This is a genomic window from Edaphobacter sp., assembly GCF_028283685.1.
Classification (GTDB): domain Bacteria; phylum Acidobacteriota; class Terriglobia; order Terriglobales; family Acidobacteriaceae; genus Edaphobacter.
In genome coordinates, this window is record NZ_JAPWKF010000008.1 from 458912 (window position 1) to 516582 (window position 57671).

The following is a 57671-nucleotide window of genomic DNA, read 5'->3' on the forward strand; positions in this document are numbered from 1 at the left end:
TACGTCTACTGCAACCATCATCGGCGACTATAGCAAGAGTGTTATCGCCAATTATGTGAAGGTCGTTACCGGGAACTCCAACGTGCAGGTCACGAGTTTGTCGACGGTGAGTTACGTAGGAGATCACAGCCGGACCTTTGGCAATGATCACAAGATGTATATCGCTGGTACGAACACGCATACGACTATCGGTCCAACAATCCGCACGGAAATTGCCGTCACGGTATCGCAGCAGGTCGATAATCACGTGGATGCACATCCGTCGAATCTGAACGAGGACAAGAACCAGTGGTTTACCAAAGCGGACAAGAAAGGGACTTGGCAAAGGTATCTCAAGCTGGATTACACCTCCGGCTTTTACAGTTCGGGATCAATCTTTAAATTAGATGTGAATGGCGCTAATTATGGATTGAACGGAACGACCAACGCGGTCTTCGTTGAGAAGATGGATTGCGGTTTTAATAAAAATGAGATCGGCATCGTAAAAGACAAATGGCATGGCGTCAGTATGGTAGGCGCTGGCGTTATAGCCAAGGTAGCCGTGAATACAAGTAAAGCTGTGGTTGCGACCGCGCATGCAGGCGGCGCCAGCGTAAAGTTTCTCGGCGGCATTCTCCAGGCTGTCCCGGCAAAGATCCAGGCTGGAGTTACCTGGGCCATTAACCAGTTTATGTAGAGATTAGGGCCAGCATGCTAAAAAGCGAGGAAATCCCTGGAGTCGATTCCAAAACACTGCTGCCCTGGCGCTGGGCAGAGTCGATGCGCAGCTGTTCACTTTTTTGGATTCCAGTAAACCTTGGATCGATTCCGCGCGGCCAACGTGAGTGGCTGTTGGAGTTTTTTAACCGCCTGTCCACTCGTTTATCCGAAGCAAGCGATCTGCAGGCAGAGCATTTCATGCAGATGCAGGTCATCGACGAAGATGAAAAACTGCGCAAGGAATTTCTGAATGCGATGATGAAGGAGCATCCTATGCTGGGGCGGTGCTGGCTGCCCCGAGGAAAACAGCCTATCCCTGCATCGGATCAGGAAGTGGAATTGCTTGCCAGCAAAAAGAAAGAATTTCGTCCGTATGAATATGCGCCGCAGCAGGCGTGGTGGTTTTTGGGCAGGGACGCTGACGTGTTGCGGGGGCGTTATCTGGGATATGGCGGTCTAACGTTTTTTTTTCGGAAGCCGGACGCGGAGGGAACGATCGTCGCCGCTCCTCCCCCGGCAGAAACGCAGATGATCATTCCGAAATTTCTCCGCAATCATTCGGGATTAAAAGTTCTGCTTGAAGATTTCGATCCGCAGAAACCGAATCAGATACCTGGCTTCATACGAAATCATCCTGCCATGAAGCAAGTATTTTCAGTTTTCGATGTCGAGAAGAGGCAAGAGAAAACCAAGGCTTTGCTGTCACCTTTTCGCGATCAGACAAAGGAGATATTCGGAGCCGGGATTCCGCGAGATCTGGAGTATGAAGGCATACTTTTTGTGCTTCCAAAACTTGCTTCACAAGATTTTTTTGCGCAGACTGACCAGCAGATTCGCCGCTGGTTCGAAGTCTTTGACGTTTACATCAACGAAAGCCCTGAAGATCAGGGAATTATCCTGGCCTGCAAAGATAATTTGACGTCTTTGATTGCATCGATTGTTCGAGAGATGCGCAGTAAGGGATATCGATATTGGGAGGGCTGAGTCGTTGATTGTCAATCAACCATTGCTGCCGGCAGAAAGTACGGAAGATATTCGAATGTATCTTCCTGTGAAGGAGTTGAGTCTCGAAGGGCGGGAAGGAGGCTTCGAGTACTACCTTATTCCCACACCGCGGGGTCTACGGCCTGACTCCTACGATCCTGCGCGAGCATTTCTGCAGGAACTGGTCACTTATTTCACGGCGCGCCTCGGCTGCGGTCATGAGAGCTTTATACAGATAGGGCAGGTACGGGATCAGGAAGTAACCCGTCTATTCGCCGACCATGCACGTGACTGGATTCCAGAAGCTGGCCTGGGTGTGTGGCCGCATCGCCCTGCGCCCCGCATGTGGAAGATGGAAGACATGGAAAATATAGAGTCAGCTTCGGGGACAGGGCCCATGCTGAATTCAGTGTTCCGTGTGACGGCTCACGCAAATGCCAGGCTCGACGCGATGACCACCATGCTAGGTACTGGTTGCGGACTGCAGCTTGTGAGTCATGTTGAAAGCAGCGTTTTGCTCCGGGACTTGAAAGGGTTATTTCTGAGCTTTATTCAGGACCGTGTCTTTCGTATCTTTCCCTGGTACGTGCCACTAATTGAGAAGGCGACGCTTGCTGAATTGATGGAACCGTTTACTGCAAGTGTATTAAGCGGTATTTCGCTTTATATACGGGAGAGCCCGGAGGACGGCGGTATCCTGATCGTGTCGGCACAGCCCTTGGCAGAGATTTTTGCGCAATTCGGCTGCAAACAAATGGAACGTGAAATGAAACCCACATGGACCCTGGCGGAGTGAGCAAAGTGGCTGGATATCCAACTGACCTATACGTTGCATCACAAACTGCACATGAATTGGTTGTCGTCGCCCCTCCTTTCAATGCCCATTCTTTCGGATGGATTTGGATTGTTAGCCTTTTGTGTCTGGTGATAGGTTATGGTGTGATTTTTTCTTTATGGAAAAATGTGCCCCGGCCTATTCATCCCGCCCTTCGGTTAACCTGGCTTATTCCTATTGTGATTGCGGTGCCGTTTTTGATATTAGGCGTGATCGGGCAAGTTAAGACGCAGATCACCCTTTCGGCGGATACAGGTATTTTGAGCGTGCAAAAGACCCTTCTATCCTTTCCCGTCAGCTCAAAAGAATATCCGTTTTCAGAGGTGCGTAGCATCAAAGTCGGTGTGGCGGACATCAGCCTGTTTCTCTACGTGAGTCTTATCGATAAACCTGCCGAAGACCTAACAGGCGCAACCGATCAGACTGGCCATAGTGAAGTTGCTGATGCTATGAACGCATTCCTCATCGCAAATCGACGATGATTGCCGTTCAATCGCCGGATGCGAGGCGAAAGGCTAGTTCCTCGGGAAGCCCGGCCGCAAGTATTTTGTCCTGCACTGTGCGAATGTCGTACTCGACCCGGCAGAATTCGACGATCCTCATTGCCGAATCGTAGACGCAATATGCCGCGCGGGAGTTGCCATCGCGCGGCTGACCCACTGCGCCGGGATTAAGCAGATATCTTCGGTCCGCAAGAATTGCCATCTGATCGGGAAGAGCGTGTAGGCGAGATACCTCAAGGCTGCGCCGGTATAGTTCGCTGACGAAGCCGCCCTGTACATGGGTGTGCCCGAAAAAAGTAAGCTGCTCGCTCGCACTGCGTAGGCCCGCTTCCGCCTCATGTTCATGGAACATGTAACGATCTTCATCATCGGGGGCGCCATGCACGAGATCGAAATTTTCGACCAGCACAGGTCCTCGATCCAGGTTGCGTAGCCACTGCGTGTGGTCGTCGAGGAGTTGCTCTCTGGTCCAGCGCGAGGAGCACTGTGCTAGCAGGTTGAAGGAATCGAAGGCAGTGCTTCCGGAACAAGCCTTGTCGTGATTTCCTCGGATGACCACATCTGCATGTGTTCGCACCCAGGCCGCAACTTCATTTGGGTTGGGGCCATAACCCACAATATCGCCGAGGCAGAGTACGGCTTGGTAATGCCGGCTCGCGGCGTCTTCGAGGACGGCTGTTAACGCTTCCCAGTTAGCGTGAATATCACTCAGGATTAGAAATCGCATGCTAATTCTCTCGCAGTATCTGGGAGATCGAGTTCAGATGCGAGCCGTCGCCTGCTGCTGCGTGGCTGAGGCAGGGGAGGACGACACTCCAATGGAAGAAGCAACGGCATCATCGATAGCGTGGGAGATTCTTCGATTCCGAGCACAGCATCCTGCTGCATACGATGGACAGCATTCAGATTCGCGACTTTTCCTGCCATGATGGCACGAGTAATAAGAATGGCGTCCACGATTGTCTGAGCCGGGCGATAGTCTTGCCAGAGACAGACAAATCCTGTCGCAAGGTCGACGTTGACGTGAAAGATAGGCCGGGCAAAATAGCCCTCCAGCGGCAGGAGTGGATAGTAGCGAGGATAGACGTAGCGAAGCATGTGCGCTGTTTCGATCTTTCGCTCCTGTCTTCCTCCAACCCAGGCCGGTGACTGTTGCATGTCGATTCGAAACTCATCTTCCGAGCGGGCGATTGCAGCGAACGTCATGGGGTTTGCCTCTGCGAGAGCCGCGAGCAGTTGCCACTCCGTGTCGATGCGACGATTGCGAAGATTCATTCCGGCACCTCACCCGTTGAGTACGATCGTCGACACGCGAAGGATATCGTTCCCGCGCACGCCTTGTTGTGGAAGTGGAATGGAAAAATCGAGCGACGCACCGTTCCAGACGACCTGAGGCTGCCCCTCGCCCTTCAGGTAGTCGCCGCGCTCTCTGAGTTCGAAGAGGATCTCATCAAGCGTGGCATCGAGCGTCTCCTGTTCGTCGATGTCGACATTGAACTTCTGTTCCGCTCGAACCGTATCAAAAAGCATCTGGTATTTAGGCATGGCGAACTCCCCTTTTGTCGGCGTTTCTGCGCGAATCTTCCTGCGCAAGGAATTTGCTTGAAGGTGGAGATGCGGGCATAGCGACTCCGTGTGCGCTTGCCTCATCTGGAAGATGCGGAAGTATCCATCCGCACCGGCTGCACTGGCCGTTATTTTCGTCCCAGCATGGCCGGCACTGAGCATGCCCACACCCTACACAGGCCCACTGTGCCACACGCCCGTCCGCTGCTCGAAGGCAGAGAGTACATCGCCCGCCGCGCACCTGGGCGCCAAAGCGCTGCTGCCACCACGAGATATCGAGCGGAAACAATGGAATCTGATTTGCTTCGCAAAGGCAGCAGCGATCCCGTTCAAACTGCCAGCAGTTCTCGCAGGCGACCAGATGGCAACGTGGGCAGGAGAAAGAAAGGAGCCGGCGCAGAGGGGTGCGGCAGAGCTGACATCTTCTTCCGCGAACGCCATCGGCGAGCGCTGTGATACCGGTTGGAAGTGCCGCGAGCAATGGAGCTGTCCAGGCGAGATGCGGCGTCGCTACGTCTGATCCCGTCATCGCAAAGGTGACGCCCGACAGGCTGGCAACTGCCGCAACAGTCGGCAGCAGATACGTTTTTTCAATCTCGAGGGCCAGCACGCGTGTGCCGATTAGCACGAGGACTCCGGCGAGAAGCCCACCGGCCAGATCGCCGACGAGCCCCCATCGCGTGGGGACAAGCTGTGCTATCGCGGCAAGGATGCCAAGTGCCGCGAGCAAAACATAATGTCTCATCCGCGTCATCCGTGAGTTCCCGTTAGCTGCCCATGTCGGCTCTCTCGAATAATCAGTTCGCGGCTCCCACAGGCAGGGCAGGTTCCCCATCGCCGCATCCAGCCAATGCGCCGGTCAGGCGAAAATTGACTGCCGCACTGTCCGCACTCCGCGTGCGTACAGATCGGAAATAAAGTAGCTGGCGCTTCGACATGGAGAGGGCATTCCATGCTGCGGTGATGTTGGATGGTTCGCGAAACCGGCGCTCGATCGAGATCAAGATGTACAGAGAAAGATGCATCTGCATTTTTAATGGCCGAGGTAGCGAGTTCAACCTGGAGGCCAGCAACGATGGAGGCCATGGTCGGAGTGCTCGTCCATGTGTTTTCTGCATCAGATTCGCGCGCCCAGCAGGCATATACCTCTGACTCCCATTGGCTGAACAGCTCCGCCCGTCGTCTGCTGCTGAGCAGGCAGGCGAAGCAGCCTGCCGAGCGGGTGCCCGGGAACCACGACACTCTCCCTACGCGAGTGCTTGTCCCTCCCAGGCCAGCATCGCAGATTGGCAATTCATACTTCGTGGATAGAGCGGCTATCTCAGCACGGGCCAGGTCCGTATCGACGCAACTGAAGAGAATGTCTGCCTCTTGAAACCGCTTCGGCGCAATGTCGGCGATCTCTGCTGCTTCTCCCTCCCAGTGGGTTTGCGGAAACCAGTTGCGCAAGCGAGTGAGGCAACACGTGATCTTACTTTGACCGGCGACACCTTCGCGCAACAGCACAGACTTCGCGATGTTTTTTTCTTCGACGACATCGGCATCAGCCAGGAATACCGACTGACAACCCATAAGCCCTAGGTTCTTCACAACCTCGGAGCCCAATGCACCCACACCGGCAACCATAACTCGATGGAACATCAGGCACGCTCCAACAGGTGCCTCGACTATGAAAAGAGGCCCAAAACTTTTTCAGTATACAAAGCGTGAAGATGGAAGATTGGCTCTCTCTTAGCGGTTCGGGCGATAGATACGCCTGCAGAAAAGTATTCCAGAGGAATTGGACCGAAAACATAGGAATGGACACATCGCCTGTCTTGCAAATAGGGACAATCCACAAAGAGTGATGAACATTCGTTGCCTCACAACCGCATAGCCCGATAAAGAATGCCTCGCTGTGTTTTGTACGGAGTCCCCGCTTCCGCATGAACATCTTTCAAACGTTATATTTCATGTCGCTCGCAGGCGGTGTGGCCGGACTACTCGCATGGGCTTCGCAGGCGCTGCTGGTCTTGCTGATACCGGCAGGCGCTCCGGCGTGGCCGTCTGCAATGATCGCTGCTGCGTTGCTGGGCGGGTTTATTGGAGGCTTCACCGTAGCCTTCGATGAGAAGTGGGCGGGCAATCGTCTGCAGATTCGTTGGATCGCGGCCGGAGCTGCAATTGGCATCGTCGCGGGCATGTTGTCGGGAGCTCTGCACCTGCCGTTGCGCTCCGCGCTTCCTGGAGCTCTTGCTCTCGGCACTGTGCTGGGTTGGATGGTGAGTGGCGCTCTAATTGGAGCAGGGCTGGGAGCCCGCTGGATCTCAGTGAATCGTGCCCGTCTCGCACATGGAATGGTGGGAGGAATGTGTGGAGGCTTTCTGGGGGGAATTGTCTTTGGCACCATGAGCCAATGGCTTCCCGGCATATCCCAGGCATTCGCCTTCGTGCTGACCGGCGCAGGCATTAGCTTCGGCATTGCTTTTGCCCCCATCTTTCTCCGTGATGGAGTGCTTCGCTTCGTCAACAGCGGTGACCCGCGAGCTATCGGCAAGCTTGGCAAGAAAGAGTGGTCCATTCAAGAAGGAGATAGTTATGTGATCGGCAGCCAGAGCGCCGATCTGTCGAAGACGACTTATGGCCGCGAAGTCGATATTTATCTTCCCGATGGCTCCGTCGCGCCTCGGCATGCCCGCATCTACAGCAAAGACGGCCGGTTCTATGTAACTCGCCACGCCGATGTGATGTCCGAGGGCGGCTTGCGCCGCTTCATTCTGAAGGTGCAGAATCGCTCGATTACGTCTTCCTGTGAGCTCCACGATCAGACGCTGATTATCCTGGGACGCACGACCCTCATGTTTGCCGCAAAGAAGGCGGGAGGCGTGCGAGGATGACAAAGTTTTTCCGTATCGCAGCGTTCGTCTTCGCGACTACAGGGTGGCTGCAGACCCTGGCACATGGGCAAACCGTCTCGCTGGACTTTCTTACCAAGCCAACCCTTGTCGAATGCGAGCCGGAGAGTGCGGAGCCGTGCTTCCGAATGAAATTCGATTTCGTTGATGCGGCGGGGAGGCCAGTGAATGTGCAACTTCCATCGGCAGAGGAGCTGGCATCGCACGTTGAAGTGCAGATCGATGGGCAGGCGGTGAAGCCGTTCTATGCGGCAGCTGCTGCTGGTAACGCAGATCAGGTAAGGCTGCCGCAGACCGCGCTCCTGCTCTTTGATGTGAGCGGCAGCATGCTCAAGAGCGATCTGGATGGGCAATCCCGTTTTGATGCCGCAAAGGGTGCGGCGGCGGAGTATCTGAGGAATTTTTCCGATGGTCATGACCGCGTGGCTATCGTTCCGTTCGACAGCCATAACGTTGAGAGCACAATCTCTGCAGCACATTTTGTGAGCACACGTGCCGAGGCGCAGGCGGAACTGGACGCGTTACCCCGGCCAGCAGTTCGCAACAACACCGCACTTTACTCCGCTGTGCGCGCCGCTGTCGCGGTACTGCGACAGCAACATCATCCCGGTGATGAGCCACCGCATCTCCTCCTGCTGACAGACGGCGCCAACGATGTTCATCCGCAATCCGGAGACGACCAGGGGCTGCTTGCCGGTTCGGGTGGTCTTGGCACTGCGGCAGCAGCCGTGCAGCAGTCCGGCGTAGATGTTCTGCCCATAGGGCTCGGGAACAGGCAGTCGATCGATGAAATTGCCATGACGCGGCTGGGAACGCGGCCACCACTCATCACCTTCGACGTGAACGACCTCCGCAAGGCCTTTCAGCTTGTGCCGCTTTCACAGAATGGAAGCCTGACCGTTGCAGTACAGGCTCCGGAGAGTCTTGGTTCCCGTACGCTGCTCGCAGGTCGAGTCGTTCACTTTCGTGCCAAGGTTACGCTCCCCGATGGATCAACTCAGATGGAGAACAGGCAGGCGCTATGGGTCGCGCCGCCCGTCGCAACTCCATCGTTTGAAGGGGAAGCGACTGAGGCGGAACAGCGCGCCTTCCTGGGAGATGCACGTATGGGCCGGGGTTCGCTCCTACTCTTCCTGCGTCCATTCTTTGTCTTCGCAGGCTTCGCGGTGCTGTTGGCGATTCTTTGGTTTGGGCTCCCACGCTTGTTGTGGCCCGAACGCTACGACCATCGCGTAGCGCGACCCGTGCGCCCTGAGTATTGGCCCGGCGCCGAATCTCCGTCGCACAAAGAAGGCCATCCTGGAATTCGGCAGGCGCCCCCGGGGTTTGAGGCGATGGCTCGTGGCGGCCGTGCGGCGATACGGAATCCCGAAGAGCACACGATCGTTCAGAGCATTACAGAGTTCGATCCAAATAAAACGCGGTTGAGTTAACGGAAGGAGTTCCATGCCGATCATCGAAGTGAAACGTCAGAGTGTGCGGCCCTCAGTTCGCAAGGTTCCCACAAGCACCTGCGCAGTGACGATGCCTATGACCTTAGAGCAGGTGAGCCGAGAGGTTCGGACAGAGAATGAAGAGCCGGAGATGGTGGAGTCGCTCCATGACGCTTTTGAGAAGTTCAATCCCCGGATGAAGTTCAAGGGAAGAGCAGGCGAGGAAGAGACGGAGTTTCAGGCTGATCTGAGCTTTCGCAGTATTAAAGACTTCGAGCCCTCCAACATCATGACTCGCCAGGAGGTTCGTGCGGAGGACGGTTCCGTGGCTTATCTGCGAAACGATCTGGCCGACCTGAAGAACAACATTGATCTGATGTATCGGCTCAAAGACCGTTGGAAGCTTCCGGCGGTGCGCCGCGCGTGGAGCAATCCGGAGCAACGCCAGCAGATCATCGCCGCGCTCGAACAATTGCGCGATGAACTCGACAAGGTCGCAGAAGGGAAAAACTAATGGAGACACTCACGAAGTCAACGAATCAGATTCTGGGAGATAGCCCCGCGCGCGACGTGCTGGTGGAGATCTTCGCTGACCTGCATCCTGGACTGATCGATGAAGATCGCTCCATCACCTCCATCTTCACACCGCAGAGTGCTCGCGAATTTCTTACTCAGCTCACCGACATTACCTCACTGCTGAGTGAAGAAGACAGCTTTGAAGAGACGCTTACGAAGCTGCAATCGCAGATCAACCAGGCAGAGGAGATCCGCGACGATCTGCTGGAGCAGGTCTTTACCCAGCTGCGCCCTATCGAGCGGAGCTATCGCGAGCTGCAGACTTTCTTCGAGAACACAAAGATTTACGACGGCAAGCAGAGGAAGCCGATCGAGCTGTTTATCTGGAACACAGATCCCCGCGAGATCAAAGGCGCGCATAGCATGACGGTCGCGGCAGTGGAGAACTTCTGCAAGAAGCGCAATGATAACTTCAACTTTCGCGATGATATCTGCAATCTGGTGATTCCGGGTTGGATCAGTCAGTCGGTGCGGGAGCGTCTGGAAAACATAGCGAACCAATGGGGCATTCTGCTCATCACGGACATCGACGATGAAAAATCGTTTCAGAATGTAGAGAGAAACTTTCGGCCAGGAGGAAAGTACGAATTTCTTAAGCGGCCCGAGGATCGAGCTGCGGCCGATGTTGTGGTCATGGGATATCTCCAGCTGCGTGCGAAGTACTGGTTCGAGAAGACGATCGACAACGGGGATGACCTCTATGGGCCTCCGTCGCTGGCTTTTGCCGGCGCCGTGGCTCGCACGGATGATAGCGCCGGAATGGCACAGGGGCCGGTTGGCTCACGCTTTGGCCAGGTGACCGGACCCGAGAAGGCAAGAATCGAACCGCTCATCAGCGAGATGGAACACATCAGCATGGAGCGGCAGCTGATCCCCGTCATTCGCGACGCCGATAACAAACTCTGCTTCTTTGGTTGCCGAACTCTCGCAGACGACCCCTACGGGGTCTACAAGTTCTTCACCTCGTATCGCATCATTCGTTACATCGAGCGTTGCTGCCGCCACTACCTCTTGCAGGTAGCCGGGCAGGTACTTACGCGCGAGTTTATGGATGAGGCGATCGAGAAGCCGATTATGCGCATGCTCCAGGAGCAGGTGGAAGCAGGCACGTTGATCGACTTCAAACTAGACATTGATCGCGACGCGAACAAGCGGATGCAAGGTATCTGCGACCTGAAGCTGGAGGTTATGCCGACGGGGCCGGGGGAGAGCTTTCGCCTCAAGATCGATACGCCAGAGTTTACTCCTGAGGGATCGAAGCAGGAGTCCGTGGGCAGGTAGCGTGCATAGGCTAAGCGCAGAGGAGGTCAGAGATGTTTGACCTTGTCACGCGTATTTTTCGTCAGCTGTGGCACAGGCCGCCTGAAGTTCAACCAACAACACTCAACAAGGAATTAGCGAGGGCTGTTCACATGTCGAATCCATTGCGCAGTACGGTTACGGTAGACGGAAACAAGTTTGACGCGCTTGCCAGCTCAGTGCGTTTTGCCACTCTGAAGGATCGTGCGGGCATGCCTGAGATGGGCACTCTCTCGACTGCCATCAAGATCTATATCGACTTTCACGATGACGTGAACGTGCCCTACGGCACGTTGCAGCGGCTCTTTGACCTGGCTCACGTCGTAACCCGCGACAAGATCGTCGACATGAAGATCGAGTACTGGAAAGATGACTCGAAGAAGGATGCTCTGTGCAGCTATAAGTTCAAAGGCTGGATCAGCCGTTTTGAGACTGGAAATCCGCTGCCGACTTCGAGCCCCGATGGAAGTCCGGATCTGACCAGCCATTCAACGGTCAACCACCTGTTGACGCTGGAGCTTGAGCCGGCGATGAATCAGCAGAACTTCAAAGACATCACTATGGGCAATTAGCTACATCGGAGGACATGGCTCGCCCGCAGTGTTTTCCACGCCGTGGGCGAGCCTGTTTCTTCACCGCAGGCTCTACGTCATCCTTTCAGGAGTCATGAAGTTGATCCCAACGTATCGTGCAGATCATCTCTCGAGCTCGTCGATTGCATTTCCTCTACGCCTACAGCAAGGGTTGCTGCAGAAGACCGATGAACGAGAGACCTATCTGATGCTCCTGGGTATCATGGCGCGGACACCGCGAGGCTCATGGGTTGGTCACCCACTCTTTGGCTTTCAGGAGTTTTTCCCTGAGGTCTCCAGGGAGAGCCTGTCTGAAGAGTCGCGGGCACGCATGGCCGCAGCTGCAACAGAACAGATCAACACGGTTCTGCTTGAGCTTGGACTCGTCCGTTATCGGGTTGAATCCATCGTGCTCGACCCACTTCATAAGGATATGCAGCAGCCCGAGGCAACGCGGTGGACAGGGCGCGTCTCAGAGCAACGCGGTGTGACTCTTATGCTGCGGGAATCCGGCAGCGACCGTCTGATAGGGCACTCCCTATGAATTCAAGCGCAGCCGAAATTGATCTGAAGCTCCGCGACGACTTTCGCCGCTATCTGCGAGAGTACGGGATCGAGTCGACAATCATCGACCCTGTGTTGGCCGTACTCTTCCGCACGCTGGCTTCGCAGCTCCACGCTCTGTCCTCCGACACGGACAGGCTCCGGACTGCGCTGCTCGATGAGCTTCTGGCGGGCCTCGGTTTTGAGCGGCGCTTTGCCCATCCGGCGCAGTTGGTGGTGCGTTATCACTGCCAGACAGAGTCTGCTCATGTGAGTGCGGGAACCATCCTGAGCGGAGAGCCTGAGAGCGGCGGCCGGATGAACTTTACGACGGACTATGGTATCTCGGTCTCTGCTGCACGGATTGCGGCGGTGTTCATTTACCAGTGCTCTCGGCAAGGCGGCCGTTCAGCAGATGCAGATTCCGGCGGTGAGCTGCGCCTGCTGAGCGGTATTGAGCTGCCAACGGAAAGCCTGCGTGCAGGCCCATCGTACGGTGCAGTACCGGCGAAATTAGGACCGCATCCTGCGATCTACATTGCGATTGAGAATCTGGCTCCGGCACATCTTTCCCGTCATGGAATTTTTTTGCAGACCAGCCCGGAGGCCACCCTGTTAGGCGAGCAGTTAGAGCGCGAAAACTGGTGTCTCGCCTCGAACGACGGCCGGTTTGAAGCTGCAGGTGTGATCCGTCCAGGCGAACTGAACGCGGGACAGCGACAGCTGCATTGGTTGAAGATGACCGACGAAGCCGCGGAGTTACAGAAAGGTGTAGAGACGCCATCGTTGCCTGGAGGATTCTGGCGGGGGAGATGCTTTGTGCTCCCGGCGATTCCTGCGCAACGACATTTTCTATGCGATGCCCCACAGGGTGTGGAGGCTCCGCTCCGCTCGATCTTCGAACGCCCAGGACTCTTTCTCAGGCCGCGGGCGTGGCTGCGCATACAGCTCGATGCCCGAATCGAAACGCTGCACACAGCCATCTCGGCCGTCTATCTGCATGCGCAGAGCGCCTCCAATGTGGAGTGTTCCAACCAGACGGTGAACTTCAAAGAGCACGGCACGACGATCCCTGTCAGCAGAGACACTGGTGGCCGCTCCTTTCTTGTAGCGCCGCTTTCGATCACTGGCGAAAGCGGGGAGAACTATCTTCCTGAGTTCCAACCTTCCTTCAGCCCCGGGATCGGGAGATATCGTCTTCACCAGGGCTATCTAACGTTGTTGCCGGGAAAGATGCCGGATGGATCAGACGAAACCTATGCCAACGTGCGTCTCTGGATGACTGCGGGGGCGGCCGGTAACCAGATGGGAGTTTCGCGTCTACAGAGTTTTGTGCAAGAGCCACTGTCCCGTGGCCTGACGGTTGAAAATATTACAGCGGGTGCGGGGGGCTCGGATGGAGAGGGTCTGCACTCGGCGCAGCGGCGGTTCTCCGAGGCGTTGCTGTCGCGGCAACGTTTACTCACGCGCGCCGACCTCGAAACCTCGATCCGTTCCTTCGATCGTCGCATCACGCATATCGATGTCCATCCAATGCTTGCGCGAAACGCGCGGGGACTGCGTCGGCTGCACCGCATTACGGTGATGGCGGGGCGCGACAGGTTTGCGGCTCCCGAAGAAGAGGCGCGCGTGCTTGTCAACGACCTGCATCGTTATCTTGCGGAGCGGGTGCCACTCGATGTGGATGTGAACGTGGAGCTGGCATGGACCTAACCGCCTTACAGTCTTCTGGGAAGGAGTACCCCGCGATGCCCGACTTCGCGCAGGGTACCGCCTGTTTTGCCCATACGATTGACTCAGCTGTGCATGTGCTCGATGCGCTGGGAATTGCCGAGTCGCGCCTCAACCTGCGCATGGCCGGCGCCGGTCGTCCCAGCCTGCAGGTTGTGCGCCAGTCTCCACCTGCTGGTACCCTGCTCACTCCCACCGTACCCATCACGTTGTGGATCGCAGGCTTCGGCTGCTTCGAAGCGTTGCCGTTGCCTATGCGTGAGTCTGGTGGAGAGGCGGAGATGGGCACGCGAGAGCTGTCTCAACTCTTCGATGATCCCATGCAGAAGGCGGCTCAGTGGCTTCGTGCCGGGGCTCCGCTCTTTCAGATCGGTCCGGGAAGATTTGCGGCTTGCCGCCGCTGGCTTGCGCTCTTCGGTATCGAGTCTGCAGCGTGGCCTGAGGATCTGCTTTATCCGCTTGCACTGTTAGCGCCTACTCTGCCGGAGATGGCTGCACGCGAGGTCGGGATTCGTTTGACCTTTCTTGTTCTCCTGGGGCTGCCTGTAAACAATATTGAATGCAGCGGTGCGCATCGCCTGCTCGGAAGGGAAGACCAGTCGCTTCTCGGTTCGCAGGCGAGCCGTCTCGGACGCGACTTCCTCGTCGGCGATCGTCAGCTCGACACCGATTCCGTCACGATTCGACTGGGTCCCGTATCGCTCGATACCTACAACAGCTTCCAGTCTGAACAACGTTGCCGGCTTATTCAGATGGCCACGGATTTATGCGTGAGCGTTTGGCAGCGTCATTCCATCGCCTGGGTGCTCGAGGATGCGCGGCAGCCCCCTCATCTCGGAGTCGCGTCGAAGAATAGCCGCATCGGTCTTAACTTTCACCTCGGTCGAGGAGCATGGGCATGAACCAGAAAGATATTCACCACAACGCGGTCAACTGGGAGTTTGGGATGCTCGTCGCTCCGGAGCATTTCCTGCGGCAGGAGCGATTCTACGAGGCGGAAAGGCTCTGGATGATGCGCTACACCCACGACAGCTTCGGCTTGATCGGCGGTGGACCGCGCCTGCCGGAGAGCGAGGTGGGAGCGGTAAGGCATGATCCCATCATTACTCTCCTGGAAGAGGAACACCTGCTGCGCATCACGGTGACGCAATGCCGCGGTCTCACCGTATCCGGCACTCCCGTCGAAATTACGCCTGATTATCCACTCGATCAGGAGTTCAGCAAAAGCGAACTGGAGGGCATCAGAGAAGCGCGCATCTATATTGTGGCTCCGCCCCATGCGTACATGGTCCTCGATGGTCCGCCCGACGAGCACAACCCACAGATGCAGACAGAACGTGTCCGCCGGTGCCACATTAGTTTGCAACCACATGGAGAGGACGCACAGCACGCAATCGCGGTGGGCCGCGTCCGCCGATCCGAGCGCAGTCTCGCCTATGAGCAGGACCGCAGCTTCATTCCGCCCTGCACCCATCTCATCGCTTTTAGCGAACTCAGTGCCGCCTGGCGGCGAATCGTGGAACAGCTATCCTATCTCTCCAGCCGCTTCATCGAGCTGCATCGCGCTATGCAGGAGTACATCGAGCTGACCCGTGAACGCGGCATCGATGTTGGCATCGATCGCGATACGCTGGAGTTCGTCAAGCGGATTATTCCCGCCATTGAGTCATGTCTCTATGACTGTCTGGATCCGGCCCAAAGGCCCGCTCAATTCTTTGGTACCCTTCGCAAATTTCTACAGGGCGCTGCCGTGGGCCTGGATCTGAACCCGCCGGTGCAGCAGTACTTCGATGCATTGAAGAATGCAGGCGAAACAGAGTTTGTTCCTCTTGTGGAGCAGCAGAAGCAGCTGCTGAAGAGCTCGCCGCGCTGGAGGGTCGAAGACGATCTCGGCCTGGAGGTGCGCTTCGTACAGAACTCATTACGCAGCCTGCAGACGTTGGAGCGTGCTCTCGAAGGAAAATACATCGACTTCCGCGTAAGCCCCACGCTCGATACGATGAACTTCGTCTTCGACCGTGGCGGAAGCGCACTCTACAAGCTGGCAGCCAAGCCCGCGCGGCTACAGGGATTCGGCGATGAGATGACATTCTACTTCGCCAACATCCGGCTTGAAGGGCGTGAAAAATACAGGATTATTCTTACCGCTGAACTGGACCATGAGTATGCCGCAGAGACTCAATTGCCCGTTGAGATTCGAATCAACGAAGGAAGCGGATCACGGCGTGCTCCGATCCACGGAATAGGACAGGTGCGTTTCGCAGGCCAGAAGAACGTGGAGTTCGACTTTGATGCTCCCGACATTGCGACTGTGACTGACCTGCGGGTAGCGGTGCCTGCGCACTTCAGCGTGCGGACGGCCCTGCTGTTCGTGCGCCATCGCTTCTACGCGCAGGATACAGAGAAGATGAATCTACCGAGTCGATCTACCGAAGCTTCTCCACGAGCGAATGAGCTTTTTCAATCGCGTGAAGAAACGCAGGGATTCGCAGCGGTTCGAGCAGATGCGCCGCCACCCAAGGCCTTTCGCCCACCCTTGCAGCCTCAGTCGGGCAGATCGTGGAATGCGTGGGGCTCTCGTGAGGAGCAGGCGGCGACGTCAGAGACCGGACAAGCGGAAAACCCCATCGCGCCGTCGCGCAGACGACGTCTGGAATAAAGATAGCGGAGAATTGTATGGCATTCCCATTGGATAAATTGTCCGCGGAGTTTGAGACGGCTCTGGATCGCGCGCGCTACTTCGCGGAGGAGCGCAGGCACGCCAGCATCGCACCAGAGCACCTGCTGTATGTGCTGTTCGAAGAGAAGGCGATGACGGCTTATCTCACGCGAGCAGGCATCCTGCCCGCACCGGTACTTGCGGCGCTTACCGTGCGCCTTAATCGACTGCCTGCGATTGACCGCGATCCCGGACGACGTCCCGTTGCCTCGCGTGCTTTGCGTGATCTGATCGAGCAGTCGTTTCATGAGATGGATGCGCGTGGGGCCGACATCGCCGAACCCGTGGACTTTCTGCAGGCAGTCTCTGGACATAGCGAGGAACTCGCGAAGGAGCTGCGCGCAGCGGGCATTACTCGGGAAACACTGATGGAGGCGAAGGATCGCAGCGATTCTACAGCGGAAGCTTTGAATGGCTCGGCTGGAGCGCATGGATCGAGTTCGTTCGGCGTCGGAACGAATGAACCCTCCGGCAAGCTGCTCCAGCGGTTCGCTCGAGACCTTACAGCACTCGCACGCAGCGGAGAGCTCATGCCCGTTGTCGGACGTGACGAAGAAATCCGTCGTGTCATCCAGACGTTGCTGCGTAAGACCAAGAGCAATCCGGTTTGCGTCGGCGATCCTGGCACGGGCAAGACTTCCATCGCGGAGGGGCTGGCCCTGCGGATTGCTGCTGGAGACGTTCCTGCATCTCTTAAAGGTTGCAGGGTTCTCGCACTTGACCTGACGGCGATGGTAGCCGGTGCGAAGTATCGCGGGGAATTTGAAGAGCGGCTCAAAGGCATCGTCGATGAAGTTCGCGCGCGTAAAGGAGAGATCATCCTCTTTCTGGATGAGTTGCACACACTGGTCGGCGCCGGCGGCAATGAAGGTGGCATGGATGCTGCCAACATCCTGAAGCCTGCGCTCGCACGCGGCGAGTTGCGCTGCGTCGGAGCGACGACCTTCGACGAGTATCGCGAAAAGATTGAAAGGGACGGTGCGCTTGCACGACGTTTTGATGTAGTCGTCATCAAGGAGCCCACTGACGAGGCGATGCTGATCATCCTTCGTGGAGTTCGCTCCCGATACGAGACCTATCATGGTGTCCGGCTGGCCGACGAAGCTCTGCACGCTGCGATCAAACTTTCGCGGCGATACCTGCCTTCGCGCTTTTTGCCCGATAAGGCAATCGACATCCTTGATGAGGCCTCCGCGCGCATTCGCATGCAGAAAGAGTCGAAGCCGCGCGAGATTGACCGGCTGGAGCGCCTGCTGGCCGACAGGAGGATGGAGCTTGAAAGCATGTCTCCTGATGCGAAGCAATACCCCTCTCTCTTCGACGAGATTGCGGAACTGACAGGTCGCGTTGATGCTTCTACAAGCAGATGGCTGGCGCAGAAGCAGGCCTTCGAACGGTTGCAGGCTACAAAGCAGGCTATCGAGGAGCAGACGGTTCTTCTGACCAAAGCTCAGGCCGCAGGCGACATCACCCAGGCAGCTGAGATTCGCTACGGAGCTTTGCATTATCTTGAGGCACAACGCAGCGATCTGGAGCGTCAGCTTGAAGATGAAGCTGGCCAAAGTCCCGCTGTGCCGGACGAAGTACGAGCGGAGCACGTTGCAGAGGTTATCGCGGAACGTGTCGGCATTCCCATACACCGGATGCTCGAGAGTGAACGCGAGCGTCTGGTGAAGCTTGAGGATCGGTTGTCGGAGCGTATCTTCGGTCAACCGGAGGCAGTGGTTGCCGTTGCGGAGGCGGTCAGGCGAATGCGCGCGGATATTGAAACGCAGCGCAAGCCTAACTCGTTTCTCTTCGTCGGACCCACCGGCACGGGAAAGACGGAGTTGGCCAAGGCGCTGGCAGATGCGCTCTTCGACGACGAGACGGCGCTCATTCGCGTTGATATGGGAGAGTACAAGGATAAAGGTTCCGTCAGCGGACTCATCGGATCGCGGCCCGGTCTGATCGGCTCTGACGAAGGCGGTTATCTTACGGAACGGGTACGCCGCAGCCCGTACTCCATCGTGCTCTTCGATGAGGTCGAGAAGGCGCATCCGGAGGTACTGGATCTTCTGCTGGGAGTGCTGGACGAAGGCAGGTTGACCGATGCGAAGGGACGCTTCTGCGATTTCTCGAATGCCATCATTCTGTTTACCTCCAACCTGGGGGCACGAGAAGCGATGATGCAGAGCGATGAGCCCGAAGCGCGCCGCGCGATTATCTCTGAGGTCGTACGAGCGACGCTTCGGCCTGAGCTGTACAACCGCATCTCGCAGGTCGTGCCGTTCGATGCGCTCACCTCGGTGGAACTTGAGCGCATCGTAGGGCATTCACTCAACCGGCTTTGCAAAAAGCTCGCGGAGGAACGTGAGATCGATATGAGCATCCATGAGGCTGCGCTCAAGCATCTGGCCGCGCTCTCCTACGACCCGGAGTATGGCGCAAGACCAGTGGGCAGGACCATGCAACAGGTCATCTTCTCGCCCCTGGCCACGGCATTGATCGCGGGTGAGATTGAGCAGGGACAGAAATTGCACCTCAATTATTCGGAAGAGACAGGACTCAGCTTTGATATCCCTCAGAATGCGACGGCCACTGCATAACGGCCTGGCGCTCGCCGCTGCGACCTTCTCACTTCTCCTTCTTGCGCCGTCCTGCATGGATGCCTTGGAGACAGCCGGGTCTTTGCCTGCGAGTGATGCAGCGCAGGGTTGGGTCCGTCTCTTCGACGGAACCTCCCGCTCCGGCTGGTCCAGCAATGGAGACTGGCAGATCCGCAGCAACACGCTCGTCTCGGACTCGACGCAGCAGAGCCGATTGCGAACGACTGCTTCGTTCTCTGACTTCGATCTGAAGTTCGAGGCTCGTATCACCGGTGGTCCCTCTACGTTGCTGCTACGCGCCGATCCGCAAAGCAAGCCCGCGCAGCCGGGCTACACCATGTCACTCAGCGACGCTACGATTGCGGGAATCAGTGGAGGGGAGCCAGTCTCCGCTTCGGCTCCCGGAGGTTGGAATGTCTATGAAGTGAAGGCGGAGGGCACTCATCTGCTCGCTATGCTCAACGGAAAAATTACAGCGGATGGAAAGAATACAAAGAATCGCGTGGGTTACTTTGAGTTTTCCGCGCCGCGCGGCGCGACGCTGGAGGTGCGCTCCATCCAGCTCAAGCCTCTGGGACTCGACCGGCTTTACAACGGCTCCAACCTTGACGGCTGGCGAGCTGTATCCGCACCCACCCCGGAGAAAAAATCGAAGTTGAAGCTGCCGATTCCGGGACTGTCGGGCAAGCCCAAACCCCTAAAAAATGTTCGTTGGTCGGGCTCAGGAGGCATTCACGGAGAAGGGGGAGAAGGACTGCTTGAGTCGACCACCGCATATGACGATTTCGTGTTGCAGTTCACGGCGAGGACTCCTGCGATTGATGGCGACGGCCATACCGCGACGGAGATATTCTTTCGCGGAACTCCGGGACAGTTCAATTCTGGATATGCGATCAGTACCGACACAGCAACAGCGCGTCAGCTCAAAGACGGAAAATCCTTCGGTGTCGGCGGTTTGGTCAGCTTAGAAAAAGCGAACGCCTCTTCGATAGCCGCCGGGCAATCCTTTACAGGTACCGTAATCGCTCGTGCCCATCGCGTCTCGGTATGGATCAACGGCGCTCTGGTGACCGATTACTATGATTCTCGTCCTGAGGGTGCCTACCATTCGGCCGCCGGACCCTTGGGTTTTCGCATACGAAGCGACAAGGCCAAGCTGGACCTGCTCGATGTCCAGATAGCGACTCTGCCGAAAGGGCCTGCTCCTCCGCCTCCACCGGTACCTGTCGCAGCGGTTCCCCCAACGCCGCCTGCCGCACCTGCTGCCGCTCCGCCCACCGGGATGGTTGTGCCCACGGTGCTTGGCCCGTCTCCTGAGGAGAAAGCCAACCAAGAGCAGATCCGCAGATTAACCATGGATGCGTTGAGCGCCTCCACGCCGGAAGACGCAGTGCGTATCAACAAGCAGATCCTGTTTCTTGATCCGGGGGACATGCCTGCGCAGCAGCGTCTGGACAAAGCCCAGGGACAGATCGACGCCGCAAGCGCACAGCGCGAGCATGGGATGGCAGAGCAGCAGGCTTCCACTAGCAGGCTTCAGGAAAATATCGCGCGGCGCGATGCGCTCGTTCGCCAGACGCAGGACGCCTTGCTGCAAGGCAATCTCAACCAGGCAAAAGACCGGTTGAATGACGCGCAAAGGCTGGGAGCCAGCGGTCCTGCAGTCGATCGGCTACAGTCGCTCATCCGATCCCGGCTCAGAGACCGTCTGCTGCTTCGCGCCGGCCTCGGGGGAGGTGGCCTTCTTGCTCTCGTCGGACTCCCCATCTTTTTCTGGAGACGCCGTGGCAGGACCGTGATCGCGTATCTCATCGCCATCGACGGCGTCGACAAGGGTAAGCGTTACCTCCTAAACCAGGAAGTCACGCACATCGGTGGGGTCGCCATGGACGGCGGCAGAAAAAACGAGGTGCTCGTTCGCGATCCGGACCGGCAGGTATCTCGCTTTCACTGCGAGGTGCATAAACGTGACAGGAGTTGTTATCTGATCGATCTCGACAGCTCGAATGGTACTTTTCTGAGCAATCGTGCTCTCCAGCCCGGGGTCGCTGCCAGGCTGCGCGATGGAGACAGGTTCACTCTCGCTCGAGCCGCCGCCTTCGAACTGCATCTGGAACGTCAGTAGGCCGTAAGCTACGACGGCAAGGAAAGTCAGATCTGCTACGGCAGGTCGTTCTGGAGAGATGCAATCAAAGCTGACCGCGATAGCTGCTGGGCGATGCCCCGGTAAAACGATTAAAGATCCTCGAGAAATGCTGATGGGTCCGAAAGCCGGAGGCCAGCGCAACATCGAGGATCGAGCGACTCGGATCAGACAAGAGAGTCTTGGCATGTTGAATCCGGCGGTTGAGTACAAACTGGTGTGGCGTTGTGCCCAGGGTCTTGCGGAAGAGACTGCAAAAGTGGGAAGAGCTCAATCCAGCCGCCTGCGCCAGTTCGTTCAGGCTGATCTCTTCTTCAATACGTGCGTGGATAAACTCATTGACGCGTTTCATTCGATAAGGAGCAAGCCCTCCCTTGAACATCTGCGACGCACGGGATGCGATGCCGTCATAGCTGACCAGAATCGCCGCGAGGGCCTGCTCGATTCCATCGACAAACAGGCGCCCCGCAGGATATCCGTGTACTCGCTCGCGCTCCAATGCGTAGAGCAGGGAAGATAGCCTTGTGTCCTCAGCCGCTCTGTCCGTTGGCACAAAGTCTCGTATGCCTGGTGAGGCTTCGGCCGCCTGGGTCAGTGCCGAATCGGACAAGCGAACTGTAAGGGTGGGGGTCGGCGAATCAAGACGGAATATCTGTTCGCACGCACGTTTTTCGATCACCACGCTGCCCTTTGTCAGGACGAGGCCTCGCAGAACACCCGCTCTGCTCCCATATTCAACACCGCAACGCCTCATATAAAGCGTCAGTACCTGGTCAGGGAGGATCACCGTCTGCCAATCCGTCTGGCAGGTCTCGTGTTTCTCGATTAATAATGACGACGATGGAGAGGGAGGCCCCTGCAAATCCGAATCGAAGAGGGGAGTCTTTTCTCCATCGCGGATGGCCATGATTCGCGTGGTCTCCGTAGACTGGTCCAAAAAATTCTTGTCAGGCCCTTTGACGACACAATTGCTTACACCTCTGGTTGCAATAGCTTCATCTCGTCCAAATACATGTGGATCAACGGGTTACCAGGGAGGTGGATCTCCTGCTGACGCGTCTATGTTGTTTTACGGTGGTTGCGAACGGCTGCGGTTAACAGGGCAATAATCCTCTGCAGATTTCTGCAGATCCGGTTATCCCTCTCAAGCCTGTCCGGAAAAAACTTTCTTTCTGATCGGGAATTTCATCACAAAGGACCTGAAGTCAAAGTTACGAATGACAATGAGTTTTCAGTCTGTTGGCGGTGGGGAAAACAACGCGACCAACACAAAACCATCGCCGTGGGAGCATGTCTTCAGAGAACTATCTTGTCGTTTCCCCGTATTTGAACGGGGCGAAAGGCCGTTCCCGATTCCAGATCGGCCCATGCAGCGACCCGCATGAACCCAATCCCATTCGAGCGATCTAAGAACGGCACCTGTTGATTTGGGGCGTCAATCTGCAAGGAAAGAGTTACTTCTTTAGGTAAGACCGGGCCAGTCGCGATTTGTCCACTGGCCGACAAAATTGCACCGACATCAACTTCTCAGCGATCTCTCATTTCATTCAGCCCGGACAAGATCGCTGCCGAGCTGAAGATACTCGACTGAGTAAAGAAACCAGAAGATGTGTCGTTCCGGCTCCCGACCTCAGGGGTCAGTGCGTTGGTTCGGATGATCATGTTGGAACCAATCTCATTGGGCTGGTAAGGTGCTCATCGTACGCGGCGGTCAGGAGAGAGAATTGTTGGTGAGCAGTTAACTTGTCCGCGACAGCTTTACGGTTACGGGACTAGAGATTCACGCACCATCGTCTGAGAGGCCAGCTTTCCTGCCTGATCAAAGCGCAGAACAACTATCCAATCAAAGGTTTCATCAGGCCATTTCCCTTCGGGGAGCAGCGATTCGGGCGAGCCTCCGAAGGCACGAATGAGGGTAGGAATTTGACCATGTCGCCAGCATACCAATGGCACGTTGCCGTGCGCACTCCTGCGTAAGAGAGAGACGAGTGCTTCAGCATCTTCTGTTTTGATCGTTGTATCGAGGGGCTTACCGGACGCTTGGCTGAGTGGTTCCAGTGTAAGCCTCGGTCGTTGGCTGGATTTAGAATCGGCTCCGGCGTATAGATCGGTGATGGTTAGATTGAGACCGCCATCGCGAATTGGCTGGAAGTAAGAGACGTATGCTTTGGCTCTGCGAACACCGGCTTCGTTGAGACCTATATGCGCTTTGTCCGCATATTTTTCCGCGTGTCTGATGATCAGAACGGTATTATTTGCCAGATTGTCTTGGCTGTGAGCGCTCCTCGCAGCACAAAGCATGAGTGCAAAGATAATGAAACGGCAGCTTATCCAGAACAGCTTCAATCGGAGCACCTTCTAAGGCCCAAGATTTTCGAATTATAGGGCAAGCTGATGACTAACTGGAGAATCATTTTATTTCCGGCAAGAACCAACTCATTTCGGAAATTGTAACCTCTGTTTCATCATCTTTGGATAAAAGACGCTCTACCCTCAGAACAAGCACTGACATGAACGTTCTGGTGATCGAAGACGATAAGAGGATTGCTGCGCTGGTTGAGCGAGCCTTGATTGAGGCTGGTCACGGCGTTTCTCTTTGCCACAATGGGCGTGAAGGAGCAGAGATGCTGCTCAAGGGGAAGTATGAAGCGGCCCTTCTAGACGTATTGCTCCCCGGAATGGATGGCTTTGAAGTTCTGGAGATGGCTCGCACTCGTCATTGCAGAACGCCTATTCTCATGTTGACCGCGGTTGATTCGGTTCCAAAGATCGTCGAAGCATTCGATCTCGGTGTCGACGATTACATCGTGAAGCCCTTTATTCTCGAGATCCTTTTAGCTCGAGTGGCGGCGATCGCACGCAGGGGGAAGCCGTCGCAGGAGACTAACCTCGTCTCTGCCGGAGGCATTACGCTCGACCGTGGGAGGCGCATAGCTTCCTATGAAGGGCGTGCCGCCCCTCTTACGAAGAAACAATTTGAACTTCTCGAGATGTTGATGCGCCGGGCGGATCTCATTACTTCACGCGAAGACCTAATGGAAGCTGCATGGGGATACGTGAGCGAAGATAAGAAGAATGCTCTGGACGTCTATATCCACGGGCTTCGCACAAAGCTCGATGAGCTTACGCAAGTTGAGTTAAAGACGGATAGCAATAAGCCGATGATTCGTACGGTGCACGGCGAAGGCTATATGTTCGTAGCTGTTTAAATGAATATGCGCTCGTTCTCGGTTCGTGTCCAATTGATGCTGCTCTATCTTGTTGTAACGCTTGCGGCATTAATTCTGTTTGGGCTGATGTCATTCGGTGCGTTGAAGTACTCCCTGCAGGAGGGCAAGAAGACTCACTTGGTTGGGCGCGAGCAGCGTCTGATCGCACTGCTCGTAGAGAATAGTGCGAACCACACGAGGCTCTCGCTCGACGACCAACTCCGTAACTACGCTCTTGTCACGCATGAAGGAAATCTTTTCTACATCTACAACGCGGATGGAACGACCTTCTTTCCGCGTGACAAGACGTCTCCACGGTGGATATCGCCTGAATCCAATTGCGAGGAAACGGTCTATCGTACCGTTTTGTTTGAGGGGCAGCCGATCCTGGTTTTATGTCACGCAGCGTTGATTGCAGGGCATCGGGTACAGCTACAGATCGGTGGTTCTCTAGAAGAACAAGTTGAGATTCTCAGAATCTATCGCAACGCCCTTCTGCTCTTGATGCCGTTATTGCTGATTCTTTCGATCGGCATCGGTTATCTTTTGAGCAGCCGAGCACTCAAGCCGGTGGATCGGATGACACGCGCCGCTCTCAACATTGGCATAGGCAATCTCTCGGAAAGATTACCTGTGCCTGCTGCCCGTGATGAGATACAGGATCTGGCGCTCGCGTGGAACCAGTTGCTTGCCAGGCTGGAGGCGGCGGTATCAAGACTCAGTCAATTCTCTGCAGATGCGTCTCACGATCTGCGCACGTCGATTACCGTGATTCTTGCCACAGCCCAGCTCTCGCTGCAAAAGCGGCGGGCTGCGCAGGAGCACCGCGACGATCTCGAGAAGATTGTGACAGAGTGCCACACCGGAGCGACGTTGCTGGATGCATTGCTTTCACTGGCTCGCAGCGATAACTTTGTGCACGAAGTAACCTTCCGGCAGATCGATCTGGATGAGCTTGTGGTCAGTTGCTGCAGGAGAGTGGAAGACCTGGCGGAGAGCAGCGGCATCCTGCTGGACTGGCGGCTGACGCGAGAGCCCGTGTTGATTGAAGGTGATGAGAGTCTTTTACAGCGACTACTCGGCATTCTCCTCGATAATGCGATTCGCTATACGCCAGAGCGGGGAGAGATTCTTGTGGCGGTCAATGTAACTGACGGAGAGGCGATCGTCACAGTGCGGGATACCGGGGTGGGTATGTCGGAGGCTGCACGCCTGCGAGTCTTTGAACGCTTTTATCAAGCAGACTTGCGGGAGCGAAAGAAGCAGGCGGGAAGCGGGCTCGGACTCTCCATTGCGAGATGGATTGCGGACGCGCATCGAGCTTCATTAACAGTTGAAAGCACGCCCATGGTGGGCTCGGTATTTCAGATCAGGTTTCCGCTGCTCGTATCACCTCCTCTTGCTATGCGACCGTAAAGCTGAGATCAGGCTTTGGCATGTGCCGCTCCGGAATCTTAAGACAATCTTAGAAAAGATAAACGGGAAGCCATTAGAGTCAGCTTGACCGGTCACATGCTTTTGGCGTTCCGCCAGAAATAGATATCCCCAGTAAATGCAAAGGTTTTGTGTGTGTAGGCCAGGGATAGATTGGAGCTTGCAACTAGGATGATCGAGCGTCGATGTAACACGATATTTACAGGAGTTTTTTAGCTTCGGTCTATCGGAAAGATTCGAATATCCGACTGGAGGACCCTTGACTCGTCATCTCTCTCTTAGCTGCTTACGGACTCTGGCCATGTCCTTTTGCATCTTCTGTCTAGTGTTGCTATCTATCCCGCTCCATGCACAGGGCGGAGGGAGTTTGACTGGTACAGTCGTCGACCCAAAGGGTGGGGTGGTTGCAGGAGCGTCTGTGGTGGCGCATAACCGGCAGTCCCGCGCTGCGTTGCGGGTTGTAAGCAGCGGTCAGGGCAAGTTTTCGTTCTCTGGGCTGGCTGCTGGTTCGTATACCGTCGAGGCAGAGGCACCAGGTTTTGATGCTGCCCGTACGACTACGGTGGACATATCGCAGGGACAGGCTCAGGACATTACTCTTTCTCTGACCATTGGCAATGTCAGCCAGCAGGTCACCGTCGAAGCGGACGACACGCAATCGACAGCGTCGCGTCTATCTCCATTGGATGCGCTTTTGAACGAGACCTCGCCCCGCAGCGAGATTGGCGCTACCTACATTCGCAACTACGCCGCTCCAACCGCCGACTACGGAGAGTTGACGCAGATGGTGCCCGGCGCATTCACCACCAACACGAACGGCGTTGGACTTGGACAGAGTTCGACTAACTTCCGTGGATTTTCTGACGGCTCATACGATATCGACTTCGATGGCATCCCGTTCTACGATACGAACACCCCGTCGCATCACTCGTGGGCATTCTTCCCGGCGCAGTGGGTTGGCGGCATCGACTTTGATCGCAGCCCCGGAACGGCATCAACCATTGGACCTACACCATTTGGCGGTTCGATCCATCTGCTCTCTCAGGAGCTTTCTGCCGCACGGAACATCCGAGGCACGGTCTCTTACGGCTCCTTCAATACCTTTCTTTTTGATGGTGCATTTGATTCTGGTGACTTCGGCGGTGCGAATAAGAAGTCGAATATCTTCGTTGATGTTCACCATATGTCGTCCGATGGCTATCAGACCTTCAACTATCAGACGCGTAACGCAGGTTCATTGAAGTATCAATACAAGTGGTCGGATAAGACGGTTCTCACTGGCTACGCCGGAGTGATCTGGCTCGACGCGAATACGCCGAACCTGAGTTCGACGCGTCAACAGTTGCTCACATATGGTGACAACTACCTTCTGCAAAATACCGACAACACCCAGGCGAACTATTACAAGTACAACACCTACCATGTACCGACCGACTTCGAGTATGTAGGAGTCAACCACCAGTTTGCGCACAACTGGCTGCTCTCTCTGAAGGGTTACACGTACAACTACGACAACTCCGAGTTCTATGCAAAGCAGCCGAAGGGCGGCAAGCCTATCAATCAGGCGAACTGCCTTCCCGTGGCTTCGACCGTGACGGAAGGCGGCGTCAAGGTTCCAGTCTCTATCAGCCCTTGCGCAGTCGATAAATACAACAGCTATCGCAAGTTTGGTGAGACAGCTGCTATCAGCCAGGCCTCGAAGTATGGTGTGTTTCGCACTGGACTGTGGTACGAGTGGGCGAGAACCAATCGCCACCAGGTCCCTTCGAACCCCTTTACTCAAGCGGACGACACGCTGCCGAACTTCAGCGAGAGCTACTACACCAACAGCTATCAGCCCTACGCCGAGTATGAATTTCACGTCATCCCGCGGCTTACGATTATCCCTGGCGTGAAGTTTGCTTACTACACCATGGACTTCACTCAATATGCCGACAACGGCGGCAAGATTGGCAGCATCAATCCAATCACGCAGAAGCCCTTCACTTCGGTGACGAACTCGGTGGATTACAACTCGTGGCTGCCTGCACTTAGCCTGAGCTATCGCCTGAAGCCGAACTGGTCTGTTTATGGCCAGGGTGCGAAGGGAAGCGTCGTTCCGCCGACCAGCGTCTTCGATGTCGCCGGTGGTGTTGTTGCTGTTCCTCCAAAGCCACAGAAGTCCACGACCTACCAGGTTGGAACCGTTCTCAAGCTCAACCGGATTTCGTTCGATGCGGACTATTATCATATCCGCTTCCAGAACGGCTACTCATCGGTTACAGACAACAATGCAAGCTCGGCGACATATGGTGAGTCGATCAACTACATCTCACCTAGCTCTGTGTCGCAAGGCTTCGAGGCGCAAGGAAACGTTTATATACTTGGCGGACTCAGCGTGTTTCTTAACGGAAGCCGCGGGCAGGCGCAATATGTAGGCACATTGAGTACAAGCTGCGTGTCCGGAACAGCCGGATGCACTTCGACCTCTCCTCAACTGACAGTGCGGTCTCCTTCGGGGCTCTGGGTCTCGGGTACTCCGACGGATACCGAGGCTGAGGGAGTTACCTGGGCCGAGAAGGGATTCAATCTCGGCTTCTTCAATAAGAGAGTTGGCTCGCAGTGGATGGATAACGGCGCTTACCACAATCAGCTGCAGGTGCCCGCCTTCTCCTCGTCGAACATCTATCTCAACTACACCATCCGCACTGGTTCGCGTCTCGAGCGATTCAACGGAACCAAGATTCGCCTGAGCATCAACAACCTTGCCGATTCGCATAACCAGACCAGCATCTCGGCAGGCGGCGCGCTGATCAATCAAAACGTCGCGTCGAATGGACTTACTTATGTGGATCCGTTCAAGGCAAGCACGACGACGTCAGCAGGGCTTCCTCAGGGATACAACCTGGCTGACAATCCGTCGCTGATGGCGGGACGCAGCGTGATGCTGAGCGTTACATTCGGGCTTTCACCAAAGCGATAAGAGAGAATGCAAAAATACTTCATTCGTTGGACTGCCGTTATGTTGTGCCTCGGGGGCGGACTTGTGCTCCACCCCTGGGCGCAACAGCCTGTAATCAAAATCGCAGAAACTGTGCCTAGCTCGAAGAAGCCATACTTTATCGACCCGCAGCAGTTCGATGTGCGTGAGTTTCTATTGGATCCCCCGCAAGCCGATTCCAGTATCACTCAGCTTGAGTTGAAGGAACTTCACCGCATTGAGCAGGGAAGAACCGCACATGAGGTTGAGCAAGCCAGGCAAGACGATCAGGAAGAGGACATCTTCATCTATAAGACGGTGCTGGGCAGCTCCTTTCGCTCTGACGACCTTCCCGCGACAGCTCGTCTAAGCGATCATCTGAAAAAGGATCAGGGCGCTATGGGAGCCAGTCTCAAAGGCTACTATCAGAGAGCGCGGCCCTATCAGGTGGATGTGACGCTGCATCCAGTATGCGCTCTCAAAACAACTCATGATTCTTATCCGAGCGGTCATGCGTTGACGGGCTATCTGGAGGCATTGGTGCTGGCAGATCTGGTCCCTCAGGAGCGAACCCCGATCTTTCAGCGAGCCGACGAGTATGCCCATAACCGTATAGTTTGCGGAGTGCATTATCCGTCAGATACAGAGGCGAGCCGTAGACTGGCTTATGCCATGTACGGCTATATGATGTCTACGCAAAAGTTTAGGGAAGAGTTATCTGAAGCACGCGCGGAGCTTTCTGCAAAACAATGGGGGCAACACGATAAGGTTCGCTAAAGCCGTGGAACCGACTACCCTCAAAGAGCCTAGATTTCCTGTAGCAAGCTTTCTACGAAAGCATTGCGGTCGGCTCCCTAGCTGTGAGAAGTCGATCTGCTAGAACGACATTTTGGCGGCAATTTGTACGAGTCTCGGTGGGGACGCAGAAACGATACGTCCGAAATTGGAGTCTTGAATCTGGCCAGCGACAGCTGCAGGTCCGAAAAACTGGGCGTGATTGAAGGTGTTGAATGTCTCCAGACGCAGATCCAGAGAGACTCCATCGCGAAGCGCGGTCGATTTGCTGATTGCCGTGTCGAAGTTGATCTGTCCGGGCCCATAGAAGAAGCGCCGATGCGTGTTTCCAAGCTGGCCTAGTTGTTCGGTGGTGAACTGTGAGGTGTTGAAGGCTGCTCGTCCGTTGCGCCCGTTTGTATTGATATTGAGCGGACCACCGGCGAAGTTTGGAGTATCTAGCAGATAGTTATTGACTCCATTCCCCAAGGTTCCCAGCAGGGAGTTGTCTGAGTTGTCGTAAAGCGTTACGGGGAAACCGCTACTGGCTCGCATCGTTCCCGCGAGACTCCAGCCGACTGCCCATGCGTGAGGTTTACTGAAGAGTCTTCTGAAGGGCAGGTCGGCGGTGTAGCTGACGATGAGGTTCTGCCTCAGGTCGAAGGCAGAGATCGCCCTCGTTCGCTTTTGATCGATTGGGTTGAGCTGTTCGCCCAGATTCGATCCCTGGTCAATTGATTTGCTGAAGGTGTATCCGACAGAGACCTGCTGCTCGCCACTGGTATAGCGAACGTTAGCTTCCAGGGCGTTATAGTTCGAGTTTCCGATGGAGCGCTGCGCTGTCATTGCGCCGTAGTCGGGACCGAGGCCACGACGAGTTCCTTGAACCTGGTCGCCTGATGTTGAGATATATGCCGCGTCTTCTCCAAATGGACCGCAGCCGGGGAGGCTGAGGCATAGCGCAGGATCGCCGGGGTTGGTTGGGAGCAGCATGAGAATATGGTGGCCCTGGTTGCCGACGTAGCTCACGGTCGCAAGAGTGGAGAGACCAATCTGCCGCTGTAGTGAGAGCATGTAATTTTCGGTGTAGGCGACAGTGTTGCGATGGTCGAAGTAAGGGTCGGCGCTGATCGGGACGAAGTTGCTCCAGTCAATGCTGTTGTCAGGTCGAGAGGCGGAGGCACCGTGCGCTGGAAACGGAAAAGGGAATCTCTGCCCATTGTTGATGCCGTCTTTGGCGTTGATAAAAGGCGTCTCGAAGATTGGAGGGGAGGGGCTGAGGTAGTTGTATCCGAAGGGGGGCACAGCATACATGATTCCAGTGGCAAGTCCCGGGAATGCGGTGTAGAACATACCAAAGCTTGCCCGGAAACTGGTCTTTCCGTCATTCCCCAGTAGGTTTCTAAGAACTTCCGATTTTGGATTGGGGACGTAAGCGATACCGAGGCGAGGTGCGAGGTTGGCGGCCCTTCGCGGCGCAAGCGATGAGGGGATTCCGGGATCGCCGGGAAAGACGAAGCCGGTCGGCGCTCCTGGAAATACGACAGACTGCTGGCCCGGAACCACGGTCTGGATCTGGTTGTATTTCTCGGACCAGGGCGCGATGAAGTCCCATCGCAGCCCGGCATTAATTGTGAGATCGTCGCGTAGACGCCAACTGTCCTGAATGAAGAGTCCGGTGTAGCTATTTCTAAGGTAGAAGGGCTGTCCTGACGATTGGGTGAAGTTGCTCGGAGTTCCAATAAGAAAATCCGCGAATGCAGAACCTGTTTCTGTACCGTTGATGTTGAACGTTCCATTGAAGGTGGCGTTGGGATGTTCGTTCACCTGATCGGTGTGAAATTGAACTCCGGCTTTGAGGGTGTTCCTTCCAATTGCGTGCGCGACCGATTCACTCAAGAAGAGAGTGTTATTGACCTGGTCCACGTTGGTTATTGGAACGCCCATCGTAAAGGTTGGGAAGGCAATGTTTTCGATACCTTCAAATTCAGGCGCTTGTACAACGATACCTGCGGTTCCTGGGCCTGTGGTAAAGCCTTGCGATGCGAGCGATACACCGCGGCCGCCGTTCGGCTCTCCAATGACGTTTGCATTGCGCAGGTATCCGATGTGAAGCTCATTGACGGTTTGAGCGTCCATGGGAGATGTCAGGCCGAAGGCGAATAACTGTGCGCGTCCGATGCTGAGAGCATCGAACCCGGGGATGCTTGCTCCGCCCTGTCGTCCGGGATAAGGGTTGTTGAGGCGGTAGTCGTCAAGAAAGTAGTAGGCGCTTAGCTGCCCGACCGGGGTACTGCGATCAAGTCTCCACGAGCCCTTGTCGTCTCGGACGGTCTGATTGAACGACGAGGATGAGAATTGATTTACGTCGACGTTGGGCGAAGGGATGTACTGAATGAGGTGCTGAGCAGGAGCGGACCATGCGCTTTGCGGAATGAGACCACCCGGGAAGACTGGACTGCTTCCGGGATTGCAGCTCGTGGAGCGTTCACTATAAGGGTCACCGGCGTTGACCGTGCGTCCTGTGCGCTGCGATAGGAGAGAGGCCAGATAGGGGCCGCTGACGCAACCGCTGAGCGCGGAAGATGCAGAAGAGAAATCACCTCTGCGTTCCGCCGATGAGAAGACGGTTATTCGGCCTGTAGGAATTCCCTGCGTGGTTCTTGTTCCCTGGTAGTCACCGAAAAAGTAGATGCCAGTGTGTGCAAGAGGCCCTCCTATTGCTCCGCCAAACTGATGCTGGCGGAAGGCCGATTTCGTGGGATCAAAGTAACCTCGCGAATCGAGGACGGTATTGCGGAAGAAGTCGAATGCACGGCCGTGGAAGGTGTCGCTGCCGGAGCGGGTGATAACGGTGATCATGCCACCGTTGTAGTTGCCATATTCGGGATCGAAATTGTTGGTGAGGACGCGAAACTCTGAGAGCGAATCGATGTTCGGAAGAACTGAGGTTCCACCATTCATATGCTCCTGCACGTCGATACCATCCACGAAGAACCCGTTGGAAGATTCGCGCTGACCATTAATGGATACATTTCCAGGATTCTGATCGCCTGAAGGAGAGATAGCTCCAGTAACTCCCGCCATGATCACGGAGCTTGGAAGCAGAGTTGTTGCGGGCGTAACTCCAGGTTGAATTGCGAGCAGGTCCGTGTAGCTTCTTCCATTGAGAGGAAGCGATGTGATTTGCGTGCCATTCACCACTTCTCCAAGATGTGTGGCGGAACGCTCAACCTGTACTCCTGTGTCCGTCGAGACCGTTACGCTCTCAGAGATTCCTGCTGGCGAAAGAACGAGGTCAAGGCGCAGGTTGCTGTCCGTATCAATATGAATGCCATTCTTTTGCTGAATAGCGAAGCCTTGCGCTTGCACCTGCAGTTCATAGTCTCCGACTGGGACGTTGGGGAAGGAGTACAGCCCTTGCTGATTGGAGCGAGTTGTAAAGGTCGTGTGAAGATCGCGGTTCGTCAGGGTAAGTTGGGCATCTCCGACAACTGCATTGCTATGATCTTTGACTATGCCGGATATTGCGCCACCAACAGCGGCGAATACTACTGGGGCAAGCACTAACGAATTGGTCGTGATGCTGAATAAGGCAAGCAGTGTAAAAACTGCGACTGCAGCTGCCGCAGAAGAGAGCGATCGCGATGGCACAGTAAACTCCGAATAGCTTGAGGCACGAATGGATCGTGGCTTGTCAATGCGAGCTCGCTGAGAAAGATGGAGGGTAAAGCAGCGAGCGCCTATCGAAGGCGACAACACGACTGACAGGAGAAGCCGCAGAAACGCGCGAAAAACGCCTCAAAAGAGCGTGCTTCTTTTGTCGTCTCAACGCGAGTGGCCATAGAAGCCACCATAACACTTGCTTGCCGGAATTAGTTTGTTGCGTCTAATGAGTTTTTTATTTGACATAAAACATGAACACCTGCAGAATACAAATCAATGTCCCTACAACACCAGATAATGACTTGTTGTCCCGCTCTGCAATCTCTGCAGCGTGGTCGATTCGGTTGTTGTCGTTAGGTGTAAGAGCGAAATCAACTGATGGAACCCGCTGGTTATAACCGAGCGGGTTTTTCTGTCAGCGTTTAACCCCCTTTCTATTTAGCAACATCTTTGTGTGCGCGTATGGCGCGTTCATGCACGGCTGTGTGCCTGAAGTGTTCGAGGAGTTACAGTGCGTAAGATCGCATTCATTATTCTGCTGCTCGCCAGCGGTGCTGCGCAGGGGCAGCAGACCAACGACGCAGTTGTTTTAGGACGAATTACTGATCCCAGTCGAGCTGCGGTCTCCGGAGCTGTCATCAAGCTTGTACAGTCTGCAACGGGTGAGAACAGCGAAGTCAAGACGAATAACAATGGAGAGTTCCGCACGCCTCCACTACGCATAGGTGAATACCAGATTTCGATTGAGGCGCCTGGCTTCAAGAAATTTGTTCAGCACGGCCTCAGTCTTGGTCTTGGCGATATACGCCAGTTGAATGTTCAGCTTTCCCTGGGCGAGGTCGCGGAGATTGTGAGCGTCGAAGCCTCCGATGCTGTGCTTAACAACGCCGACTCTACGGTAGGAACCGTCATTGGGAACAAGCAGATAGTCGAACTGCCACTGAACGGCCGCGATTACATGCAGCTGGCAGCGCTCTCAGCTGGCACAGTTCCTTCGACTGCTACCGGATCGCAGGGGCCGATTGGTATCAGCATCGGTGGCCAGGTTGGATACGCCGTGGGGTTTCTTTTGGATGGAGTCGATAACAATAATCAGTTCATCCGCTATTCGTATGGCAATCAGAAGGAATCGATCAAGCCTTCCGTCGATGCGATTGACCAGTTCAAAGTTGTTACGAACGGCTACTCGGCGGAGTATGGACGGTCTTCGTCCGGAGTCATCAGTGTCTCAACTAAATCGGGCACAAACCAGTTTCATGGCAGCGTGTACGAGTTCATTCGAAACGATGCGCTGGACGCGAGGAATTACTTTGCAACGGTGAAATCGCCTTTCAAGCGAAATGACTTTGGTGCAAGCATCGGCGGACCGATCCTTCGGAACAAAATCTTTGCCTTTGGTGATTTCGAGATTATTCGGGTGCGTCAGAGCACGACGCAGGTAGACACTGTGCCAACGCTTGCACAGCGACAGGGTATCTTTGCCAACACGATCTACGATCCGGCGACCTATGATGCAACAACAAAGGCGCGCCAGGCCTTCGCGGACAACACCATCCCATCAAGCCGAATCGATCCCATTGCGCAGAAGATTCTCGGCTTCTATCCTCTTCCGCAAAAGAGTGCTGCTACAAACAACTACATCTACAACGCACCTTCGAATCAGAATCCCTATCGATACGACGTACGTCTCGACGGGACACCATCTGAGGGGCAGCGACTGTTCTTCCGTTACAGCACGCAGATTCAGGACTATGCCGCAGTTTCGACATTGCCGCCGATCGATAACGTGTTTTACACCTCTGCGCAGCCCACTAGAATTACGGGCCACGCATTCGCTCTGGGGTACGACAAGGTGTGGTCGCCGCACCTGATCAGTTCGGTTCGCGTGGGCTGGAACTACCTGCTTTCGAAGGCCTCGAGCCAGGGTACGCAAAACATCAATTCGCAGATCGGCTTTACAGGCGCTGACACAACATATCCCGGCGGTCTGGTAAGTATGCCGATCACGGGTTTCACATCTCTTGGCGGAGGCGGAAAGGGCAACATTGCCGGAACACAGGCGCGCCAAGTCTCCGGCGACCTGACGTGGGCTCGCGGAAAGCACAATTTTAAGTTTGGCGTGCAGCAGTACTGGCTGCAAACGAACTTCTTCAGTGCACAGCAGTCACAGGGCATTCTCAACTTCACTGGCGTGTATACACGGAATCCAGTCACGCTCGCGAACGGAAGTCCTTTCGCAGACTTTCTGCTTGGCACCTCTTCTTCCGGGAGCCTCTCGGATGAGGAGACGGTGATTGGCCGTCAGCCGCTAACGCACTTCTATGCCCTTGATGACTGGACGTTGACTCCACACCTGACGGTGAATGTTGGGCTTCGTTATGAGCTGAATCGTCCAGTAATTGACCAGCATGACAAGATGGCCAATCTGGATCTGGACACCGATCCGGCGAATCCGACCCTTGTGCTTGCGGGAGCTGCAGGCAGCGGGCGCGACAGTAGGGCATTGCAGGGGACGGACTTTGCGCAATGGGCCCCTCGCGCGGGTTTCGCATACTCCTTCCCTGATCAGAAGACAGTTGTGCGCGGCAGCTATGGCCTGTTCTACTCCAACATCACGACGGCGGGCGGCATGCAGTCGCTGCAGATTAACGCGCCTTACCACATGCAGATCAGTCTCTCTCCTGATCCAACGAGTCCTTCGCTTTACTTGCGCAGCGGCTTTCCGGACGGAACGCTGTCGCTTGCAAATGCAAAGAATGTGCTCGCGGTTTCGCACGATCGCCGAGGGCTGTGGCCGAGGTCGCAGCAATGGAATATTAATATCCAACGAGAGCTTCCGGGGGGCGTGCTCCTGGAGGTGGGCTATGCAGGAAACAGCCTGAGGCGTTCGTGGATGCAGTACGACGCGAACCAGGCTACTCCGATGGCCGGTAATACGAACGCGAACCGTCCATATAAGTCGGTGGCGGTACCAGGGACACCGTACACGGTCTCGCTGGCAGATATTGCACGTATCGCAAAGCTTGGCTACAGCACTTACAACGCGCTGCAGATCAAGGCCGAGCGTCGATATCGCAATGGCATCAGTCTGCTTGCGGCCTATGGATATTCCAAGACGATGGCGCTTGGTGAAAATCAGTCTGGTGGGGTTCAGAACTCTACCGATCTGGATGCGGATCGCGCGGTATCAAGCCAGGACATGACGCATCACCTTGTAGCCAGCGGCATCTTCGAGCTCCCTGTGGGACGAGGAAAGCGCTTTGGCAGCTCATGGAACCGTTATGAGAATGCGGTTCTTGGAGGATGGAGTATTGATCCCATTGTGACGATCAATGCGGGCATTCCCGTCAATCTTTCTGTGACAGGTAATCCATCAAACTCCGGCCAGGGAAGCCTGGTAGGAAATAATGATCGCCCGAATATTGTCGGAGACTGGCACTTGTCCAACAGAACCCCGCAACGCTGGTTCAACACCTCGGCATTCGTGGCCAATGCACCTTACACGTTTGGCAACGCTGGCAGGAATATTCTGCGGGCTCCAGGCCTTGCGAACCTCGATCTTGCTGCACATAAAACATTTCAGGTGAGGGAATACCTGAGTGCACAGTTGCGCTTGGAATCGTTCAACACAACGAACACGCCACACTTTGCTGCGCCGAATGCCGTAGTGGGCAACGCCCTGTTTGGGCAGATCACTTCAGCCTCGGATGCTCGCGATCTGCAGGCAGGACTCAAGCTGGTCTTCTAAAAAAGTTTTAAGGAAAGGGAATGTGATATGAACCGCTACAAATTGCTCTTATTAGGCGCAGTAGTTTCTGCCATTGCGGCCCCTGCGTATGCACACCACTCGTTTGCCGCGGAGTACGACGCGAGCAAGCCGATCAGCTTTAGCGGAAAGCTTGCTAAGCTCTCGTGGGTCAATCCGCATGGGTGGATCTATGTTGATGTCGCGGACAATACAGGGAAGTCATCGCGCTGGGCTGTTGAATTTGGAAGCCCGAACGCGCTCCTGCGACGAGGCCTGCGTGAGACAGACTTTCCATTGGGCATTACGCTCACCGTTTCAGGTTATCGAGCCAAGGATGGAAGCCAGACGATTAACGGAACATCGGTCAAGCTGCCTGATGGTCGCACTCTCTTCACAGGCTCTGTCGGAACCGGCGCCCCTGGTGATCCACAGTAGGGTTCCAGATGCGATACGAAAGGACTGCAATGTTATTGAGATCAACATGCCTTGCCGTGATTGCCAGCCTGGGGACAATAGCTTTTGCTGCAACTCCCCTCAAAAAAACGGCGGATATTCCACGACTCTCTGATGGCAAGCCCGACCTGAACGGAATATGGCAATCGTTGTCGGGAGCGGACGTCAATCTGCTCGATCATGTCGCCGATCGCTACGCTCCAGGAGGGCAGAGCGTAGTGGAAGAGGGGGAGCTGCCTTATCTTCCGGAGGCCAGAAAACAGAGGGATGCCAACAACGCAAGCCGCGAAAAAGCTGATCCCCAGACAGCGAAGTGCAATCTGCCCGGCGTTCCACGCATAACGTATGCGCATAATCTTCCGTTTCAGGTTTTTCAGAAGCCGAAGGGCGACCGCATCGTGGTTCTCTACGAGTTCGCCGAAGCGCATCGCTTTCTCTATACGAATGGCACACCGCATCCCCCAGGCCATATCAACTGGAATATGGGCGACTCTCGGTCGAAATGGGAGGGAGACACACTCGTCGTCGACTCGGTGGATTTCAACGATCTGACATGGTTTGATCACGCAGGAGACTTTCACAGCGAGTCCCTTCATGTTGTAGAGCGTTACCGTCTTCTGGACGCAGATCATCTCGAGTACAACGTCGAGGTCGACGATCCGAAGGTCTACAGCAAGCCCTGGCACATCCATCTGGTTCTGTATCGGCGTAAGGAAAAGAATCAACAGCTGCTCGACTATGTTTGCTACGCCTTCGATCTCGCTCCCTACTATCCATGATTGCTGGATTAAACAGCCCCTAAAAGGATTACGCACCATGACAGGAACATTGAAATTAGCAAGTGTCGTTCTTTTGCTGGGAGTGTCAGTAAGGCTGCCAATTGTCGCACAGCAGAAGGCACCGGCATCGTCGGCAAAGGTAGAGAAGCCTTGGAAGCCCGCGCTTTTAAGCGACGGTCAGCCGGACATTCAAGGTGTATGGACGGCCGTGCACTACGGTATGGGGTGCCTTTCCAATCCGGCCAATGGAGATGTCAACTGCGTGTCGCCCCCTGGACCTCGCCCGGCTGCGGGAACCTCAAATGCCGGTGGCCCGCCACGCAAAGGGAGGAGTGCGCCCAGCCGCATCTTGGATACGCCGGATGGAAAGATTCCATATAAGCCTGAAGCACTCGCGCATCAAGAGGATCTTTTTGCTCACTATTACGCGCCGACGCGTCCAGGAGATATTGATCCGCAACAGCGTTGCCTGCCCCTTGGGGCGGTACGTCAGTTCACATGGCACGACGTGCAGATATTTCAATATCCCAAGAAGGTCGTGCTGATCTATCAGGGCGCCGAGCAGTATCGCATTATCTATCTCGACGACAGGCCGCATGTCGGTAAAGACCTCAAGCTGTGGTTCGGCGATTCGAGAGGCCACTGGGAAGGTACGACTCTTGTGGTGGATACAACCAACAACAATGCAAAGGGGCGGCTCAGTCGGGCAGGGGACTTCTCAAGCGACAACGTTAAGCATGTCGAGCGTTTCATCTTTACGGACCCCGATCACTTTCGATATGAGGCGACCTTCGACGATCCCTCTGTGTACACCCAGACGTGGAAGTTCGGCCTGGATTTGAAGCGAGGCTACTTCGCCGGTGATGGCGGTGTTCCTGAAGGCCCCGTCACTGCAGAGACGCAGGCCAGCTATGAGAACTGGGAAGAGGCATGCCATGAAGGTTTGAGAGATGAAGACAACCCACTCTATGGTGCAGAGTCTCACGCGTCATCACGCTAACGGCTACGAAAGGATTTCGAGACCAATGAACCGCTTCACATTCTTCACAAGGATTCTCCTGCTGGCTGTTCTTCCATCTGCCATCGTTCAGGCTCAGCGGCTACCGCTCGCGCAAGGGTTAAACAAGTCTGTGTCCTCTACTTTGACAAGGATTCTAAGTATCCGGCGAAGGTTGAGGATGGCGCCCTCTCCTGCCTCGATCAGGCAGCAGGTCTTCTACGACATGCGCCAAACCAGAAGCTTGTCATCGTTGGGATATCCCATCCGCTCTTTGATCATGAAGAAAAAGATCATGGCATGGAGCGGGCTGTTGAAGACGAGAGCGGAGGCGACATTCGCTTTGAAGATGTGGCCGCATATCGTGCAGTGAATGCCAAGGCGTATTTCGTGAAGTGGTACGGCATCAAGCCAGAACGAATTATTCCCACGACAGATGAATACTCCTTGGGTCAGAAAGCCATTCTCTATCTTGTGCCCGCAGACGCTGACTTTCGGAACAACTATCTAAAGACGACCGCCACAAACGAGAATCCTTGCACGGTGAAGCCTTGCTATCTGCAAAAAGAAGATTCACTGCTTGCTCAGAACCGAGGCAAGATCAAAGCCAGGTAATTTCAGACGTCAGCGGGAGAACTCATAAATGCCAGCAGTACAACATTTTTGCGAATGGGTCTCGTCGACCGGGTTTTCTATCGCGCTTCGCAAGTCGATTTGGGCTTTCCCCATTGTTGAGAGCCTGCATGTGCTCGGAATCGTCCTGCTTGTCGGATCAGTCGCATTGCTCGATCTACGTTTGCTCGGCTACATCATGAAACATGAGCCAGTGTCGAAGATAGCCCATAGTGTTTCGCGATGGACATGGGCGGGCTTTGCTCTCATGTTCGTTACAGGGTTGCTGCTATCAGCAGCTGAAGCTGCAGAGAATTACTTCAATCTGGCATTCCGTATCAAGCTGGCTCTGCTGGTTCTTGTCGGTCTGAATCCTCTCATCTTTCATCTCACGATCTTTCGCAGCGTGAATAGCTGGGATTTATCCAACGTAATTCCGTGGCGTGCTCGAGCGGCTGCCTGGAGCTCGCTGGTGCTTTGGGCCGGTATTGTTGTGGCCGGCCGCATGATCGCTTACATCCATTAGGACATCAGGAGAACCTGTCAGATGCTCTCTCTCTTTCATTGGCTCGCGTCCACGCACATGAGCATAGCCCTACGCGATTCTCAGTGGGCGTTTGCAATCATCGAGATCTTTCATCTGCTGGCGCTCGCCCTCTCAGGAGGCGCAATTCTTTACTTCGACATTCGCTTATTGGGGTGGGGCTTCACCTCCCAATCGGAGAAGCAGGTAGCTCGTTCGCTCATGCCGCTAGCAATCGTCGGAATTGCTGCAATGATCGTATCCGGCTTCTTTATGGTTGCTTCCGGTCCTGTCCGCTACTATTACAATCCTGCATTTCGCCTGAAGATGTATCTCTTTGTAGCTGCGTTGTTATTTCACTTCGCGGTGCAGTGGGCGGTTTCGAGGCGGAGAGATGACAGACAGATTGCCCTTCCGGAGCGGATAGCAGCAGTCCTGTCCTTGCTGCTCTGGTTCAGTATTGGCGTCGCAGGTCGCGCCATCGGTTTTGTATAGCTCGTTTACACGGCATTGTTCTTATGCAATGCACACCTTCCAGCGCGCGTGCGCAATAACCCAGAACTCGATGTTAAAAGGAGAATTTATGATCCGCGAACAACTGAAATTCGGCTTGCTAGCTATGGCATTGTTGCCAGTAATGCTGAAGGCGCAGCAGCCCGCACATGATCCATCTGCCCACGCGGCACCGGTAGGTAAGACGAAGGTCCTCACTCGTGCCGAGTTCGATCAGGCAGTCAGTGCAAATCCTGACGTAATCCTGCTCGACCTACGCCGTCCAGACGAGATCAGCAACATTGGAGGGTTTCCGGTTTATCTTTCAATTCAGATTGCTGATCTTGATAAATATTGGAGCCACATCCCAAAAGGCGCAAAGATTATTACCGTCTCTAACCACGCTGCGCGTGCGGTAAAGGCCGGGGATAAGCTCGACGAAAAAGGCATCACGATACTTGGTGCTGTGGGTGCCCAGACGTACGAGCAGGAAGGCGGAACGATCGTTCATATTAAAGCTCCGGCTCCGAAGACGGCGACGGCTGAGGTGGCGCACTGATGCGGCGGCTCATCCGATCGTTTCCATGGACAGCATTGGCGCTTGCGTCAGCAAGCTTTGGGCAGGGATTGATTACGCAGAAATCTCTGCCCAGCGATGCCGCAGTAAAGATAGCCCAGGGCGCGCTGGAGAAATGTAGCTCTCAGGGATACAAGATAAGCCTTTCCATCCTCGATGCAAGTGGAGCGGTCAAGCTGCAGGTTCGCGGCGATGGTACCGGGCCACACACGTTGGAGCACAGCCGCCGCAAGGCTTATACGGCCCTTACCTTCAAGCGTACATCCGCCGAGACAGCTGATGCGTGGGCGAAGCGAGGGGGCGCAGTGCCTGTGATCGAAGGAACTGTCGGTGCAGCCGGAGGTGTTCCGATTCGCGCCGGAGAAGAGGTGATTGGAGCGGTTGGTGTAAGTGGCGCGCCGGGCGGAGAGAAGGATGAGGCCTGTGCTAACTTTGGTATCTCGAAGATCGCAGAGATTCTGAAGTGACCGCATGTAAGGGCGAAGGAGAAAGACAGATGGCTGGATTCAAGATGAGTACGGATTGGTGGGCTGTTCTTCTCGCCCTTCTTGCTGCAGCATTAGTACGCTTTGGGGTATTGCCCCATATCGCCTGGTAGTACGAAAGATTTTTCTGTGATAACGACTGATCCAATTCGAAGTACGGCGACACACACCGAGCGAAATGTTCTTCACTTGATCCCCGGTGTGGTCTTGCTCGCGGCGATTGGTTATGCTGGAAAGCTAACCGAACTTGCCATCTCAACCTACGGTAAAACGCATCACCTCGCGCTGCCGAACATCGAGTATGTTCTGTGGGCAATTATTTATGGATTGATTGTCAGCAATCTGATTGGACTGGCTTCAATTTTCCGTCCTGGCGTAGACACCTACGAGTTCTGGCTGAAGTTGGGCATCGTCTTTGAAGGCGTCCGTTTTCTGCTTGGCGATGTCTTCCGTTTAGGTGCAACCACTCTCCTCTTCACTGCGTTTGTCTTGTTCTTCTCTATTGTTTCGATGACGTGGATGGGACGCTACTTTGGTCTGTCAGAAAAACTTACGAGCCTATTGGCCATCGGTTCATCCATTTGCGGTGTTTCGGCGATCATCGCTGCAAAAGGGGCCATCGATGCCGATGACGAAGAGGTTTCATACGCTATCGGTGCCATTCTTGCGCTTGGGGCCTTCAGTCTTATTGGATTCCCATTTATCGGTCATGCTCTTCACATGAGCGACCAGGCCTATGGGCTATGGGCCGGTTTGGCAGTCGATAACACCGCAGAGGCCACTGCGGCGGGAGCGCTCTTCTCTGATGTCGCTGCCAAGTTTGCAATTCTGGCCAAGACGACGCGTAATGCCACAATAGGATTCGTCGTCCTGGGATATGCCATCTACTGGGGACGGAAGTCTGGTAGCAGGCAGGAACAATCGCTCTCGCAACACATCAGCTTTCTATGGGCTAAATTTCCAAAGTTCGTACTTGGCTTCTTGCTGCTCTCGTTACTTGCTACGCTCAATGTATTTTCTTCTGCACAGATCAAGGATCTTGCGAATCTCTCGCGCTGGGCCTTCCTGCTAACGTTTGCCGGTGTGGGCCTTCGGACGAATCTTCGAGAGCTCACACGACAGGGCTGGAAGCCGTTACTTGTGGGAGCAGTAGGTGAGCTTGCAATCGCAGGCGTGACGCTCATCCTGATCCTGATCGTTGCTCCACACCTTCATCTGTAGATAGGTTCAAGTTATGCGAGTCTGGAAGTTCGATAAGGTGGTCCGCTCAACCGAGCCGCTGTCAGAGCGTCGCCGGACGGCGCTTTGCGGTTGTTGTCGCTAATAAACTCCCGATATCCCCTTCCTCATAAAAAGACCACATGACAGTACGCTCCTGCGTACTACGGGAGCCCATGCGCCTATTTGCCTTCTTTTTCTCTCTCTTCTTCTCGTCGATCGCTCTCGCACAGGGAGCCAGCGACGCTGTTGTTGTAGGCTCCGTAACTGATCCGAACCATGCGGGTGTGTCGGGCGCAACCATTACGTTGACGCATGTCGCAACACGAGCCACCACTCAAGTGATTGCTGATGCAGATGGCCGCTATCGCACGCCTCCCTTAAGAATCGGCGAATATGTTCTTACGGTGCAAGGCCGGGGTTCAAAGAGCTGCGCCAGACGGGAATCACGCTCAGCATTGGAGATATCCGCGAGATCAATGCGGAGCTTCTGGTAGGACAGGTTAGTCAAAGCGTTAGCGTTAGCGACCAGCCGCCGCTATTGCAAACCTCGGATTCCTCTGTAGGCACTGTCATCACGAATAAGCAGATCGTCGACCTGCCTCTTAATGGCCGTGACTATCTACAGCTTGCAGCTCTCTCTGCGGGCACCGTACCGGCAGCCACGAATGGTGGTGGGATCAGTATTGGTGGCCAGGCCGGTAGTCAGGCCGCATTTTTGCTCGACGGCCTGGACAATAACAACCAGCAGATCTCTACGTCTCATTCAAGCCAGAAGGAGATCATCAAACCGTCCGTCGATGCAATTGAAGAATTCAAGGTGGTGACAAATAGCTATTCAGCTGAATTTGGCCGATCGTCATCGGGAGTTATCAGTGTTTCCCTCAAATCGGGTACGAACCAGATTCATGGCTCGGCATTCGAGTTTCTTCGGAACGAAGTCCTCGACGCAAAAAACTACTTCGCCACGCAAAAGGCCCCCTACAAGCGCAACCAGTTTGGTGCGGCTATTGGTGGGCCGATATGGAAAGACCATACCTTCCTGTTCGGCGACTTTGAGATAGCGAGAATTCGTCAAAGTATAACTACTGTGAGCACTGTGCCCACGGCGGCTCAGAGAGCGGGGCAGTTGGGCTCCGCGAGTGTTCCAGATAGCCAGATTGATCCCATTGCAAGAAGGATCGCTGCGTTTTATCCTCTGCCGACCTCAACAGCGGCCACGAACAATTATGTCTACAACAGCCCGCAGCCTCAGAACCCTCACCGCTGGGACGTGCGGCTCGATCATATTCTCAGTAGCTCCCAGAACATTTACTTTCGCTACAGCTCGCAGCAGGTCAGTAATGGGCCTATTGCTTCTTTGCCTCCTCTTGCTGAAGAGGGCTACTACACAGGAAGCGGAGCTGAACGTGACGATGCAAAGAGCTTTGTACTCGGGCATACCAAGATTTGGACGCAGAAGGTCGTGACTTCAATCCGCTTAGGTTGGAACTATCTCAACTGGATCAACGAGCTGCCCGCTCAGCCATTGACCTCAGTGGGAATCCCAGGTGTTCCGGATAACATTCCAGGATTTTCGCAGACAGTCATTACGGGATATCAGACGCTGGGTATCACCAATGTGCCGAACATGGATGGGAGTCAAAATAGGCAGGTTGCTGGCGATATCACATGGACACACGGTCAGCACACGATAAAGACTGGTCTGCAGCTTTACTGGTTGCAGACAAACTTTCTCAGTTCGCAGCGAAGTACAGGCATCTTCAATTTCAACGGTCAATACACGGGCAATCCTTTTGCTGATTTTTTGCGAGGATATGCGTCTTCAGAGAGCATCTCCTTACCGGCCAGGCTAAATTTTCGAACGCATTACACGCATGTTTTTGTTCAGGACGATTGGAAAGTTCGCCGCGATCTGACTCTCAATCTTGGATTGCGATATGAGATCAGTCCGCCGGCGGTTGATACTCACAATGCCATCGCCAACTTTGACATGGATACAAATCCAACAGCACCGCAGATTATCGTAGCTGGTTCGCAGGGATCGGGACGTTCTTCGCGCGCACTTCAGGGTGTCGCTTATGGAAACATCGCCCCACGCATCGGTATTGTGTATGCGCTGCCCGGAGAGAAGACCGTTATCCGTGCGGGATACGGCATCTTCTATTCCAATCTCATCACGCTTGGCGGCATGCAGTCGCTCGAGATCAACCCGCCGAACACAATCCGCGTCAATCTGAGTACAGACCCGACGAAACCATCACTGTTCCTGAAGAATGGTTTTCCTGACGGTACTCTTTCTTTTTCGAATGCGTCGAACGTCACTCTGGTCTCGTATGACCGTCGTGCCACTTCGCCTATCGCTCAGCAGTGGAATCTCAATGTGCAGCGGCAGTTGCCGGGCGACATCCTACTTGAGGTGGGATACTTCGCGAACAAATTCGATCACAACTGGAGACAGATCGATGGTAACCCTGCGCCTCCGGGCCCGGGCAATATCAACTCTCGTCGCCTCTTTACGAGGACGGTCATCCCAGGAAACACGACCACGACAAGCCTAGCCGATGTTGTACGAATACAAAAAGACGGATGGAGCCAATTCCAAGGCTTGCAGGTCAAGGCAGAGAAGCGTTATGCAAAGGGATTGACGTTGATCGTCTCATATGGATACTCAAAAACCATTGCTGTAGGTGATACCGCAGGCATGCAGAACCCGAACGATGTTCTCGCTGAGCGTGCCGCAAGCGTGCAGGACATGCGCCATCATTTTGTGGGGAGTTCTGTCTTCGCTTTACCTTTCGGCCGAGGACAACACTACGGTGCAAACTGGGGTACCTTGACGAATGGTGCTCTTGGAGGCTGGAGTATTAGCCCCATCATCACCCTCAATTCAGGATTCCCTGTAAACCTCACTGTCGTGGGTAATCCTGCAAATACCGGGCAAAATGATCGGCCCAATGTCGTGGGAGATTGGCATGTCTCCAGTCCAACACCACAACGTTGGTTCAATACAGCCGCATTTGCAAAAAATGCCATCTACACCTATGGAAACGCGGGAAGGAATCTATTGCGTGCTCCAGGATCGTTCAATCTCGATATTTCCGTCCATAAGAATTTCGTGGTCTATGAAGGAGTGACAGCACAGCTCCGCATCGAGTCTTTCAATGCGACGAATACGCCAGCCTTTGGTCCACCAAACGCGCAGGTAGGCAATAATCTATTTGGGCAAATTTCGAGTGCCGGGCAGGCAAGAAACAATCAGCTTGCACTAAAGGTCTTGTTCTAGAGGCATTCCCTCATTTCTGCATGATTCATACATTTACTGAATTCATGGGGTGCTACTTGCAACTACTCCATGAAGGCGTGGCTTTGAAAGTTTCAGAAACAGCCGTCATCGATGCAGTCCACCCAGTAGAGCGCGGTGGAAAGAATCGGGGTCTTGAATCTGCGGTGAATGGCCGAGGTCGGGGAACTCCACGAGCTTCGCTCCATGAATGCGTGCGACAGCCTCCTTGGCCAATACAGGGTAGTTTCCAAGCATTGCACGGACCGCAGGTGGGGCAAGATCTTTGCCAATTGCTGTTGTGTCCTTGTCTCCGATCATCAAGAGTGTTGGAACGGCGATGCGATCCAGTTCATAGAGCACCGGCTGTGTGTAGATCATGTCGTACAGTAACGCGGAGTTCCAGGCGACAAGCTGCTTTCCTGGGCCGCGATACATGCCGGCCAGCATCTGAACCCATTCCTCATACGATTCCTTCCATGTATTTGCGTAGTAGGTCGTGCGCTCGTATTGGCGGATACGCTTATCGCTTTGTTGGAGCTCTCGTTGATACCACTGGTCAACCGTAATGGACGGTACCCCTTTTGCCTTCCAGTCCTCCAGACCAATCGGATCAACCAAAACCAGTTGCTCCGTTGCGTCCGGATATAGAAGTGCATAGCGGATTGCGATCATGCCGCCCGTCGAATGAGCGATGAGGGTCGCCTTTGAAATGCCGAGCGATTCCAGTAAGGCGTGCGTGTTCTTCGCAAGCTGCTGAAAGCTGTATTGATAGCTCTCGGGCTTGGTTGATTTGCAGAAGCCAATCTGATCCACCGCGATCACACGGTACCCTGCCTGTGACAGCACCTGGATCGAGCTTCTCCAAGTTGCCGAACAGAAATTCTTGCCGTGCAGAAGAACCACGACCCGACCGTTCGGATTCGTTGGCGCGACATCCATGTAGGCCATGTGGAGAGACTGCTTCTGCGAGGTGAACTGGAAGCGTTGCACCGGGAACGGATATTGGAAGCCTTCCAGTTCAGCTCCATATGCAGGGCCTGCGGCTGGACTCTTCGCCGCATCCTGCGCGTGGAGTGGCAACATACAAAGAACAAACATGCATGCAGTGGTCACAAGCCACTTCAGGCTGGATTGTGTATAGCGTGCTGAAAACGGGGGCTGCATATTCGTCTCCTACTGGAACCGATGGTGAGGACGCGAGTCGAATGGGCTGCCAAGATACTCTTGAATGTCCTGCCGGAATTTCACGGTGTGGGCCGATCCTTCATGCCTGGCATACGCCGCTTCGTCGACCCAGGTCTCTACGATGGTGTAGTGATTGCTGGCATCGTTCTGCTGCAGCACATCATAAGACACCAAACCGGAATCATGCTGTGTCGCTGCCGTCTCCACCCGGAGGATCTGAGCGGCCCTCTCTTCGGATTGGGCCTTGGCATAGTCAGGGATGATATCGACATGGACGATTGCCGTGATCGCTGCAGACTTGGTTTGCGCCAACGTGTGTGTCGCTGGTACGAAGAGACTTCCTAACAGCAAGGCTGCACTGAGGGTGCGAGTTAGAAATGTCATGCAAAGTGCCTCATACGACAACGGGCTGATTTATATGTTTTCGCGAACAATGCTGGGTTCGCTGTACGCGAAGCGTGCAATCTCATCTTTACGCATAAAGACTACACCGGGCTTGGACTGCGCATAGGCGATGAACTCCTCAAGCACTTTGGCCCGCGCGGGCCGTCCCGCGATGCGGTCATGAGCGCTGACAGACATCATGCGCCTGCGATGTGTACCTTCCTCGTAAAGGGCGTCGAACTCTCGTTTCAGATCGTCGGCATACATTTGGGTGCTGAAGTATCGCGACTCGAAGTTCACAATGTCGTTCATGTGAAGGGTGTACGGGACTACTGCAAAGGGCTTGTTGTCAACATTGACAAGGAACGGCTCGTCCCGGCTCACGTCATCAATGTAGTAGGTGAAGCCAAGCGAACGTAGAATCGACAACGTATGTGGAGTGCTTCTTAGCCAAAAAGCATTGAAGCCGCGTGGCCGCATTCCGGTCGCTCGGTGAATGCTGTCGATGCTTTGCTGGTACGCAGCGCGCTCTTGTTCTGCAGTCATTGGGTACTCGGGGGTCCATGTCTCCCCATGGCCCGACGCTTCATGACCACGTTCGACAATTTCCTTCGCCAGATTGGGATGTCTATCCACCGCTGCCCCGACCATGTGGGACGTTACTTTCACCTGGCGGCGGTCAAACATCTCAAGCAGGCGGGGGAGCCCTTCCTTGAAACCATAGTCGTACCATTTGCTCGCCGCGATGTCGGGATATTTGGGATTGATCGCGGGCAGAGGACTTTCCGCGCCACTGCCGGGTTGTGCGCCCGCCTCCATCTGCATTGAGATGGAGATGACAAGACGAGCCTCGTTTGGCCAGAACCCCTTACCTGCACCGATTCCACCCGATTGCGGCAGATCGCTCTCAGCCAATACAGCTGGAACGGTGGCTGCACCAACAGCAGCTAGACCTGCACCTTTGAGAAGATCCCGACGATTCATTTGAAGACACTCCTCTTCGCCTAAGCGGAGTCGTACGCACACGATTGCTTGCTGGAACGCCACAGCTTCCCAGCAGGATTAATGACCGAAGACGTCGGAATCCACGATCTCGGCGTCGGTACGGGCGAGACCGTCCAATTGGGCAACCTGCTCCGGCGAGAGTACGAAGTCAAACAAGTGCAGATTTTCCGATTGACGTTGTGGATTCGCGCTCTTCGGAACCGTTACATAGCCCTTCTGTACATGCCAGCGCAGGACGACCTGTCCAGGTGTCTTGTTTAGTTCCCGTGCCAGCGACAGCACAACCGGTTCCTTCAACAGGCTGCCATCTCGATCGAGCGGACTCCACGTTTCCACCACGATGCCATGTTGACGATGGAACGCAACGTCTTCCAGACGCGGACGAAATGGGTCCAGCTGAATCTGATTTAGCTGAGGGAAGAAGCCTGCGGCAAAGAGGCGCTGGAGGTGTGCGGGCTTGAAGTTGGATACCCCCGCGGATCGGATGAGACCTGCTTCAATCAGTTCCATCATTCCCTCGAACGCCTCAACATAGCGATCCTGTTTGGGATTCGGCCAGTGGATCAGGTACAGATCGATGTACTCCATCTTCAGCCGGCGCAGGCTTGCTTCACAGGCCTGACGAACACCGGCGCGGCTATGCCATTCGCGATTGAACTTGGTGGTTAGAAACACCTGATCACGCGGGACTCTGCTGGTTCGAATACCTTCGCCAACTGCTTCTTCGTTTTCATACGCTTCCGCTGTATCGATCAATCGGTAGCCGTTGTTGAGAGCTTCTCGTACTGCCCGGCGAGCTTCGGCATCTCTCATCGGCCAAGTACCCAGTCCAAGCAATGGGATCGCGTGGCCGTCCGTCATCGTGAGTTTTGGTGCTGTGAGCGGTTCACTCATGCTGTGTCCTTTTTCTGGTTCATCGAAAGTAAGCAACTAGCCGACAAGGCCAACGCCGCCATCGACGGCAATTTGCTGGCCAGTGACAAAGGTATTCTTGATCAGAAACAGGTATGCTTCTGCAACTTCGTCAATGGTTGCCGTCCGTCCCAGCGGTATCAGGTTGTTGAAGTATGCCTTGGTGCTCTGGCGCTGTTCAAGTGGCGTATCGCGCCAGAATGGAGTTTCAGTCCACGTGGGTGCGACAACGTTGACACGTGTGCGTGGGGCAAGCTCTACCGCCAATCCCTGCGCCATGGTCAGAATTCCTGCATTGCCGAGGATCGCACCCGATGCGGTATGCGGTCGGCCCCCCGTGCCGCCCGTCAGCGTGATGCTGCTCCCATCATTCAGAAATGGATGCGCCACACGAATTACGCGCAGGTTGTCGAATACCTTGTGCTCGAACGTCTCGTGGATGGTGGCGATGTCACTTGTAGAAAAGCCGCCGCCCATCGCACCACCCACGGTTGACACCAAGTGGTCGATGCGGCCTGCCTTTTCAAAGAAGTCTTGAAGGCTTGCCGCGTCGGTTGCCTGAACCACATGGCCTCGGATTTCCCCTCCCTTGGAAGAGAGTTCCGAGAGAACTTCGTTGAGCCGCTGAAGGTTGCGGCCGCCCACTGCAACAGTTGCGCCGCTCTCAAGAGCAAGCTCCGCGACCCGTCGTCCGAAGCCCGAAGTCCCTCCAATGATCACAACATTTTTACCCTGCAGGTCTGACATGCGCCCTCCGAGACGCTGATGGAGAAGAGCGAATGCCCCTCCTTCGCGACTCATGTTTGATGTTGGATCAATTCAAGAAGAAATTCGCAAATCGTGATCGCGATGATTCCATTGCGTAATCGCAACAGGTGCCCCGCTTGATTGACGTTCCGCTCATACAAAAGCCAAGGGCCTGCTTCGCAAACCCTTGGGAAATGATTTTTTACGGATACTTAAGGTTGAGTTCCGGTGCAAACGGACGTGGATCGACATCCCTGAACTGTGCGCGTTTGAAGTGCTCCTTCATGTGGAACGGCGCTGTCGCATCGAAGATCGTCTTCGACGAAACGCCCTTAGCTGGAAGAGAAGGGTCATACTCGGGTGTCTGCGATGGGTCGAGCACATGACACGCAACCCCCGGGATGTTAAGGATGTCGGTGTTGCCCTGCATTCGTGTTGTCATCGCCCACAGCACGTCGTCCGTGTCAAAGATATCGACGTCTTCATCGACGAGGATGACGTTCTTCATCTCCGAATAGATGCCAAACGCAAGCAGCGCTGCCTGGCGCGCACGCCCATCGTCATAGGCTTTTGTCTTCTTACACTGCAGAATGCCAAGAAACTTACCACCACCAGCGGTGTGGCAGTAAACCTTCTGGATGAAGCCCGGCATTGCCTTTTCACAGACATCAAAGATCGTACCTTCGGTTGGAAGACCTGCAAGGTTCGTGTGTTCTTCGCCAGGGCCAACAAGCGTCTGCAGAATAGGGCGAGTGCGTGTGGTGATCGCTGTGACTTCGATTACAGGCAAAGAGGGATTCGCTGGTCCGACATAGCCGGGAAACTCCGGCATCGCGAAGCCTGTGTTAGTGTTCTGATCTTCACGTTCCCGTACGTTCGGCAGAATGCGACCTTCAATGACGACTTCTGCTAGGGCGATGGATTTCGTTCCGACGGTCACGCCGTTGACCATCTTCACGGCCTCCCCGCGAAGGCCGCCAGCGATGCGCAACTCGTTGTAGCCAACAGGAACTGCCGGCATCTCAAACGAAGTCGCAATGAAGATCGCCGGATCGAGCCCCATGTTGATGGTGACCTCAAGCGATTCTCCCTTGGCCTCCTGACGCTCGCGGAAGATATCGATGATGCGCCCCGGCGCGAAGAAGATCGTCATCCTGTTGCGGTCCTGCACGCAAAGACGGTGGATCGTGACGTTGGTTCCATGCTCTGGATCGCTGGCGAGGACAAGCCCCTCGCAGAAGAACGGGCCCGCATCATTGTCCGTGTTCGTTGGCGCAGGGAGAATCTTGCGAAGGTCAAAATCCGGATCGGTAGCACGGTAGATGACTTCCTGGCAGGGAGCTTCCGCTGCAGGCACAGTAACCGTATCGATGGCGTTGTTCATCGCGTGAGCCATCTTCTCGGTGAGTTTATCTGCCGGCGAGTCAAGCAACAGACCTACGCGCTTACGGCTTGCGAGCATGCCCACGAGGACGCGCGACTCGGGATACCCTTTGATGTTGTTGAACATCATCGCGGGCCCGATGCGCGTTGGGCGCATGACGGTGCCACCTGCACCGATATGGCGATAGACACCAGCGAGTTCACCGGCAGGATCAACAATGTGGTTCGTCTCAATCAGCTCTCCGGGGTACTGCTCGAGGCGCTCTAGAGCTGAGCGAAGATCAGTGATCGGTTTATGAATTGGTTCGTTTTTTATGTCGGACATCTGGATTCTCCTTCGACTATGTTGTGTGGGGCAGAGCGTTTAGTTCGTAAAGATGGCGGCCTGCTCGCGCCATCGAATCTGGGTGACTCCCTCTACGAGGGGAAGAAGTGCGTCCAAAGCGCAGAGAGTGGCATTGCAAGCAGCAAGGCAGGAAGCATGTTCGCGACAGCAAACTCCTTGATACGGCATATGCGTAGGCCTGTTGCGAACATGATGAGACCGCCGACAGCAGAAAAATCCGCGATGCGTGAGGCGTTCGTCAGCGGCAGAATAAAGCCCGCTCCGTACTCGAGCGAAACCTGGATGAGAAGCTGTGGAACAGCGATGAGCGCTGTGACGTAACCAAGTTGCGTGCCAAAGATCGCCGCAGTAAAGAAGTCAAGCAGCGCCTTCGCGATGAGCACGGTCGCATCGCCTGTCATACCTTCTTTCATTGAGCCGAAGATGCCTGTACCGCTCGCGCAGAAAAGCACAAGGACCGCGACGAATGTTTGCAGATACTCACTGTCCGGCTCACCAGCATCGGGCGAACTCGGCATGATCTTGTCTATTACCGCTCGCAGCTTTTCGCTCAGACGGCCGATGCCTGCTTCAAAACAGGTGAGTTCGCCCAGGAACGCACCAAGGATGAGTGCCAACACCATGGCTGCGAGGTGCTTGACGCTGACAGTCAGTGCGATACCAAGGCCCATCGAACAGAGTCCGAAAGTCAGCGGAAGCGCAGTTTTGATGCGTGCAGGAATGCGATTGCCCAGCGCGGCACCGGCGATGCCTCCGAGCAATACTGCCGAGCTATCGATCCATGGTCCTTTCATTAAGCGTCTCCTAGTTCTTTGCCGCTGCAGCGAGCGGCCTCGTGAGGTCGCCCATGCCGGACCAACGCGGAAGGTTTACCGGGGCCTCGATATCAAACAGATCGAAAACGCGCATGACGGTGAAGTCGATCATCTCTTCGATACTCTGTGGTCGGCTGTAGAGCGCAGGGACCGGAGGATAGATCACCGCACCCATCTGTGTCGCTGTAAGCATGTTCTGAATGTGCGCCTGATTGAGCGGAGCCTCGCGCGTCAGCAAAACCAGCCGGCGACGCTCTTTGAGCGTGACGTCAGCCGCGCGCGTAAGCAGGTTGTAGGGAGACGCCAACGCTACGGCTGCGAGGCAACGCATCGAGCAAGGCATGATCATCATGCCTGCGGTCTTGAACGAACCGCTAGATATCGAAGCGCCAAAGTTCTCCTGGTTGTGTACATGGGTTGCGAGTGATTCGATTTGCTCCGTGGTCATCCCAGCCTCATAGACCGTCATCTTTGCGCCCGTAGAGAGCACAAGATGCGTCTCCACGCGGAGTTCACGGAGCATCGCGAGAGCGCGAACGCCATACGCGATTCCTGTTGCTCCCGAAATGCCAACGACGATGGGTTTCATGAGTGCCTTCTTTCTGCGTGAGCGACGCTCAGCCTAACGGGCTGATTCCCGCAGCCTTTACTTGAGTAGACGTCAGAACACCCATGCGCGATCATAGTATTGCTGCATGCTATTCATGTCTAAAAGTGATCGATCTACGAATTGATCGTTGTCACGCATACAAGGGATGCGCATTTACGACGAATCTTAAATTGAGATCTCCGCGTCAGCTTGGTCATGGGCTATTTCTCTCATCCAAGAGCTTTGATTGTTCTCGCAATCGCTGCTTGCCTAGGCGGCACAGCACCCACCAACGCACAGACGAGCGATCTCAAAAGTGCCGCGCCGCAGATGCCAACGGTAAACCTTGGTTTGACCTCCTTCTACGACGGCATCGCTGGCCCTGGTTGGATGGTCGAAGAGTATGGTCAGGGCGCGCACGAGACCAAAACGATCGCCGCCGATGGAAGCACGACCGCTACAGCGCCGCACATCAATAGCGGCTCATGGATCACGCACGTCGCCTATATTTCAAAACATCGCGTAGCAGGAGCGTGGGTGGGCGTGGAGTTTCTGGTGCCCTTCGCATACGTCGATGCTGGCGTAGCGGGACAGCGTGGTGGCATCGGGGACATGACGCTTGGTCCGTTGCTGCTGCAGTGGCCCGAACAAAAGCTTTTCGGGATGCGTTTCCAGCAGCGTATCCTTGCCGATTTCGAGGTCCCCACGGGCGTTTACACCGCGAAGAAGGGGGCGGTGAACATCGGTAGCCACGCGTGGACGGTGCATCCTTATTACGCATTCACGCTATTGCCGCACAACAAATGGGAGACGAGTTGGCGTATCTCCTATCTTTGGAACGCGACAGATCATGCTCCCGTAGCGACGAGCAACATCAACTCGACTCAGGCCGGGCAGGCGTTACATCTGAATGCCACGCTTTCGTATGAAGTACATAAGGGCGTTTTCGTTGGAGCGAATGGATACATGTTCCACCAACTCACCGATTCGAAGGTGAACGGGCTGTCCCAACCAGGTACGGAGGTGCTCGGCGCACTCGGACCAGGCATTATGGTGCGGCACAAGCAGTGGTTCTACTATGCGAATGCTTACCGAGAGTTCAGTGCCGTGGATACGACGGAAGGCTCCAAGTTCGTACTTCGCATTGAGCGCGTCTTCTGATGTCCAGACATGCTTCGTCAACGCTGATGAAGCATGAGGCGCTTTTCGATAGACTTACTCTATCGAGGAGCGCAATGGAACTCCGTCAAATTCGTTCATTCGTAGTGCTGGCGGAGGAGTTGCACTTCGGTCGTGCGGCCGCACGGCTCCATCTCGCGCAGCCCGCGCTCAGCCAACAGATCAAACAGCTCGAAGAGTTCCTCGGCACAGCGTTATTCGAACGCACGAGCCGCGTCGTGAGTCTGAGTGAAGCAGGAGCGGCGTTTCTTCCGCGCGCGCGTGCCGCGTTGCGTGAACTCGGCGAAGGCCAGGAGGAACTGCAGTCCGTAGGGGCTGGCGATACAGGCAGCGTACGGCTAGGCTTTGTCAGTACCGCTGCCGTGCGCGTCATTCCGGAGACTCTATCGCGACTGGCCAAGTACCACCCCGGTATACGCCTTCAACTGAAGGAGTCGGATCCGATGTCGCAAGTGCAGGGACTACTTACCGGCGACTTGGATATCGGCCTGATGCATGTCGGTGGGATGCACCCCGCGTTGGAAGAACATCTCGCCGAAACCAGCAATATCTCCCTTGCGTTACCTGCGAAACACCCTCTCGCTAAAGAAGCGAAACTCACGCTGAAAAACCTTATGCAGGAGACCTTCATTCTCCCTGTGCCCACGCCGCACCACGACTTCCATGAAGTAATTCATATGGTGTTTCAGAGCCATGGATTTATTCCGAAGCAGCAACAAGAGGTGACAATGCTACAGACAGCGCTTCCGTTGATCGCGGCAGGAGCGGGCTGTGCTTTGCTCCCAGACACGTTTGAGATGCTGAAACCACGGGGCGTCGCATTTCGGAAGCTGGCTGGAGTCAGGATGAACTTGCATATCTATGCTGTCGTGCGACGCGACAGCACCTCTCGACTTATTCAAAACGTACTGGGACAGGTGATAGCGGATGGAGTTGCGAAACGTTAGGAGCTTCGTAGCGGTTGCCGAACAACTCAGCTTTCGAGCTGCTGCCAGAAAGCTGTATCTGTCGCAACCGGCGCTGACCAAGCAGGTGCAACAGCTCGAAGCGGAGATTGGGGTACCGCTGCTCATTCGTCAGCGACCGCACATCGTCCTTACCGAAGCTGGGTTGGCGTTTCTGGATCGCGCCAAGGACTTGCTCCGTGCGTCGAACTTCGCAATCGAAGAGGCAAAGCAGATTCAGGCAGGTCTGGCTGGTAGCATCACGATTGGCTTTGTCGCTCAGGCCGCGTTTGAGACACTCCCCGATCTATTGAAAAAGTTCCGCTGCAAAGTGCCCTCGGCAGACTTCAGATTGAAGGAGCTATCTGCTACGGAACAGATGGCCTCGCTCGCTGACGGCTCCATTGACGTTGCTCTCCTGCAGAGTTCATCAGCGCCAAAGGGATTCGATAGCATGGTCCTCAAAAGTGAACGCGTTGCAATTGTCCATTCTGTCCGACATCGGCTCGCAAAGGAGGCGAAGGTTGTTCTCAAGGACTTTGCAGACGACATCGTCTTTCTGCCACGACGCGATGAAGCTGCCGATCTACGCGAGATCATCCTCGCAAATTTCAGTCGCCATGGAAGTACGCCGGCGCGCATTCAAGAAATCGAACGTGTGCAAAGTACAATCTGCCTCGCAGCCGCCAATCTTGGGATCGCTCTGATCCCAGAATCGGCGAAGGCGATGCGTATGCAGGGCGTCCGGTTTCGGCCCTTGTTGCGTCCATTCGTGCCGATAGAAACGCGCGCTGTCTGGCGACGAAAAGAGCGATCCGCGCTCGTCAATGTACTGAAGACCTTACTTGCAAAGTGAGTGACTCAGCGGCGGCTAGTTCTGGAAGACATGGAACAGCCACAACCCCGCCTCAGACTCCACGGCTGTCAAAACAGTAAAGGCAGCTAGGAGTCACATGAAAACCGCCGTAACACTTCTCTCCCAAAGCTCCGCTCGTCAAGGTTTTCTGATGCTGAGCGGGCTTTGTCAATGCATGTGTGTTGAACATGGGATCCCCCCTTGTTCGAATGGATGCAGGCGCTGCGATAGCCCATCATTTTCACTTGTTATGCTCTCGATAACAAGAAGGAATCGATAGAGCTTGAAGCTTTCCCCCATGTCCATCATCTGATGGTTGTAGAGGATAGAAGAGATATGTATAGGTACCGGATCACTGTCGAGGCACTCACGGAGAATGCCGCGATGCACCAGATGAGCTTCGAAGCAGCCAATCATGACGACATCATGGCCGTAGTCCAAAGAATTGATGGCAAACTCGCTTTGGATGAAGATGCGACGCGGGCGTTTGCGGTGGGGTTGAAGCTGTTTGGCGAAACGATCCTTCAGAATCGTGACAATCTGTTATTTCAACAGATTCGCCCAGCGTTTGGCGATTTTATGAGAAGCCTGAAACAGCAACTGTAGCCGCACCAAGTCGCTTATAGTGCGCACAAACAGAGCTTTGACTCCGAGCGCTCCCCCAGAGAGGTTCGAATTGGCATAGGCACCATTGCGCTTTGACCCAGTCTCTTATCCGATCGGAGGCGTTGCCCATTGCACGCGCGAGACTCAGCTTCGCAAGATCAGTCTTGAGATGTGCCGCGATGGAGGGTACCTGCTTTTTTCATGCAGAGGAGCGGGGGATTTTCAACGACCTTCTGTGGGTGGCCCGCAAGTGCCATGCCTAACGTCAAGGAGTCCATGAATCGATTTCATCATGACCTTCCTTTCAAGTTGTGAGCGACATCCGATGGAGTAGGCCTCAAGCGAGGCATTTCGAACGTTGCTAGGCCTTCTTGATCTGCATATCCAACCATGCGAAAGCGTCCTCGCGCATTGCGGGGTTTA

51 protein-coding genes and 1 pseudogene (2 of these 52 running past the window's edge) are annotated in these 57671 nt (G+C 55.0%); 35 read left to right on the forward strand and 17 right to left on the reverse strand.

The window, feature by feature from the left end; translation table 11 throughout:
* The 4 genes in view from PW789_RS16840 to PW789_RS16855 are tightly spaced (at most 14 nt apart) and all read left to right on the forward strand, a layout consistent with a single transcriptional unit that may run on beyond the window.
* Window positions 1–676, forward strand: partial view of a hypothetical protein gene (locus PW789_RS16840; RefSeq protein ID WP_299378735.1) — the 3' portion only. Its footprint begins 515 nt before the window's first position; 676 of the gene's 1191 nt are visible here — the last part of the coding sequence; its start codon lies beyond the left edge, outside the window; it ends in the stop codon at window positions 674–676.
* A 14-nt stretch (window positions 677–690) separates the two neighbouring features.
* Window positions 691–1683 (forward strand): hypothetical protein, encoded by a 993-nt coding sequence (locus PW789_RS16845; RefSeq protein WP_299378737.1) that lies wholly within the window; start codon window positions 691–693, stop codon window positions 1681–1683.
* Window positions 1684–1687: 4 nt separating this feature from the next.
* Window positions 1688–2479 (forward strand): hypothetical protein, encoded by a 792-nt coding sequence (locus tag PW789_RS16850; protein WP_299378739.1) that lies wholly within the window; start codon window positions 1688–1690, stop codon window positions 2477–2479.
* A gap of 5 nt (window positions 2480–2484) precedes the next feature.
* Window positions 2485–3000 (forward strand): hypothetical protein, encoded by a 516-nt coding sequence (locus PW789_RS16855; RefSeq protein WP_299378741.1) that lies wholly within the window; start codon window positions 2485–2487, stop codon window positions 2998–3000.
* 7 nt (window positions 3001–3007) lie between these two features.
* Here the strand turns inward: PW789_RS16855 and PW789_RS16860 are convergent, their stop codons facing one another.
* The 4 genes from PW789_RS16860 to PW789_RS16875 form a co-directional block, all read right to left on the reverse strand.
* Entirely contained in the window at window positions 3008–3748 is a 741-nt protein-coding gene (locus PW789_RS16860; protein ID WP_299378743.1) for a metallophosphoesterase family protein, read from the reverse strand.
* Window positions 3736–4227 carry a ubiquitin-conjugating enzyme E2 gene (locus PW789_RS16865; RefSeq protein ID WP_299378746.1) on the reverse strand — a complete coding sequence of 164 codons (492 nt, stop codon included), beginning with the start codon at window positions 4225–4227 and terminating at the stop codon, window positions 3736–3738. Before PW789_RS16865 ends, PW789_RS16860 begins: the two co-directional genes overlap by 13 nt.
* Before the next feature lie 78 nt (window positions 4228–4305).
* Window positions 4306–4749: a hypothetical protein gene (locus PW789_RS16870; protein ID WP_299378747.1), complete on the reverse strand. Its 444-nt coding sequence runs from the start codon at window positions 4747–4749 to the stop codon at window positions 4306–4308.
* 588 nt (window positions 4750–5337) lie between these two features.
* A complete protein-coding gene (locus PW789_RS16875) occupies window positions 5338–6228 on the reverse strand; it encodes a ThiF family adenylyltransferase (RefSeq protein ID WP_299378749.1) in 891 nt (296 codons plus the stop codon).
* A 284-nt stretch (window positions 6229–6512) separates the two neighbouring features.
* Here PW789_RS16875 and PW789_RS16880 point away from each other — a divergent pair, with 284 nt between their 5' ends.
* The 11 genes from PW789_RS16880 (at window position 6513) to PW789_RS16930 (ending at window position 21067) form a co-directional block, all read left to right on the forward strand.
* Complete coding sequence (locus PW789_RS16880) at window positions 6513–7463, forward strand: FHA domain-containing protein (protein ID WP_299378751.1); 951 nt, start codon at window positions 6513–6515, stop codon at window positions 7461–7463.
* Window positions 7460–8914, forward strand: coding sequence for a vWA domain-containing protein (locus tag PW789_RS16885; protein ID WP_299378753.1), 1455 nt, complete (start codon window positions 7460–7462; stop codon window positions 8912–8914). Before PW789_RS16880 ends, PW789_RS16885 begins: the two co-directional genes overlap by 4 nt.
* Before the next feature lie 91 nt (window positions 8915–9005).
* Window positions 9006–9428, forward strand: a complete 423-nt coding sequence (locus PW789_RS16890; RefSeq protein WP_299378755.1) for a type VI secretion system contractile sheath small subunit — start codon at window positions 9006–9008, stop codon at window positions 9426–9428.
* On the forward strand, window positions 9428–10771 hold the full coding sequence (locus PW789_RS16895; RefSeq protein ID WP_299378757.1) for a hypothetical protein: 1344 nt from the start codon (window positions 9428–9430) through the stop codon (window positions 10769–10771). Before PW789_RS16890 ends, PW789_RS16895 begins: the two co-directional genes overlap by 1 nt.
* A 131-nt stretch (window positions 10772–10902) precedes the next feature.
* Window positions 10903–11361, forward strand: coding sequence for a hypothetical protein (locus PW789_RS16900; protein ID WP_299378759.1), 459 nt, complete (start codon window positions 10903–10905; stop codon window positions 11359–11361).
* A gap of 94 nt (window positions 11362–11455) precedes the next feature.
* Window positions 11456–11905, forward strand: a complete 450-nt coding sequence (locus PW789_RS16905) for a hypothetical protein (protein ID WP_299378761.1) — start codon at window positions 11456–11458, stop codon at window positions 11903–11905.
* Window positions 11902–13617: a hypothetical protein gene (locus tag PW789_RS16910; protein WP_299378762.1), complete on the forward strand. Its 1716-nt coding sequence runs from the start codon at window positions 11902–11904 to the stop codon at window positions 13615–13617. Before PW789_RS16905 ends, PW789_RS16910 begins: the two co-directional genes overlap by 4 nt.
* A gap of 35 nt (window positions 13618–13652) precedes the next feature.
* Window positions 13653–14537, forward strand: a complete 885-nt coding sequence (locus PW789_RS16915) for a type VI secretion system baseplate subunit TssG (RefSeq protein ID WP_299378764.1) — start codon at window positions 13653–13655, stop codon at window positions 14535–14537.
* Window positions 14534–16294, forward strand: coding sequence for a type VI secretion system baseplate subunit TssK (locus PW789_RS16920; RefSeq protein ID WP_299378766.1), 1761 nt, complete (start codon window positions 14534–14536; stop codon window positions 16292–16294). The genes PW789_RS16915 and PW789_RS16920 overlap by 4 nt, the downstream gene beginning before the upstream one ends.
* 17 nt (window positions 16295–16311) lie before the next feature.
* On the forward strand, window positions 16312–18942 hold the full coding sequence (locus PW789_RS16925) for an AAA family ATPase (RefSeq protein ID WP_299378768.1): 2631 nt from the start codon (window positions 16312–16314) through the stop codon (window positions 18940–18942).
* Window positions 18923–21067, forward strand: coding sequence for a family 16 glycoside hydrolase (locus PW789_RS16930; RefSeq protein WP_299378771.1), 2145 nt, complete (start codon window positions 18923–18925; stop codon window positions 21065–21067). The genes PW789_RS16925 and PW789_RS16930 overlap by 20 nt, the downstream gene beginning before the upstream one ends.
* Before the next feature lie 64 nt (window positions 21068–21131).
* On the opposite strand, the gene PW789_RS16935 is transcribed toward PW789_RS16930, so the two are convergent.
* Window positions 21132–21992, reverse strand: a complete 861-nt coding sequence (locus tag PW789_RS16935; protein WP_299378773.1) for a helix-turn-helix transcriptional regulator — start codon at window positions 21990–21992, stop codon at window positions 21132–21134.
* Between the two features lie 857 nt (window positions 21993–22849).
* Window positions 22850–23431 carry a hypothetical protein gene (locus PW789_RS16940; RefSeq protein ID WP_299378775.1) on the reverse strand — a complete coding sequence of 194 codons (582 nt, stop codon included), beginning with the start codon at window positions 23429–23431 and terminating at the stop codon, window positions 22850–22852.
* Between the two features lie 164 nt (window positions 23432–23595).
* Between PW789_RS16940 and PW789_RS16945 the strand changes: the two genes are divergently transcribed.
* The 4 genes from PW789_RS16945 (at window position 23596) to PW789_RS16960 (ending at window position 29464) form a co-directional block, all read left to right on the forward strand.
* A complete protein-coding gene (locus tag PW789_RS16945) occupies window positions 23596–24294 on the forward strand; it encodes a response regulator transcription factor (protein WP_299378777.1) in 699 nt (232 codons plus the stop codon).
* Window positions 24295–25710: an ATP-binding protein gene (locus PW789_RS16950; protein WP_299378779.1), complete on the forward strand. Its 1416-nt coding sequence runs from the start codon at window positions 24295–24297 to the stop codon at window positions 25708–25710.
* Between the two features lie 385 nt (window positions 25711–26095).
* Complete coding sequence (locus PW789_RS16955) at window positions 26096–28690, forward strand: TonB-dependent receptor (protein ID WP_299378781.1); 2595 nt, start codon at window positions 26096–26098, stop codon at window positions 28688–28690.
* A 6-nt stretch (window positions 28691–28696) separates the two neighbouring features.
* A complete protein-coding gene (locus tag PW789_RS16960; protein WP_299378783.1) occupies window positions 28697–29464 on the forward strand; it encodes a phosphatase PAP2 family protein in 768 nt (255 codons plus the stop codon).
* Window positions 29465–29563: 99 nt separating this feature from the next.
* Here the strand turns inward: PW789_RS16960 and PW789_RS16965 are convergent, their stop codons facing one another.
* Both PW789_RS16965 and PW789_RS20220 read right to left on the reverse strand, forming a co-directional pair.
* A complete protein-coding gene (locus PW789_RS16965) occupies window positions 29564–32662 on the reverse strand; it encodes a TonB-dependent receptor (RefSeq protein WP_299378878.1) in 3099 nt (1032 codons plus the stop codon).
* Between the two features lie 147 nt (window positions 32663–32809).
* Window positions 32810–33223 (reverse strand): annotated as a pseudogene (locus PW789_RS20220) (carboxypeptidase-like regulatory domain-containing protein); the annotation flags it as partial.
* 415 nt (window positions 33224–33638) lie between these two features.
* Between PW789_RS20220 and PW789_RS16975 the strand changes: the two are divergent.
* From PW789_RS16975 to PW789_RS17025, 12 genes are all read left to right on the forward strand, one after another.
* On the forward strand, window positions 33639–36875 hold the full coding sequence (locus tag PW789_RS16975; RefSeq protein ID WP_299378785.1) for a TonB-dependent receptor: 3237 nt from the start codon (window positions 33639–33641) through the stop codon (window positions 36873–36875).
* A gap of 27 nt (window positions 36876–36902) precedes the next feature.
* A complete protein-coding gene (locus PW789_RS16980; RefSeq protein WP_299378787.1) occupies window positions 36903–37310 on the forward strand; it encodes a DUF6152 family protein in 408 nt (135 codons plus the stop codon).
* Window positions 37311–37339: 29 nt separating this feature from the next.
* Window positions 37340–38107 carry a hypothetical protein gene (locus PW789_RS16985; protein WP_299378789.1) on the forward strand — a complete coding sequence of 256 codons (768 nt, stop codon included), beginning with the start codon at window positions 37340–37342 and terminating at the stop codon, window positions 38105–38107.
* A 37-nt stretch (window positions 38108–38144) separates the two neighbouring features.
* On the forward strand, window positions 38145–39107 hold the full coding sequence (locus tag PW789_RS16990) for a hypothetical protein (protein WP_299378791.1): 963 nt from the start codon (window positions 38145–38147) through the stop codon (window positions 39105–39107).
* Window positions 39108–39404: 297 nt separating this feature from the next.
* Window positions 39405–39719, forward strand: a complete 315-nt coding sequence (locus PW789_RS16995) for a hypothetical protein (protein ID WP_299378793.1) — start codon at window positions 39405–39407, stop codon at window positions 39717–39719.
* 28 nt (window positions 39720–39747) lie between these two features.
* Window positions 39748–40242 carry a DUF6644 family protein gene (locus PW789_RS17000; protein ID WP_299378795.1) on the forward strand — a complete coding sequence of 165 codons (495 nt, stop codon included), beginning with the start codon at window positions 39748–39750 and terminating at the stop codon, window positions 40240–40242.
* A gap of 21 nt (window positions 40243–40263) precedes the next feature.
* A complete protein-coding gene (locus tag PW789_RS17005; RefSeq protein WP_299378797.1) occupies window positions 40264–40734 on the forward strand; it encodes a DUF6644 family protein in 471 nt (156 codons plus the stop codon).
* Window positions 40735–40822: 88 nt separating this feature from the next.
* Window positions 40823–41290 (forward strand): hypothetical protein, encoded by a 468-nt coding sequence (locus tag PW789_RS17010; protein ID WP_299378799.1) that lies wholly within the window; start codon window positions 40823–40825, stop codon window positions 41288–41290.
* Entirely contained in the window at window positions 41290–41775 is a 486-nt protein-coding gene (locus PW789_RS17015) for a heme-binding protein (protein ID WP_299378801.1), read from the forward strand. The genes PW789_RS17010 and PW789_RS17015 overlap by 1 nt, the downstream gene beginning before the upstream one ends.
* A 219-nt stretch (window positions 41776–41994) precedes the next feature.
* The gene (locus PW789_RS17020) at window positions 41995–43014 is read left to right on the forward strand and encodes a putative sulfate exporter family transporter (protein WP_299378802.1); all 1020 of its coding nucleotides are present in this window, start codon (window positions 41995–41997) and stop codon (window positions 43012–43014) included.
* A 173-nt stretch (window positions 43015–43187) separates the two neighbouring features.
* Complete coding sequence (locus tag PW789_RS20225) at window positions 43188–43508, forward strand: carboxypeptidase-like regulatory domain-containing protein (protein WP_367182581.1); 321 nt, start codon at window positions 43188–43190, stop codon at window positions 43506–43508.
* Between the two features lie 44 nt (window positions 43509–43552).
* Entirely contained in the window at window positions 43553–46297 is a 2745-nt protein-coding gene (locus PW789_RS17025) for a TonB-dependent receptor (RefSeq protein ID WP_299378803.1), read from the forward strand.
* Window positions 46298–46402: 105 nt separating this feature from the next.
* On the opposite strand, the gene PW789_RS17030 is transcribed toward PW789_RS17025, so the two are convergent.
* From PW789_RS17030 to PW789_RS17065, 8 genes are all read right to left on the reverse strand, one after another.
* Window positions 46403–47461 (reverse strand): alpha/beta fold hydrolase, encoded by a 1059-nt coding sequence (locus tag PW789_RS17030; protein ID WP_367182582.1) that lies wholly within the window; start codon window positions 47459–47461, stop codon window positions 46403–46405.
* A 9-nt stretch (window positions 47462–47470) separates the two neighbouring features.
* On the reverse strand, window positions 47471–47866 hold the full coding sequence (locus tag PW789_RS17035; RefSeq protein ID WP_299378805.1) for an antibiotic biosynthesis monooxygenase: 396 nt from the start codon (window positions 47864–47866) through the stop codon (window positions 47471–47473).
* Between the two features lie 30 nt (window positions 47867–47896).
* Window positions 47897–48850, reverse strand: a complete 954-nt coding sequence (locus PW789_RS17040; RefSeq protein WP_299378808.1) for a polysaccharide deacetylase family protein — start codon at window positions 48848–48850, stop codon at window positions 47897–47899.
* A 78-nt stretch (window positions 48851–48928) separates the two neighbouring features.
* Window positions 48929–49765 carry an aldo/keto reductase gene (locus PW789_RS17045; RefSeq protein WP_299378811.1) on the reverse strand — a complete coding sequence of 279 codons (837 nt, stop codon included), beginning with the start codon at window positions 49763–49765 and terminating at the stop codon, window positions 48929–48931.
* A gap of 36 nt (window positions 49766–49801) precedes the next feature.
* Window positions 49802–50530, reverse strand: a complete 729-nt coding sequence (locus tag PW789_RS17050) for an SDR family oxidoreductase (RefSeq protein WP_299378813.1) — start codon at window positions 50528–50530, stop codon at window positions 49802–49804.
* 202 nt (window positions 50531–50732) lie between these two features.
* Window positions 50733–52238, reverse strand: a complete 1506-nt coding sequence (locus tag PW789_RS17055; RefSeq protein WP_299378815.1) for a UbiD family decarboxylase — start codon at window positions 52236–52238, stop codon at window positions 50733–50735.
* 92 nt (window positions 52239–52330) lie between these two features.
* Window positions 52331–53053 carry a DUF554 domain-containing protein gene (locus PW789_RS17060; protein WP_299378817.1) on the reverse strand — a complete coding sequence of 241 codons (723 nt, stop codon included), beginning with the start codon at window positions 53051–53053 and terminating at the stop codon, window positions 52331–52333.
* Window positions 53054–53063: 10 nt separating this feature from the next.
* Window positions 53064–53663 (reverse strand): UbiX family flavin prenyltransferase, encoded by a 600-nt coding sequence (locus tag PW789_RS17065; RefSeq protein ID WP_299378819.1) that lies wholly within the window; start codon window positions 53661–53663, stop codon window positions 53064–53066.
* Between the two features lie 243 nt (window positions 53664–53906).
* Here PW789_RS17065 and PW789_RS17070 point away from each other — a divergent pair, with 243 nt between their 5' ends.
* From PW789_RS17070 to PW789_RS17085, 4 genes are all read left to right on the forward strand, one after another.
* Window positions 53907–54824 carry a transporter gene (locus PW789_RS17070; RefSeq protein ID WP_299378821.1) on the forward strand — a complete coding sequence of 306 codons (918 nt, stop codon included), beginning with the start codon at window positions 53907–53909 and terminating at the stop codon, window positions 54822–54824.
* Window positions 54825–54898: 74 nt separating this feature from the next.
* Window positions 54899–55789: a LysR substrate-binding domain-containing protein gene (locus tag PW789_RS17075; RefSeq protein ID WP_299378823.1), complete on the forward strand. Its 891-nt coding sequence runs from the start codon at window positions 54899–54901 to the stop codon at window positions 55787–55789.
* Window positions 55770–56642: a LysR substrate-binding domain-containing protein gene (locus tag PW789_RS17080; protein ID WP_299378825.1), complete on the forward strand. Its 873-nt coding sequence runs from the start codon at window positions 55770–55772 to the stop codon at window positions 56640–56642. Before PW789_RS17075 ends, PW789_RS17080 begins: the two co-directional genes overlap by 20 nt.
* 336 nt (window positions 56643–56978) lie before the next feature.
* Entirely contained in the window at window positions 56979–57248 is a 270-nt protein-coding gene (locus PW789_RS17085) for a DUF3861 domain-containing protein (protein WP_299378827.1), read from the forward strand.
* 361 nt (window positions 57249–57609) lie between these two features.
* On the opposite strand, the gene PW789_RS17090 is transcribed toward PW789_RS17085, so the two are convergent.
* On the reverse strand, window positions 57610–57671 hold the final stretch of the coding sequence (locus PW789_RS17090; RefSeq protein WP_299378830.1) for a hypothetical protein. The gene runs 580 nt beyond the window's last position; 62 of the gene's 642 nt are visible here — the last part of the coding sequence; its start codon lies beyond the right edge, outside the window; the stop codon is at window positions 57610–57612.

Bases quoted from the DNA above. Each gene is read 5' to 3' on its own strand.
- PW789_RS16845 (WP_299378737.1), top strand. From the start codon at position 691: ATGCTAAAAAGCGAGGAAATCCCTGGAGTCGATTCCAAAACACTGCTG.
- PW789_RS16860 (WP_299378743.1), bottom strand. From the start codon at position 3,748: ATGCGATTTCTAATCCTGAGTGATATTCACGCTAACTGGGAAGCGTTA.
- PW789_RS16865 (WP_299378746.1), bottom strand. From the start codon at position 4,227: ATGACGTTCGCTGCAATCGCCCGCTCGGAAGATGAGTTTCGAATCGAC.
- PW789_RS16870 (WP_299378747.1), bottom strand. From the start codon at position 4,749: ATGCTCAGTGCCGGCCATGCTGGGACGAAAATAACGGCCAGTGCAGCC.
- PW789_RS16875 (WP_299378749.1), bottom strand. From the start codon at position 6,228: ATGTTCCATCGAGTTATGGTTGCCGGTGTGGGTGCATTGGGCTCCGAG.
- PW789_RS16880 (WP_299378751.1), top strand. From the start codon at position 6,513: ATGAACATCTTTCAAACGTTATATTTCATGTCGCTCGCAGGCGGTGTG.
- PW789_RS16885 (WP_299378753.1), top strand. From the start codon at position 7,460: ATGACAAAGTTTTTCCGTATCGCAGCGTTCGTCTTCGCGACTACAGGG.
- PW789_RS16890 (WP_299378755.1), top strand. From the start codon at position 9,006: ATGCCTATGACCTTAGAGCAGGTGAGCCGAGAGGTTCGGACAGAGAAT.
- PW789_RS16895 (WP_299378757.1), top strand. From the start codon at position 9,428: ATGGAGACACTCACGAAGTCAACGAATCAGATTCTGGGAGATAGCCCC.
- PW789_RS16900 (WP_299378759.1), top strand. From the start codon at position 10,903: ATGTCGAATCCATTGCGCAGTACGGTTACGGTAGACGGAAACAAGTTT.
- PW789_RS16905 (WP_299378761.1), top strand. From the start codon at position 11,456: ATGAAGTTGATCCCAACGTATCGTGCAGATCATCTCTCGAGCTCGTCG.
- PW789_RS16910 (WP_299378762.1), top strand. From the start codon at position 11,902: ATGAATTCAAGCGCAGCCGAAATTGATCTGAAGCTCCGCGACGACTTT.
- PW789_RS16915 (WP_299378764.1), top strand. From the start codon at position 13,653: ATGCCCGACTTCGCGCAGGGTACCGCCTGTTTTGCCCATACGATTGAC.
- PW789_RS16920 (WP_299378766.1), top strand. From the start codon at position 14,534: ATGAACCAGAAAGATATTCACCACAACGCGGTCAACTGGGAGTTTGGG.
- PW789_RS16925 (WP_299378768.1), top strand. From the start codon at position 16,312: ATGGCATTCCCATTGGATAAATTGTCCGCGGAGTTTGAGACGGCTCTG.
- PW789_RS16930 (WP_299378771.1), top strand. From the start codon at position 18,923: ATGCGACGGCCACTGCATAACGGCCTGGCGCTCGCCGCTGCGACCTTC.
- PW789_RS16935 (WP_299378773.1), bottom strand. From the start codon at position 21,992: ATGGCCATCCGCGATGGAGAAAAGACTCCCCTCTTCGATTCGGATTTG.
- PW789_RS16945 (WP_299378777.1), top strand. From the start codon at position 23,596: ATGAACGTTCTGGTGATCGAAGACGATAAGAGGATTGCTGCGCTGGTT.
- PW789_RS16950 (WP_299378779.1), top strand. From the start codon at position 24,295: ATGAATATGCGCTCGTTCTCGGTTCGTGTCCAATTGATGCTGCTCTAT.
- PW789_RS16960 (WP_299378783.1), top strand. From the start codon at position 28,697: ATGCAAAAATACTTCATTCGTTGGACTGCCGTTATGTTGTGCCTCGGG.
- PW789_RS16980 (WP_299378787.1), top strand. From the start codon at position 36,903: ATGAACCGCTACAAATTGCTCTTATTAGGCGCAGTAGTTTCTGCCATT.
- PW789_RS16985 (WP_299378789.1), top strand. From the start codon at position 37,340: ATGTTATTGAGATCAACATGCCTTGCCGTGATTGCCAGCCTGGGGACA.
- PW789_RS16990 (WP_299378791.1), top strand. From the start codon at position 38,145: ATGACAGGAACATTGAAATTAGCAAGTGTCGTTCTTTTGCTGGGAGTG.
- PW789_RS16995 (WP_299378793.1), top strand. From the start codon at position 39,405: ATGGAGCGGGCTGTTGAAGACGAGAGCGGAGGCGACATTCGCTTTGAA.
- PW789_RS17000 (WP_299378795.1), top strand. From the start codon at position 39,748: ATGCCAGCAGTACAACATTTTTGCGAATGGGTCTCGTCGACCGGGTTT.
- PW789_RS17005 (WP_299378797.1), top strand. From the start codon at position 40,264: ATGCTCTCTCTCTTTCATTGGCTCGCGTCCACGCACATGAGCATAGCC.
- PW789_RS17010 (WP_299378799.1), top strand. From the start codon at position 40,823: ATGATCCGCGAACAACTGAAATTCGGCTTGCTAGCTATGGCATTGTTG.
- PW789_RS17015 (WP_299378801.1), top strand. From the start codon at position 41,290: ATGCGGCGGCTCATCCGATCGTTTCCATGGACAGCATTGGCGCTTGCG.
- PW789_RS20225 (WP_367182581.1), top strand. From the start codon at position 43,188: ATGCGCCTATTTGCCTTCTTTTTCTCTCTCTTCTTCTCGTCGATCGCT.
- PW789_RS17030 (WP_367182582.1), bottom strand. From the start codon at position 47,461: ATGCAGCCCCCGTTTTCAGCACGCTATACACAATCCAGCCTGAAGTGG.
- PW789_RS17035 (WP_299378805.1), bottom strand. From the start codon at position 47,866: ATGACATTTCTAACTCGCACCCTCAGTGCAGCCTTGCTGTTAGGAAGT.
- PW789_RS17040 (WP_299378808.1), bottom strand. From the start codon at position 48,850: ATGAATCGTCGGGATCTTCTCAAAGGTGCAGGTCTAGCTGCTGTTGGT.
- PW789_RS17045 (WP_299378811.1), bottom strand. From the start codon at position 49,765: ATGAGTGAACCGCTCACAGCACCAAAACTCACGATGACGGACGGCCAC.
- PW789_RS17050 (WP_299378813.1), bottom strand. From the start codon at position 50,530: ATGTCAGACCTGCAGGGTAAAAATGTTGTGATCATTGGAGGGACTTCG.
- PW789_RS17055 (WP_299378815.1), bottom strand. From the start codon at position 52,238: ATGTCCGACATAAAAAACGAACCAATTCATAAACCGATCACTGATCTT.
- PW789_RS17060 (WP_299378817.1), bottom strand. From the start codon at position 53,053: ATGAAAGGACCATGGATCGATAGCTCGGCAGTATTGCTCGGAGGCATC.
- PW789_RS17065 (WP_299378819.1), bottom strand. From the start codon at position 53,663: ATGAAACCCATCGTCGTTGGCATTTCGGGAGCAACAGGAATCGCGTAT.
- PW789_RS17075 (WP_299378823.1), top strand. From the start codon at position 54,899: ATGGAACTCCGTCAAATTCGTTCATTCGTAGTGCTGGCGGAGGAGTTG.
- PW789_RS17080 (WP_299378825.1), top strand. From the start codon at position 55,770: ATGGAGTTGCGAAACGTTAGGAGCTTCGTAGCGGTTGCCGAACAACTC.
- PW789_RS17085 (WP_299378827.1), top strand. From the start codon at position 56,979: ATGTATAGGTACCGGATCACTGTCGAGGCACTCACGGAGAATGCCGCG.